General features: G+C 70.1%; 49 protein-coding genes and 1 pseudogene (2 of these 50 only partly in view). 20 read left to right on the forward strand and 30 right to left on the reverse strand.

Translation table 11 applies throughout. From position 1 onward, the window contains the following. Positions 1-633: the 3' portion of a LytR/AlgR family response regulator transcription factor gene (locus H9L41_RS20245; protein WP_028444879.1), read on the forward strand. It extends 141 nt beyond the left edge of the window; the window shows 633 of its 774 coding nt (coding positions 142-774); its start codon lies beyond the left edge, outside the window; the stop codon is at positions 631-633. Positions 634-796: 163 nt separating this feature from the next. Here H9L41_RS20245 and yihG read toward each other — a convergent pair whose 3' ends face one another. The 3 genes from yihG to H9L41_RS20260 all read right to left on the reverse strand — a co-directional run bounded on the left by yihG (position 797) and on the right by H9L41_RS20260 (position 5137). Then, complete coding sequence (yihG, locus tag H9L41_RS20250) at positions 797-1678, reverse strand: 1-acylglycerol-3-phosphate O-acyltransferase, YihG family (RefSeq protein WP_187523550.1); 882 nt, start codon at positions 1676-1678, stop codon at positions 797-799. Between the two features lie 151 nt (positions 1679-1829). After that, a complete protein-coding gene (locus H9L41_RS20255) occupies positions 1830-2360 on the reverse strand; it encodes a gamma carbonic anhydrase family protein (RefSeq protein WP_028444877.1) in 531 nt (176 codons plus the stop codon). Between the two features lie 155 nt (positions 2361-2515). Further along, complete coding sequence (locus tag H9L41_RS20260; RefSeq protein ID WP_169730140.1) at positions 2516-5137, reverse strand: TonB-dependent receptor; 2622 nt, start codon at positions 5135-5137, stop codon at positions 2516-2518. A gap of 438 nt (positions 5138-5575) precedes the next feature. Here H9L41_RS20260 and H9L41_RS20265 point away from each other — a divergent pair, with 438 nt between their 5' ends. After that, positions 5576-7507, forward strand: coding sequence for a M3 family metallopeptidase (locus H9L41_RS20265; RefSeq protein ID WP_308419542.1), 1932 nt, complete (start codon positions 5576-5578; stop codon positions 7505-7507). A 414-nt stretch (positions 7508-7921) separates the two neighbouring features. Here H9L41_RS20265 and H9L41_RS20270 read toward each other — a convergent pair whose 3' ends face one another. Continuing rightward, a complete protein-coding gene (locus tag H9L41_RS20270) occupies positions 7922-10690 on the reverse strand; it encodes an autotransporter domain-containing protein (RefSeq protein WP_028444874.1) in 2769 nt (922 codons plus the stop codon). Positions 10691-10876: 186 nt separating this feature from the next. On the opposite strand from H9L41_RS20270, the gene H9L41_RS20275 reads away from it, so the two are divergent. Next, entirely contained in the window at positions 10877-12058 is a 1182-nt protein-coding gene (locus H9L41_RS20275) for a BaiN/RdsA family NAD(P)/FAD-dependent oxidoreductase (RefSeq protein WP_028444873.1), read from the forward strand. A 332-nt stretch (positions 12059-12390) separates the two neighbouring features. Here the strand turns inward: H9L41_RS20275 and H9L41_RS20280 are convergent, their stop codons facing one another. Then, complete coding sequence (locus H9L41_RS20280; protein ID WP_028444872.1) at positions 12391-13455, reverse strand: WD40/YVTN/BNR-like repeat-containing protein; 1065 nt, start codon at positions 13453-13455, stop codon at positions 12391-12393. A 110-nt stretch (positions 13456-13565) separates the two neighbouring features. Between H9L41_RS20280 and H9L41_RS20285 the strand changes: the two genes are divergently transcribed. Further along, a complete protein-coding gene (locus H9L41_RS20285) occupies positions 13566-13988 on the forward strand; it encodes a hypothetical protein (RefSeq protein WP_034606073.1) in 423 nt (140 codons plus the stop codon). Beyond that, positions 13985-14947, forward strand: coding sequence for a CapA family protein (locus H9L41_RS20290; RefSeq protein WP_028444870.1), 963 nt, complete (start codon positions 13985-13987; stop codon positions 14945-14947). The genes H9L41_RS20285 and H9L41_RS20290 overlap by 4 nt, the downstream gene beginning before the upstream one ends. A gap of 206 nt (positions 14948-15153) precedes the next feature. Here H9L41_RS20290 and H9L41_RS20295 read toward each other — a convergent pair whose 3' ends face one another. After that, positions 15154-15417 carry a ubiquitin family protein gene (locus tag H9L41_RS20295; protein WP_028444869.1) on the reverse strand — a complete coding sequence of 88 codons (264 nt, stop codon included), beginning with the start codon at positions 15415-15417 and terminating at the stop codon, positions 15154-15156. A 141-nt stretch (positions 15418-15558) separates the two neighbouring features. Here H9L41_RS20295 and H9L41_RS20300 point away from each other — a divergent pair, with 141 nt between their 5' ends. The 5 genes from H9L41_RS20300 (at position 15559) to H9L41_RS20320 (ending at position 20155) form a co-directional block, all read left to right on the forward strand. Then, a complete protein-coding gene (locus H9L41_RS20300) occupies positions 15559-16278 on the forward strand; it encodes a hypothetical protein (RefSeq protein WP_157461865.1) in 720 nt (239 codons plus the stop codon). Positions 16279-16717: 439 nt separating this feature from the next. Then, positions 16718-17812 (forward strand): ferrochelatase, encoded by a 1095-nt coding sequence (hemH, locus tag H9L41_RS20305; RefSeq protein ID WP_028444867.1) that lies wholly within the window; start codon positions 16718-16720, stop codon positions 17810-17812. A 115-nt stretch (positions 17813-17927) separates the two neighbouring features. Continuing rightward, positions 17928-18977 (forward strand): DUF1513 domain-containing protein, encoded by a 1050-nt coding sequence (locus tag H9L41_RS20310; protein WP_051318724.1) that lies wholly within the window; start codon positions 17928-17930, stop codon positions 18975-18977. Between the two features lie 99 nt (positions 18978-19076). Further along, positions 19077-19430 carry a YnfA family protein gene (locus H9L41_RS20315; RefSeq protein ID WP_265583857.1) on the forward strand — a complete coding sequence of 118 codons (354 nt, stop codon included), beginning with the start codon at positions 19077-19079 and terminating at the stop codon, positions 19428-19430. Between the two features lie 2 nt (positions 19431-19432). Next, positions 19433-20155: a pseudouridine synthase gene (locus H9L41_RS20320; protein ID WP_028444865.1), complete on the forward strand. Its 723-nt coding sequence runs from the start codon at positions 19433-19435 to the stop codon at positions 20153-20155. A 502-nt stretch (positions 20156-20657) separates the two neighbouring features. On the opposite strand, the gene H9L41_RS20325 is transcribed toward H9L41_RS20320, so the two are convergent. From H9L41_RS20325 to H9L41_RS20345, 6 genes and pseudogenes are all read right to left on the reverse strand, one after another. Then, positions 20658-21071, reverse strand: coding sequence for a hypothetical protein (locus H9L41_RS20325; RefSeq protein WP_051318723.1), 414 nt, complete (start codon positions 21069-21071; stop codon positions 20658-20660). A gap of 249 nt (positions 21072-21320) precedes the next feature. Continuing rightward, positions 21321-21785, reverse strand: a complete 465-nt coding sequence (locus tag H9L41_RS20330; RefSeq protein WP_187523552.1) for a DUF4129 domain-containing protein — start codon at positions 21783-21785, stop codon at positions 21321-21323. After that, entirely contained in the window at positions 21785-22321 is a 537-nt protein-coding gene (locus H9L41_RS26305) for a transglutaminase-like domain-containing protein (RefSeq protein WP_373282126.1), read from the reverse strand. Before H9L41_RS26305 ends, H9L41_RS20330 begins: the two co-directional genes overlap by 1 nt. 12 nt (positions 22322-22333) lie before the next feature. After that, positions 22334-23352 (reverse strand): annotated as a pseudogene (locus H9L41_RS26310) (TgpA N-terminal domain-containing protein); the annotation flags it as partial. After that, the gene (locus H9L41_RS20340; protein ID WP_028444863.1) at positions 23345-24343 is read right to left on the reverse strand and encodes a DUF58 domain-containing protein; all 999 of its coding nucleotides are present in this window, start codon (positions 24341-24343) and stop codon (positions 23345-23347) included. The pseudogene H9L41_RS26310 and the gene H9L41_RS20340, both read right to left, overlap by 8 nt. Before the next feature lie 19 nt (positions 24344-24362). Then, positions 24363-25262 (reverse strand): AAA family ATPase, encoded by a 900-nt coding sequence (locus tag H9L41_RS20345; RefSeq protein WP_028444862.1) that lies wholly within the window; start codon positions 25260-25262, stop codon positions 24363-24365. Between the two features lie 293 nt (positions 25263-25555). Between H9L41_RS20345 and H9L41_RS20350 the strand changes: the two genes are divergently transcribed. The 3 genes from H9L41_RS20350 to H9L41_RS20360 all read left to right on the forward strand — a co-directional run bounded on the left by H9L41_RS20350 (position 25556) and on the right by H9L41_RS20360 (position 28519). Then, positions 25556-26512, forward strand: a complete 957-nt coding sequence (locus H9L41_RS20350; protein ID WP_051318721.1) for a histone deacetylase family protein — start codon at positions 25556-25558, stop codon at positions 26510-26512. Next, positions 26509-27429 carry a DMT family transporter gene (locus H9L41_RS20355; RefSeq protein WP_028444860.1) on the forward strand — a complete coding sequence of 307 codons (921 nt, stop codon included), beginning with the start codon at positions 26509-26511 and terminating at the stop codon, positions 27427-27429. The genes H9L41_RS20350 and H9L41_RS20355 overlap by 4 nt, the downstream gene beginning before the upstream one ends. 211 nt (positions 27430-27640) lie before the next feature. Beyond that, a complete protein-coding gene (locus tag H9L41_RS20360; protein WP_051318720.1) occupies positions 27641-28519 on the forward strand; it encodes a dienelactone hydrolase family protein in 879 nt (292 codons plus the stop codon). Between the two features lie 92 nt (positions 28520-28611). On the opposite strand, the gene H9L41_RS20365 is transcribed toward H9L41_RS20360, so the two are convergent. Further along, positions 28612-29718: a serine hydrolase domain-containing protein gene (locus H9L41_RS20365; protein WP_051318719.1), complete on the reverse strand. Its 1107-nt coding sequence runs from the start codon at positions 29716-29718 to the stop codon at positions 28612-28614. Positions 29719-29906: 188 nt separating this feature from the next. Continuing rightward, positions 29907-30374: a hypothetical protein gene (locus H9L41_RS20370; RefSeq protein ID WP_157461863.1), complete on the reverse strand. Its 468-nt coding sequence runs from the start codon at positions 30372-30374 to the stop codon at positions 29907-29909. A 208-nt stretch (positions 30375-30582) separates the two neighbouring features. Between H9L41_RS20370 and H9L41_RS20375 the strand changes: the two genes are divergently transcribed. The 5 genes from H9L41_RS20375 (at position 30583) to rfbD (ending at position 36029) form a co-directional block, all read left to right on the forward strand. Continuing rightward, the gene (locus H9L41_RS20375; protein ID WP_028444857.1) at positions 30583-31326 is read left to right on the forward strand and encodes an ABC transporter ATP-binding protein; all 744 of its coding nucleotides are present in this window, start codon (positions 30583-30585) and stop codon (positions 31324-31326) included. Next, complete coding sequence (locus H9L41_RS20380; protein ID WP_028444856.1) at positions 31323-32825, forward strand: hypothetical protein; 1503 nt, start codon at positions 31323-31325, stop codon at positions 32823-32825. Before H9L41_RS20375 ends, H9L41_RS20380 begins: the two co-directional genes overlap by 4 nt. After that, on the forward strand, positions 32818-34290 hold the full coding sequence (gene sbcB / locus H9L41_RS20385; protein WP_028444855.1) for an exodeoxyribonuclease I: 1473 nt from the start codon (positions 32818-32820) through the stop codon (positions 34288-34290). Before H9L41_RS20380 ends, sbcB begins: the two co-directional genes overlap by 8 nt. Before the next feature lie 246 nt (positions 34291-34536). After that, entirely contained in the window at positions 34537-34926 is a 390-nt protein-coding gene (locus H9L41_RS20390; RefSeq protein WP_028444854.1) for a DUF488 domain-containing protein, read from the forward strand. A 230-nt stretch (positions 34927-35156) separates the two neighbouring features. Continuing rightward, complete coding sequence (gene rfbD, locus H9L41_RS20395; protein WP_034606071.1) at positions 35157-36029, forward strand: dTDP-4-dehydrorhamnose reductase; 873 nt, start codon at positions 35157-35159, stop codon at positions 36027-36029. Between the two features lie 28 nt (positions 36030-36057). On the opposite strand, the gene H9L41_RS20400 is transcribed toward rfbD, so the two are convergent. The 7 genes from H9L41_RS20400 to hemF form a co-directional block, all read right to left on the reverse strand. After that, on the reverse strand, positions 36058-36348 hold the full coding sequence (locus H9L41_RS20400) for a type II toxin-antitoxin system RelE/ParE family toxin (protein ID WP_028444852.1): 291 nt from the start codon (positions 36346-36348) through the stop codon (positions 36058-36060). Beyond that, positions 36336-36602: a CopG family ribbon-helix-helix protein gene (locus H9L41_RS20405; protein WP_265583858.1), complete on the reverse strand. Its 267-nt coding sequence runs from the start codon at positions 36600-36602 to the stop codon at positions 36336-36338. Before H9L41_RS20405 ends, H9L41_RS20400 begins: the two co-directional genes overlap by 13 nt. Positions 36603-36758: 156 nt before the next feature. Next, entirely contained in the window at positions 36759-37322 is a 564-nt protein-coding gene (locus tag H9L41_RS20410) for a DUF5610 domain-containing protein (RefSeq protein ID WP_034606069.1), read from the reverse strand. Positions 37323-37519: 197 nt separating this feature from the next. Continuing rightward, positions 37520-38935 (reverse strand): glutamate synthase small subunit GltD family protein, encoded by a 1416-nt coding sequence (locus tag H9L41_RS20415; RefSeq protein WP_028444850.1) that lies wholly within the window; start codon positions 38933-38935, stop codon positions 37520-37522. Between the two features lie 136 nt (positions 38936-39071). Further along, positions 39072-43526 carry a glutamate synthase large subunit gene (gene gltB / locus H9L41_RS20420; protein ID WP_028444849.1) on the reverse strand — a complete coding sequence of 1485 codons (4455 nt, stop codon included), beginning with the start codon at positions 43524-43526 and terminating at the stop codon, positions 39072-39074. Positions 43527-44195: 669 nt separating this feature from the next. Next, positions 44196-45074 (reverse strand): AEC family transporter, encoded by an 879-nt coding sequence (locus H9L41_RS20425; RefSeq protein WP_028444848.1) that lies wholly within the window; start codon positions 45072-45074, stop codon positions 44196-44198. 13 nt (positions 45075-45087) lie between these two features. Then, the gene (gene hemF, locus H9L41_RS20430) at positions 45088-46125 is read right to left on the reverse strand and encodes an oxygen-dependent coproporphyrinogen-III oxidase (RefSeq protein ID WP_028444847.1); all 1038 of its coding nucleotides are present in this window, start codon (positions 46123-46125) and stop codon (positions 45088-45090) included. Between the two features lie 113 nt (positions 46126-46238). On the opposite strand from hemF, the gene H9L41_RS20435 reads away from it, so the two are divergent. Next, entirely contained in the window at positions 46239-46571 is a 333-nt protein-coding gene (locus H9L41_RS20435; protein ID WP_028444846.1) for a DUF5684 domain-containing protein, read from the forward strand. A 62-nt stretch (positions 46572-46633) separates the two neighbouring features. Here the strand turns inward: H9L41_RS20435 and H9L41_RS20440 are convergent, their stop codons facing one another. From H9L41_RS20440 to pcnB, 8 genes are all read right to left on the reverse strand, one after another. Next, on the reverse strand, positions 46634-47113 hold the full coding sequence (locus H9L41_RS20440; RefSeq protein ID WP_051318718.1) for a GNAT family N-acetyltransferase: 480 nt from the start codon (positions 47111-47113) through the stop codon (positions 46634-46636). Further along, the gene (gene panC, locus H9L41_RS20445) at positions 47106-47942 is read right to left on the reverse strand and encodes a pantoate--beta-alanine ligase (RefSeq protein ID WP_028444845.1); all 837 of its coding nucleotides are present in this window, start codon (positions 47940-47942) and stop codon (positions 47106-47108) included. Before panC ends, H9L41_RS20440 begins: the two co-directional genes overlap by 8 nt. Before the next feature lie 9 nt (positions 47943-47951). After that, positions 47952-48494, reverse strand: coding sequence for a GNAT family N-acetyltransferase (locus H9L41_RS20450; RefSeq protein ID WP_028444844.1), 543 nt, complete (start codon positions 48492-48494; stop codon positions 47952-47954). Positions 48495-48496: 2 nt separating this feature from the next. After that, entirely contained in the window at positions 48497-49288 is a 792-nt protein-coding gene (gene panB / locus H9L41_RS20455) for a 3-methyl-2-oxobutanoate hydroxymethyltransferase (protein WP_028444843.1), read from the reverse strand. Positions 49289-50028: 740 nt separating this feature from the next. Further along, complete coding sequence (locus tag H9L41_RS20460; protein WP_034606065.1) at positions 50029-51645, reverse strand: methyl-accepting chemotaxis protein; 1617 nt, start codon at positions 51643-51645, stop codon at positions 50029-50031. 607 nt (positions 51646-52252) lie between these two features. Beyond that, on the reverse strand, positions 52253-52891 hold the full coding sequence (locus tag H9L41_RS20465; RefSeq protein ID WP_028444841.1) for a deoxynucleoside kinase: 639 nt from the start codon (positions 52889-52891) through the stop codon (positions 52253-52255). Positions 52892-52964: 73 nt separating this feature from the next. After that, positions 52965-53444 carry a 2-amino-4-hydroxy-6-hydroxymethyldihydropteridine diphosphokinase gene (folK, locus tag H9L41_RS20470; RefSeq protein ID WP_051318785.1) on the reverse strand — a complete coding sequence of 160 codons (480 nt, stop codon included), beginning with the start codon at positions 53442-53444 and terminating at the stop codon, positions 52965-52967. A 2-nt stretch (positions 53445-53446) separates the two neighbouring features. After that, positions 53447-54787, reverse strand: a complete 1341-nt coding sequence (gene pcnB, locus H9L41_RS20475) for a polynucleotide adenylyltransferase PcnB (RefSeq protein ID WP_028444839.1) — start codon at positions 54785-54787, stop codon at positions 53447-53449. Between the two features lie 294 nt (positions 54788-55081). Here pcnB and H9L41_RS20480 point away from each other — a divergent pair, with 294 nt between their 5' ends. After that, the gene (locus tag H9L41_RS20480) at positions 55082-55918 is read left to right on the forward strand and encodes a PhzF family phenazine biosynthesis protein (protein ID WP_028444838.1); all 837 of its coding nucleotides are present in this window, start codon (positions 55082-55084) and stop codon (positions 55916-55918) included. A gap of 108 nt (positions 55919-56026) precedes the next feature. Here H9L41_RS20480 and yaaA read toward each other — a convergent pair whose 3' ends face one another. Further along, a protein-coding gene (gene yaaA / locus H9L41_RS20485) for a peroxide stress protein YaaA (RefSeq protein ID WP_187523554.1) crosses the window boundary here: on the reverse strand, positions 56027-56636 show its 3' portion. It continues 185 nt past the right edge of the window; 610 of the gene's 795 nt are visible here — the last part of the coding sequence; the start codon falls outside the window, past its right edge; its stop codon occupies positions 56027-56029.

A 56636-nucleotide genomic window follows, 5' to 3' on the forward strand; every position in this document is an offset into this window, starting at 1 on the left:
CTGAAGGAGCACGAGCCCGACGTGGCTTTCCTCGACATCAAGATGCCGGGACTGTCGGGCCTCGAGGTGGCGCGCCAGGCCGACGGCTGCCACTGCGTGTTCGTCACCGCCTACGACCAGTACGCGGTCGAGGCCTTCGAGCGCGACGCCATCGACTACCTGCTCAAGCCCTACAGCGACGAGCGGCTGGCGCGCGCGGTGGAGAAACTGCGCGACCGGCTGGCCAGCCAGCGGCCGGCCGACAACCGCAACCTGCTCGAAACGCTGCGCAGCGCGCTCGGCGGCCTGCCGATCGGCATGCTGCCGCAGCGGCTGAGCTGGATCCGCGCCGGCCAGGGCAACGACGTGAAGCTGATCGCGGTCGACGACGTCTGCTATTTCCATGCCGCCGACAAATACACCACGGTGGTCACGCGCGAAGGCGAATACCTGATCCGCACCTCGCTCAAAGAGCTGCTCGAGCAGCTCGATCCCGACCAGTTCTGGCAAGTGCACCGCGCCACGCTGGTCAACGTGCGCGACATCGCCGAGGCCAACCGCGACTTCGCCGGCCGGGTGACGCTGTGCCTGCGCTCGCGGCCGGAGAAGATCGCGGTCAGCCGCGCTTACGCGCATTTGTTCAAGCAGATGTAAGGACTAAGGACGGCAAATCTCACCGCGGAGGATGCGGAGGACGCGGAGGGCGCAGAGGAATGCACAGGGAGGAAGCGGACGCATGGATCGGACCTCTGCGTCCTCCGCGGTGAAGGCTTTTGGCCATGCATCCTAGGCCACGCACGGCCGCCGCCCGGCGCGCTCAGCCCGCTGCGTACTGCCGGCGCAGGTTCTCCAGCGTGCGGTCCTTCTCTTCCCACAGTCCGTGCACCCAGGCCTGCACGCGGGCGCGGAAGGCCGGGTCGCCGCCGTAGTCGCCCTGGATGAATTCGCGCGGGATCGGCAGCTCGTTCACCAGCACCACCACCTGGCGGATCTTGCCCGACATCAGGTCCCACAGCGTCGGCGTGCCCTGCGGATAGAAGATGGTGACGTCGAGCAGCGACTGGAATTTCTCGCCCATCGCGTTCAGCGCCAGCGCGATGCCGCCGGCCTTGGGCCGCAGCAGGTGCTGGAACGGCGAACCCTGCTGCTGGTGCTTGTGCGGCGTGAAGCGCGTGCCTTCGAGGAAATTCATCACCGAGGTCGGCACCAGGCTGAACTTCTCGCAGGCCCGGCGCGTGGTCTGCTGGTCCTCGCCGCGCTTTTCCGGATGCTTCTTCAGGTAGGCCTCGCTGTGCCGCTTCATGAACGGGAAGTCGAGCGCCCACCAGCAGATGCCGATCAGCGGCACGTAGATCAGCTCGCGCTTGAGGAAGAACTTGAGCATCGGGATGCGGCGGTTGAACACCTTCTGCAGCACGAAGATGTCGACCCAGCTGCGGTGGTTCGACTCGACCAGGTACCAGCCGCCGTAGCGCAGCGGGTCGAGTCCCTCCACCCGCCATTGCACCCGCTGCGCCAACGCGATCCAGACGCCGTTGTTGCCGATCCAGCGCTCGGCGATCGCGTTGAGCACGTGGTCGACCGGCCGGCGCACCGCGTGCAGCGGCAGCAGCAGCTTGATCACGGCGAAGGCCAGCAGGATCGTGCCGAGCACCACCGTGTTCAGCGCCAGCAGCAGCGTGGACAGGAGGCCGCGCAAGGGGCGGGCAGGAAACTCAGCATGGCGGTCGGACCTTCGGCAGCGGAAAGGCCGCCATTGTACCCAATCAACCGCTCGGTCCGTCGCCGGGCGGCGACGGGCGCAAGGCCGAATCCAAAGGGAATCCAATCGGGATCCGGCCGGGATCCGCTCAGGACTCGCGATGGGCGCGCATCAGCCGCACGTAGTGCTGGGCCGAGTAGGCGAAGTGGGCCAGCTCCTCGGGGCTCAGCGGCCGCACTTCCTTGACCGGCCGGCCGAGGTAGAGCCAACCCGACTTGAGCACCTTGCCCGGCGGCACCAAGGAACCGGCGCCGACCATCACCCGCGGCTCGAGCACCGCGCGGTCGAGCACGATGGTACCGATGCCGATCAGGCATTCGTCGCCGATGGTGCAGCCGTGCAGGGTGACCTGGTGGCCGATGGTCACGCGCTCGCCGATGATCAGCGGCGCGCCTTCGGGGTCGCTGTCGCGCTTGTGGGTGACGTGCAGGCAGGCCAGGTCCTGCACGTTGGAATCGTTGCCGATCCGCACGTGGTTGACGTCGCCGCGCACGATGGCGCCAGGCCAGATCGAGGCGTTCTCGCCGAGGACCACGTCGCCCACCACCACCGCGGCGGGATCGATCCAGGCGGATTCGGGAACGGTGGGATGGATGCCTTTGAACGGACGGGTGGCCATGGCGGAGCTTTCTGCGGTGGATGGGGTGGAGACGATGCCTGAGTGCAGGAGTCTTTTGGCGCCGCGGCACGCTGTCAACCACGGCCGGCGCGCACAAGAAAAAATCGGGTGCGGCAAGCCGCACCCGATCAATGGCGATCCGTGAACGGGATCGATCAGAACTTGTAGTTGGCCGTGGCGCGCACGTAGCGGCCGCGCAGGTCGTACAAGGTGAAGTTGGTGCCCAGGCCGTAGCGCGAGGCGTAGTAGGCGTCGAACGGTGGCGTGCGGTCGAACAGGTTCTGCACCGACAGCGAGGCGCCCAGCTGCTTGCTGAAGTTGTAGCTGGCGTACCAGTCGAGCGTGGTGAAGCTGTTCACGTGCTCCTGGCCGACCGCCTGTTCCTGCTTGTAGCCGGCGGTGTGGTTGGCCTTGAGCTTGGTGGTCCAGTCGCCCTTCTCCAGCGTCAGGCTCGCGCTGCCCTTGTAGCGCGGATAAGTACCGCCCGACACGCCGCGGCCGACGTAGTCCTCGACCTCGGCGCCGGCTGCCGGCGGCGTCTTGTACGACAGCAGGTAGTTGGCGTCGAAGTCGACGCTGAAGCGGCCGTAGGCGGTCGGCGCGAAGCGCAGGTTGGCGGTCAGGTCCAGACCCTTGGTCTCGACGAAGGACAGGTTGCGGTAGGAGGTCACCACGTACAGCAGGTTGCCGGTCGCCGCGTCGCGCACCACCGAGTTGCGGTACTGCGCTTCGTTCTCGTGGTCGGCGACGTACTGGGTGTCGTCCGAGGTCACCAGCTTGCGCTGGCGGATCTTGTAGAAGTCCAGCGAGGTATTGAAGCTGTTGCTGGGCTCGAACACCACGCCCAGGGTGTAGCTCTTGGAACGCTCGGCTTCCAGCGACGGGTTGCTGGCGATGATGCCGGCGACCGATACCGTCTGGCCGCGCAGCGCCGGGTTCGGGTGGTTGCGGTCGATCAGGTTGACGAAGAAGGTCGAGTTGGACTCGGCGTTCTCGGCCAGCGTCGGAGCGCGGAAGCCCTCGCTGTAGGAGCTGCGGAACATCACCTGCCGGGTCGGCGTCCACTTGGCGCCGATCTTGGGCGAGAAGGCCGAGCCGAAGTCGCTGTAGCGATCCTGGCGGCCGGCCAGGGTGAACTCGAGCGACTTGAGCACCGGCATGTTCAGCTCGACGAAGGCGGCGGTCACGTCGCGCGAACCCTGGGTGCGCGTCGCGCCCTGGCCCAGCACCAGACCCTTGGCCAACGCGTCGTCGGGACGGTCGTCCATCTCTTCGCGGCGCCAGTCGAGGCCGGTGGCGATGCCTACCTTGCCGCCGGGCAGGTCGAACAGCTCGCCGCTGAGCTCGAAGTCGGCGAAGTCGACGGTCGAGGTCGACTCGCGGTTCAGGTTCAGCCGCAGGCTGTCGGCCACGGCCTTGCTGTTCTGCGGGTTGAGGAAGCTGTAGGAGCCGTTCTTGATGACCTCGGCCAGCCGCACGCCGTTGATGCGGTTGAACTGGACGTTCTTGGCCTTGTTCTCGGAGCGGCCGCCGGCCACGTCCCATTCCCAGCCGCCGAACTCGCCCTTGAGGCCGCCCAGCACGCGGTAGCTGTCGCTGTCGATCTTGGCGCTGCGCGGGCCGACGTCGATGAAGGCGTAGGCGAAGCGCGACGGCGTGGCGAACGGGTTGGCCGCGTTGCCGACCGGCAGCTTGTTGTCGTCGAGCGACAGGCCGCCGGTGACCGGGTTGTAGCGGGTGCCGATGCCGGTGTTGGAGACGGCGGCCGGCGAGAAGGTCTGCTCGGTCTCGGTGTGCGACAGCAGCACTTCGCCGTAGGCCTGCAGGTTGCCGAAGTTGGCCGCGCCGCGGACGAAGCCGTTGACGCGCTCGGTGCCGGGCATCAGCTCGGTGTACGGCGCCAGGTTGAAGGCGCATACGTCACCGGTCAGGTTGGTGCCGGTGTACGGGTTGCTGAAGTTCGAGGCCGGCATCTTCACCGTGCCGTTCGGGCAGGTGGCGAAGGCCTGACGGCTGGTCGCGGCCACGCGGTAGGTGCCGCCCGAGGCCGACCAGCCGAACAGGCCGCCCGGATAGGCGCGGAAATCCTGGTCCTTGGTGAAGTCGCGCTCGGTGGCCTTGAGGCTGTCGCGCTTGAAATAGTCGAACGAAGCCAGCACGTTGAAGCGGTCTTCGTCGAGGTTGCCGATGCCGCCGGTGGCGGTCACGCGGTATTCGTTGAGGCCGCCCTCGGTCGAGGTGCCGGCGCTGGCCGAGGCTTCGAGGCCGGTGAAGTCCTTGCGCAGGATGATGTTGACCACGCCGGCGATGGCGTCGGAGCCGTACACCGCCGAGGCGCCGTCCTTGAGGATCTCGACGCGCTGGATGGCCGAGGCCGGGATGCTGTTCAGGTCGAAGAAGGCGTCGGACAGGTTCTGCGCGAAGCCGTAGTTGGCGACGCGGCGGCCGTTCAGCAACACCAGCGTCGACTTCTGGCCCAGGCCGCGCAGCGACAGGCCGGACGCGCCCGGCGCGAAGGAATTGGAGAAGGTTTCGTTGTAGCTGTTGGCATTGTTGGCGCTGACCGAGCGCAGCACTTCGGCCACCGTGGCCTTGCCGCTCTGTTCGATCTCCTTGCGCGTCACCACGGTGATCGGCGACGGCGTTTCGGACGAAATGCGCTTGATGCGGGAGCCGGTTACTTCAATTTTATCGACCTTGTCGCCCTCGGCGGCAAAGACGGAAGTGGCTGCACCCATGACACCCACGGTAGCGAGCGCCAGAGCGAGACGATTCATTTTCATCATGCTTTCAAACTCCTCGGAGGTTATCGCGCGTAGTCCGCCAAACCAGCCTGCATGCGCCACGTAGGCGAAGTTGCCGTTTCGGCGCAAAACCATACCGGTTAGTATGTGTTCTCTGTCTCGCGCGGACCGTAGTCTCTTCCAAGCGCCTGCGCTACTGCAACATATACCTACATTTATATTTCTGGATGTATCCTGAGCACGAAATATTCTATTTAGTCAACATGACTATCAAAAACATTGATTACGCGATCCGCCCCGCACGGAACCCGGCCGGGCGATCATCGACTCATCCCCATCCCCGCCTTCTGCAGGAGCCCAGAACATGACCAATCCGCTGCTCGATTTCTCCGCCCTGCCCCATTTCGACCAGGTCCGCCCGAGCACGTCGCGCCGGCGATCGACCGGCTGCTGGACGAGGCGCGTGCCGCCATGCGCGCGGCCGAGACCGTCGCGCCGGTCGACTGGGACCACTTCGTCACGCCGTTCGACGACGCCAGCGAACGCCTGTCGCGCGCCTGGAACCAGGTCGCCCACCTCAACGCGGTGGTCAACACGCCGGCGCTGCGCGAGGCCTACAACGCCGCGCTGCCCAAGCTCAGCCAGTTCGGCGCCGAGGTATCGCAGAACCTGGCGCTGTACCGGCAGTACAAGCGGCTCGCCGAACGGCTCGCCGAATCGGGCGACGACGCCGGCTATCCGCCGGCGCGGCGCAAGATCGTCGAGAACGCGCTGCGCGACTTCCGCCTCGGCGGCGCCGAACTGCCCGAGGCCGACAAGGCGCGCTTCGCCGCGATCAAGGAGGAGCTGGCGCAACTGGCCGCGCGCTTCGAGCAGAACCTGCTCGACGCCACCGACGCCTACGCCCACTACGTCGAGGACGAGGCCGAGCTGGCCGGCCTGCCCGACGACGTCAAGGCGCAGTGCCGCGCCGCGGCCGAGAAGGACGGCCGCGCCGGCTACAAGCTGACGCTGCACATGCCGGTCTACCTGCCGGTGCAGAACTACTGCGACAACCGCGCGCTGCGCGAGACGCTGTACCGCGCCTACGCTACCCGCGCCTCCGAGCTCGGCGTGGCCGAATTCGACAACAGCGAGGCGATCGGCCGCATCCTGGCGTTGCGCGCCGAGATGGCCGGTCTCTTGGGCTTCGCCAACTACGCCGAGTATTCGGTCGCCACCAAGATGGCCGACACGCCCGACGAGGTGCTCGGCTTCCTGCGCGACCTGGCGCGGCGCGCGCGCATCCATGCGCGGCAGGACCGCGACGAGCTCGAAGCGTTCGCCGCGCGCGAACTCGGCCTCGACACGCTCGAATCGTGGGACCTGGGCTACGTCAGCGAAAAGCTCAAGGAGGCGCGCTACAGCTTCTCCGAGCAGGAGGTGAAGCAGTACTTCACCGAGCCGCGCGTGCTGGCCGGCCTGTTCGATGTGATCCACGCGCTGTACGGCCTGCGCGCCGAGCCCGACCAGGCGCCGGTCTGGCACGAGGACGTGCGCTTCTACCGCCTGGTCGACGGCGAGGGCCGGCTGGTCGGCCAGTTCTACCTCGACCTGTATGCGCGCGAAGGCAAGCGCGGCGGCGCCTGGATGGACGACTGCCGCAACCGCCGCGAGCTGGCCGACGGCCGGGTGCAGACGCCGATCACCTACCTGACCTGCAACTTCGGCCGCGGCCACGGCGGCAAGCCGGCCACCTTCAGCCACGACGAGGTGATCACGCTGTTCCACGAGATGGGCCACGGCCTGCACCAGTTGCTGACCGAGGTCGGCGAACTCGGCGTGGCCGGCATCAACGGCGTGGAATGGGACGCGGTCGAGCTGCCGAGCCAGTTCATGGAGAACTTCTGCTGGGAATGGCCGCGGGTCGAGGCGATGACCGCCCACGTCGACAGCGGCGAGCCGCTGCCGCGCGCGCTGTTCGACAAGATGCTGGCGGCCAAGAACTACCAGGCCGGCATGATCACGGTGCGCCAGCTCGAATTCGGCCTGTTCGACATGGAGCTGCACAGCCGCTTCGACGCCGGCGGAGAGACGGTGCTGCAGCTGCTCGAACGCATCCGCGACGAGGTGGCGGTCAACCGGCCGCCGGCCTGGAACCGCTTCCCCAACGCCTTCTCGCACGTGTTCGCCGGCGGCTACGCGGCCGGCTACTACAGCTACAAGTGGGCCGAGGTGCTGAGCGCCGACGCCTACGCGGCGTTCGAGGAGGCGCCGGCCGATTTCGCCGAGACCGGCGCGCGCTTCCGCCGCGAGGTGCTGGCGGTCGGCGGCAGCCGGCCGGCGATGGACAGCTTCAAGGCCTTCCGCGGCCGCGCGCCGAGCATCGACGCGCTGCTGCGGCATAGCGGGATGGCGGGCTGAAGGTCTGGCCGGCGGAATGGCAAATTGAACGACTGACCGCTGAGGACGCCGAGGACGCGGAGGCAAGGCCACTGCGTTCCGGTGCCCACAGGCGGCTGGCCTGGCACCCTGTAGGAGCGGCTTCAGCCGCGAATCGGTGCGGTGCCACTGCCGCCATTCGCGGCTGAAGCCGCTCCTACCCAGTAGAAGGGCATGAAAAAACCCGGCCGAGGCCGGGTTTTTTCATGTGCTGCCGTGCTGGATACAACTGTCGCTTCCATGAAAAACGAACGAGCGGCGGCGAGGGCGGGGGGAGTCGGGTTGAATCAGGGAGCGCCGCTCCCCGAACCTGCTCCGCCCTCGAACGCCCGGCTTGGCCGGGCGCCGCTCTGAACATCCGCCATTCACCGACGCCGATCAGCCCATCAAGGCGCGTCAGAAGCCGGCCTGCAGGCCCAAGGCGATCGAACGGCGCTTCTCGTCCTTGATGCCGGCGGTGTGGCTGTAGCTCAGGTAGCCCGACACGCCCGGCGCGAACTCGGCGCGGGCGCCGACGTTGAGCACGGCGTAGCTCGGATCGGGCGTGAACACCGACGTCTCGAAGGTGGTCGGCTGGCCGACCAGGCCGGCCTCGACGGTGCGGTCCTTGTCCTTGCTGTCGCGATAGACCATCACCGAGCCGAACGGCGTGACCTTGCCCAGCTTGACCTCCGCGCGGGCGCCGGCGCCGGCCAGCAGCGAATCGACGCGCTGCGTGCCGTAGCGCATCGAGGTGCTGCAGAACGATGCGTTGGCGACGTCGCCGCACTTTTCCGAGTAGCCGCTGATCTTGTTCTCGCGGAAGGCCAGGCTGACGGTCGGGGTGACCGAGGCGCTGCCGAAGGACAGCGTGTAGCCGCCGACCACCCGCAGGCCGACCTGGTTGCCGCGCGCATCGGCGCGCTCGACGCGCTTGAGCGCGCCCAGCGTGATGTTGCGCTCGATGTCGGAGAAGCGGGTCGAGCCGAACACCAGGTCGCCGCCGATCGAGATCGGGCCGTTGTCGTAGCGGCCGTAGAAGGCCACCGCGCGGTTGGTGGCCGAGAACGAGCCGGCCTGGTTGGCGAAGTCGGTGTCGTTCTTCACCTGGGTGAAGTTCACGCCGACCACGCTGTGGGCGCCGAACTGGTTGTCGACGCCGACCGTCGCGGCGGTGTTCTTGGCATCGCTCTTGAGGCTGTCGACGCCGCCTTCGGTGTCGTGGTCGAGCCGGCTGACGCGGGTGTAGACCTCGACGTCGTTGACCGAACGGGCGCGCACGCCGCGCTCGTCGATGGCGGCCTGGGCCGCGGCCACCACGGCCGGCTGGTTGTTGACCAGCTGGGCGGCGTAGTAGGGCGCGTCGAGCACCGAGCCGATGTACTGGGCCAGCACGGCGTGGGTCTGCGGCGTCGGGTGGCGGTCGTCGGCGAACAGGTAGCCGGAGCCGGCCAGCTGGGCGCTGGTGCAGACCAGCGAGCTGGTGCCGACCGGGCAGGCCTGGCCCGCCACGTTGCTGAAGCCGAAGGCGGTCGGGTTGGCCAGCACTTCGTTGAGGAAGCGCTGCACGTCGATCACCACCACGTCCTGGCCGACCAGGCCGCCGGCCAGCGCGGTGTTGAACAGGCCGGACAGCTGGGTCGCGCCGCTGCGCACCGACAGGTAGGCGCCCGAGGCGTTGGTGGTCGACAGCTGGCTGGCCAGCGTGTCGTTCAGCGTCTGGGTCGAGCCGCTGACGGCCGCGAAGGCCGAGGCCAGCGTGGCGTTGAGCTGGGCGGCGACGGCCGGGGTGACCTGGCCCATGATGGTCGGCAGCGCGGCGCTGACGTTGGTCACCACCTGGCTCTGGGCAGCGGCCAGCTGGGCCTTCAGCGTCGGGCCGACCGCGGCCAGCGCCGGGTTGGCGGCCACCACCGCGTCGACCGCGGCGTTGACGGCGTTGACGTAGGTGGCGTTGATCGCGCCGATGGTGGCGGCGCCGGCGTTGGCGCTCAGGTTGCCGCCGATCTGGCTTTGCAGGGTGTTGCCGACGTTGGTCTGCAGCGTGGCCAGCTGGCCGGCCACGGCGTTGACGATGGCTTGGCGGGCGGCGTTGAGGCCGTTGGCGGTGGCGTTCTGGCCGCCGGCGTTGACCTGGGCGTTGGCGGCGACCACCGCCTGGCCGGTGACGCCGCCGATGGTGCCGGCCGAGTTCAGGTTGGTCACCGTGGTGTTCAGCACGCCGCCGACCGAGGCCGGCAGGTTCAGCGAGGCCATGCCGGTGTTCAGGTTGGCGGTCAGCTGGGTCGACAGCGAACCCGACCAGGCGGTGTTGAAGGCGGTCTGGAAGCCGGAGGCGACGGCGGCCGCAGTGGCCGCGCCGAGCGCCGGGGTCAGGCTGGCCTGCACGTTCTGCGCCAGCGTGGCGCTGGTCTGCGCGGCAACGCCGCTGCCGACCTGGGCGCCGACGCCGGTGGCGACCGTGCCCGGCACGCTGGCCAGGAGGCCCTGCACCTGGGCGCTCGAGCCGAAGGCGGTCAGGTTGCTGCCGACCTGCGGCAGCGCGCCCTGCACCACCAGGCCGATGGCGCTCTGCATCACGCTCGGCGTCGCGCCGAAGTCGGGCAGGTTGTTGACGATGATGCGCTTGGCGCCGGCGGCGCGCAGCTTCTGCACCTGGGCGACGGTGGAGGCGACGGCGGCGCCCACCACGGCCTGGCCGGCGGCCGAACCGCCGGTCTGGGCGGCGGCCAGCGCCACCGGGATGTCGTTGCCGCCGACCCACAGCGAGTAGATCGCGTTCGGATCGGCCTTGCCGCCCGAACGGGCCAGGAAGTCGGCCACCTGGGTCGGCAGGTCGCGGATCTCGAGGCCGCCGGGACCGGCGTTGGTCACTTCGGTGGCGCGCGCGCCGCCCTGGGCGAAGTCGCTGCCGCCGGCCGCCAGCGCGGCGTTGGCCGTATTGGCCGCCTTGATCTGGATGCCGTACTTCTTGGCCAGCAGGGTGGCGTAGATGTCGGCGTTGTCCACCGTCCAGCGCGCGCCCTGCGGCAGGCCGGCGACGCCGCCGAAGGCGCCGATGTCGGTCAGGCTGTCGCCGAAGAAGTAGGCGTTCGAATACTGGCCCGCGGCCGACGCGGCCCCGGACAAGGCGATCGCGACCGCGGCGGCGGCCAGGGTCGGACGTACAAGGCCAAATCGTTTCATCTTTTGTCTCTCTCCGGAGGAAGGGGGCTTATAGAATTCGGGAGCCGTCGGGGCCACGCCGGTCAAGCGCTTGGCCGACTCCTGGGGCGCAATCGGGCCATATCGCCGGAAGCCGCATGAAACCTGGCTTTGGCGGGTGGTCGGCGGTTCGCCGCAACTATAAACATTTCAGAGTTTTTACACTAGGTGACTAAACATTCCATCGACGTGGTGGTCATCGGCGCCGGCGCGGCCGGCATGATGGCGGCAGCCGGCGCAGGCCAGCGCGGACGCGGCGTGGCCTTGATCGACCACAGCGAGCGCTTGGCCGAGAAGATCCGCATTTCCGGCGGCGGACGTTGCAATTTCACCAACTTCCAGGCGGCGGCCGATCGCTACCTGTCGCGAAATCCCCACTACTGCAAATCGGCGCTGGCCCAGTACGGCGCCCGCGACTTCATCGGGCTGGTCGACCGCCACGGCGTGAAATGGCACGAGAAGAAGCTCGGCCAGCTGTTCTGCGACGACAGCGCGCAGGACATCATCGACCTGCTGCGCGCGGAGTGCGACGCCGGCGCCGTGCAATGGCGCATGGGCACCGCGGTGAAGTCGGTCGAGCCGGGGCCGGACGGCAGCGGCTTCGTGGTGCACACCACGCGCGAAAGCTGGCATTGCCAGAGCCTGGTGATCGCCAGCGGCGGCCTGTCGATCCCGCCGATCGGCGCCACCGGCTTCGGCTACGAGCTGGCCAGGCAGTTCGGCCTGCCGGTGACCGCGCTGGCGCCGGCGCTGGTGCCGCTGACCTTCGAGCCGCGCGACCTCTACGGCGAGCTGGCCGGCGTGTCGCTCGACTGCGAGGCGAATGGCGGCGACGGGCCGAGCTTCCGCGAGAACGTGCTGTTCACCCATCGCGGCGTGTCGGGCCCGGCCATCCTGCAGATCTCCTCGTTCTGGCAGCCGGGCCGCGAGATCAGCCTCGACCTCTTGCCGGGCCGCGACGCCGGCCAGTTGTTCGAGGAGGCCGCGCGCAGCGACGCGCTGCTGCCCAACGTGCTGGCGACCTGGCTGCCCAAGCGCTTCGCCCAGGCCTTCTGCGCCGCCCATCTCGACATCCGGCCGATGAAGCAATACCGCCCGGCCGAGCTGGCCCAGCTGGCGCAGCGGCTGCACGACTGGCGGGTGAAGCCGAGCGGCAGCGAGGGCTACAAGAAGGCCGAGGTGACGCGCGGCGGGGTCGACACCGACGCGCTGTCGAGCAAGACCATGATGGCGCGCAAGGTGCCGGGGCTGTTCTTCGTCGGCGAGGTGGTCGACGTGACCGGCTGGCTCGGCGGCTACAACTTCCAGTGGGCGTGGTCGTCCGGCTGGGTGGCAGGAGAGCATGCCTAGGGGGTTGCTCCGCCTGATGTGCTGACTCGGCAGGCAGTGCGGCGCCCGGCAAAGCCGGGCGTTGGGGGTCAGTGAGTACTCAACGCTCCGGCATGCCCTGATCCACCCCTGCTCCCCCGCCCTCGCCGCCGCAAGGGCGCCTCGCTTCGCTCGTTAGCGACTCGAATACAGGTCACCATCTACCCCACGGCCGCCACGCTCCACCGTAGGAGCGGCTTCAGCCGCGAATCGTCGGGATTCCACAGCACCGAGCTTCGAACACGATTCGCGGCTGAAGCCGCTCCTACAAACCCGGCGCTCCAGCGCCGGATTTCGCCATCGGCGTCGCCGCCTCAGGTCGAGAACGCCAGGCAGTAGACCGGCGGCAGCTCGGCCGACACGCGCTGCCAGTTGTCGCCGCCGTCGTCGCTGGTCCACAGCGAGCCGGTGGTCGAGGCCATCGCGAGGCCGTCGCCCGTGCCGTCCACCGCCAGTCCGTGGCGGTAGACCAGGTGGAAGGCCGGCGCCGGCGGCAGGCCGGCCTTGAGCTTGTCGAAACCCTGGCCGCCGTCGCGCGTGCGCAGCACGTAGAAATCGCCCTCGTGCGGGATGCGCCGCTCGTCGACTTCGGCCGGCACGAACCAGGCGGTGCCGGGATCGCGCGGATGGGCCGCCACCGCGAAACCGAAGTTGCTCAGCGGCGGTGCCGGCCAGATCTCGTTCCAGCGCTCCAGCCCGTCGCGGCTGACGAACTGGCCGTTGTGGTGCTGGCACCAGAAGATGTCGGGCGCCTCGCGGCACTGCACCAGCCGGTGCGGGTCCTGGATGTCCGGGTCTTCCTTGGCGTCGGGCGGCATATAGGCGGCCCACATGCCGCCGCAGCGCGTCTCCCAGTTTTTCCCACCGTCGTGGCTGCGCCAGACGCCGCCGCAGGAGATGCCGAGCACGATGCGGTCCGGATCGCGCGGATCGAGCAGGATCGAATGGATGCCGGCGTCGTCGAAGCCGCCACCGAACCACTTGGCGCGCTCCGGCCGGTTCCACAGCGATTCGACCAGGCTCCAGCTGCGGCCGCCGTCGGCCGAGCGGAACAGCCCGGCCGGGATGCAGCCGGCCCACAGCGTGCCGTCCGGCGCGGCGGCCAGGCTCCAGACCTGGTCGACCACCGGCTTGCCGTCGAGCTCGGCCGGGAAGGCCGGCGCGGCGCGCTCGCTCCAGCTGGCGCCGCCGTCCTCGCTGACGTGCAGCTTGGGGCCGAAGTGGCCGTTGCGCAGCGCCGCGTACCAGCGCGGCCCGTCGGCCAGCAGCATGCTGACCTGCACGCCGGCGAAGTGATGCCCGGCCAGCGACCAGCCGTCGGCCGCGCGGCGGTAGACCAGCAAACCCTTGCGGCTGCCGACCAGCAGCGTATCGCTCATGTCGTCCCCTCCGTTCCGATGGCGCCAAGCGCGCCGCATGCTGGTTTATAGGCGATCGCGCCGCCGCGCCGCGCGGCATAATGGGCGCCCGCCACTCCGCCGTCCGTCCGATGCCCCGCCTCTTCCGCCTGCTACCGGGCGCCGCCGCGCTGCCGCTGCTCGCCCTGCCCGTCCATGCCGCCCCGCGCGCCGCCGAGCAGGTCGCCTGCCGGGTCGACTACGGCGGCGAGACCCGGATCCTGCGCGCCGCGCCGGTGACCTCGCCCTACGGCGTCGCGCCGGTCGCGATCGGCTCCTACTTCCTGTTCCGCATCGTGTTCGAGGCCCAGCCGGCCGAGCACGCCGCGATCAAGCTCTACACCTACGCCGACCGCGACGAGGGCGCCGTGCCCATCCAGCAGGCGACCTACCCCTACCCGCCGCCGCGCGGCGGCCGCTACGGCTTCACCGGCCTGCAGACGGTGTACGAGCCGGTGCGCGACGGCGAACTGCAATACTGGTGCGCGCTCGAACGCGCCGGGAGCCGGCCATGAAGCGCGCCTTCGGACCGATCGCCGCCCTGCTGCTGAGCCTGACCGCCCAGGCCGGGCCGGTGCGGCTGGTGTTCGCCGGCGACCTGATGCTCGACGACGGGCCCGGCCGCACCATCGCGGCCGGCGGCGACCCGCTGGCGCCGTTCGACGCCTTCCTGCGCGATGCCGACTACACCATCGGCAACCTCGAATGCCCGGTCGCCACCACCGGCACGCCGCTGGCCAACAAGATCTACACCTTCCGCGCCCATCCGCGCGTGCTCGACAAGCTGCAAGGCCGCTTCGACGCGGTGGCGGTGGCCAACAACCACTCGGGCGACTACGGCCGCGAAGCCTTGCTGGAGACGCTGGGCCTGCTCGACCGCGCCGGCATCCGCCATTTCGGCGGCGGCCGCGACCTGGCCGAGGCGCATGCGCCGCTGTGGATCGAACAGAAGGGGCTGCGCATCGCGGTGCTCGGCTACGACGAGTTCAAGCCGCGCAGCTTCGAGGCCGGCGCCAGTTGGGCCGGCGTGGCCTGGAGCGAAGACAGCCACGTGGTGCGCGACATCCGCGCCGCCCGCGCGGCCGGCGCCGACCTGGTGATCCCCTTCATGCACTGGGGCTGGGAGCGCGAGCCGCAACCGAGCGAGCGCCAGCGCGCGCTGGCCCGGCTGATGATCGACGCCGGCGCCGACGCGGTGGTCGGCGGCCATCCGCACGTGACCCAGGGCGCCGACCTCTACCGCGGCAAGCCCATCGTCTGGAGCCTCGGCAATTTCGTGTTCGACGGCTTCGGCGAAGGGCCGGGCCGGGTCGGCTGGCTGCTGCGCCTGACGGTCGACCGCCAGGGCGTGCTGGCCTGGGACACGCTCGAGGCGCATATGGACGAGGACGGCACGCCGCACCCGGTACCGGGCGCGCGCACGCCGTGCGGCAAGCGCGGCGACCGCGCGGTCGGGCTGTGCGCCAATCCCTGAGCAGGCTCGCCGCCGCGGCCATCGACCGCACCGAACGCCCCTTGTAGGTCGGGCTTATGCCCGACAGCGCCGCCTATCAAGATCGCTGTCGGGCATAAAGCCCGACCTACGGGAAACCAGGCCATCCGGTTCGCCGACTGCGCGTCGTTCGGCCGAACGCCGTCGCGCAAGGCGACGGCCGATCCGTTCCGTGGGCATCCCCGCCCTCACCCGCCCGACAAAGCCTGCATCACATAGATCGACGCCCCCGCCGCCACCGGCGCATCGAGCGCGTCGCGCCTGAGCTCGCCGTCGACGAACAGCGCGACGTGGCGGCGCAGCCCGCCCTGCTCGTCGAGCACGTAGCCGCGCAGCGCCGGATGCAGCGCGAACACGGCCTCCAGCGCCGCCCGCGGCGTGTCCGCCGCGACCTCGAGCGGCTCGGCCGGCGCGTGGCGGCGCAGATGATGGGTAAAAGCGATGCGAGGCATAGGGAACTATTCCAGGACGTCGTCACGTCACACAGGAGGTTATGATGCAGTGCAAAATGTTAACGTCATAACAGCCGTGGCATTCGCCCGAGTGCCGCGGTCATAAACCTTGCTACCCAGCATGGCACTTAGGAGAACTCAATGAAACGTTTGACCCGATTGGCCATCGGCCTCGCCCTCGGCCTGTGCACCGTCGCCCATGCCCAGGACAGCCGGCTCTACTACGAGAACACCGGCGCGATGTGGGACACCTCGCAATTCCTGCTGTCGGCGGTCACCGGCGGCGCCAATCCGGCCGCGCCGCAGCTCAAGCTCGACTTCGAACAGTGGGGCGCCGGCACCGCCTGGCAGAACGACTGGATCCGGGTGCAGCAGCACTGGGTGCGGTTCAGCTTCACCGACAATCCGCGCCAGGCCTATCCGCGCAATACGCTGCCGGCCGCCGTGCCGTGGACGGCCGGCGGCCCGGCCGCGCGCGACGCGCTGTTCGGCCGCGGCGTGCTGGCCGAGGTGAACCCGCCCGGCGGCGCGCGCTACCTGGTGCTGCACAGCCTGTCGCCGCTGGTGGCGGCCGGCCTGACGATCTACAACCGCAAGAGCCCGAACTGCAACGACCTGCTGCCGGTGAAGCTCTACGCCGGCGACAACCTGCAGGTGGCCCGCGCGGTCGAGAACCGCCTGGTGCCGGCCACGCTGGGACCGGGTTGCGCCGACCAGCAGGGCCGGGTCGACCTGGCCGTCGCGCTGGCCAGGCAGGACGGCCGGGCGCTGACCAACAGCTTCCACTGGGCGGTGATCGACCTCGGCAGCAAGCAGCAGGACCTGGCGATCGACAATCTGGTGCTGCACTTCAAGCCTTGATGGGCGCTCTGCCCTCTGAGGCTGCTCGAACGTAGGATCGGCGCCCGGCAAAGCCGGGCGCTTGCGTTGGGTGAGTGCTCGACCCTCCGGCTTCCCTGTTCCACCTCGACTCCCCCGCCCTCGCCGCCGCGAGGGAGCCTCGCTGACGCTCGTCCGCTCTCCGTTGCACCTGCTGCTAGGCATATCGCTACGCTCATGCCACGACCGCCGCCTTTGTAGGAGCGGCTTCAGCCGCGAATCAGCGGCAGCATGCGATCAATTTATCTCGCCGCGCTTTTAGCCCCTCTCCCGCGCGCGGGAGAGGGGCCCGTTTCTGCCTTGCAGAAACGGGGAGGGTGAGGGCTGCCAATTCAGATCGCTGATCTGGATCGACCTGCCGCAAGCGCTCCGAACAGCGTCCGGCGCTATCATTCGGGCTTCCGCCTTTACCCCACCCGCCATGGCCTACCTGCCCGAACCCGCCTTCCGTCACGACCAGCCGCGCCGCGTCGGCATCCTGCTGATCAATCTCGGCACGCCGGAAGCGCCGACGGCGCAGGCGCTGCGGCCCTATCTCAAGCAGTTCCTGTCCGATCCGCGCGTGGTCGAGATCCCGCGGCTGGCCTGGTGGCCGATCCTCAACCTGATCATCCTCAACACCCGGCCGAAGAAATCCGCCGCCAAGTACGCCAGCATCTGGACCCGCGACGGTTCGCCGCTGGCCGTGCATACCCGCGCCCAGGCCAAGCTGCTGCAGGGCTACCTCGGCAACCAGGGCCAGCAGGTGGTGGTCGACTGGGCCATGCGCTACGGCCAGCCCTCGGTGGCCGACCGGCTCGCGGCGCTCAAGGCCGCCGGCTGCGACCGGGTGCTGGCGCTACCGCTCTACCCGCAGTACGCCGCCTCGAGCAGCGGCAGCGCGATCGACGCCGTCGCGGCCGCGCTGTCGGCCCAGCGCAATCCGCCCGAGCTGCGCATCGTCAAGCACTTCCACGATCACCCGGCCTATATCGAGACGCTGGCGCAGCGCGTGCGCGCCCACTGGCAGCGCAACGGTCGCGGCGACCACCTGCTGATGAGCTTCCACGGCGTGCCGCGCTACACGCTCGACCGCGGCGACCCCTACCACTGCGAATGCCAGAAGACCGGCCGGCTGCTGGCCGAGGCGCTCGAGCTGCCGGCCGACGGCTACACCGTCGCCTTCCAGTCGCGCTTCGGCAAGGCGGAATGGCTCAAGCCCTATACCGTCGACGTGCTGCACCAGCTCGGCAAGCGCAAGACCGGCAAGCTCGACGTGATCTGCCCCGGCTTCGTCGCCGACTGCCTGGAGACGCTCGAGGAGATCGCCATCGAGGGCAAGGCCGACTTCATGACCGCCGGCGGCGGCGAGTACCGCTACCTGCCGGCCCTCAACGCCGAGCCCGACTGGATCGCGGCACTGGCGCGCATCGCCCTGCCCCACCTGGGCGGCTGGCTCGAGGCCGCCGAGACGCCGGCCGACCGCACCCAGCGGCTGGCCCGCGCCGAGGCGCTGGGCTGCCCGCGCAAGAAATGAGACCCACCTCCACCGCGGAGGACGGCAGATACAGCTCGATCTCCCTTGCTTGTCCCTCGGTGTCCTCCGCGTCCTCTGCGGTAAAGCTTTCGACGATCCGACCACGCATCCCGCCATGCCCCTGACCCGCCGCCACCTGCTCGCCACCGGCCTCGCCCTCGCCGCCACCCCGCTGTTCGCCGGCGCCGCCAGGCGCGCGCCGGTGCTGCTGGCCGCCAGCTGGCGCGGTCCGGAGAACTGGCGCGCCGGCAGCCTCGAGCGCCAGGACGCCGCGCTGCCCGCGCGCGGCCACGTGCTGGTGCCCGATCCGCTGCGCTACGGCGAAGCCATCGTGGTGGCGCGCCGGCCCGGCTACTTCCTGGCCCGCATCGACTGGCGCCGCGGCAAGCTGCTCAAGACCTTCCGGCTCGAGGACGAACGCAACCTGGTCGGCCACGCGGTGTTCAGCCACGACGGCCGCCGGCTGATCACCGCCGAGACCGACGAGCGCAACGGCGCCGGCCGGCTGGCGATCCGCGACGCCAGGACCTTCAGGCGGCTCGAAGACCGGCCCAGCCACGGCGTCGGCCCGCACGAGCTGCTGTGGCTCGACCGCGATACGCTGGCGGTCGCCAACGGCGGCATCCTCACCCTGCCCGAGACCGGCCGCTACAAGCGCAACATCGACCGCATGGACCCGTCGCTGGTGCTGATCGACGGCCGCGATGGCGGCCTCCGGGCCGAGTACCGGCTCGACGACAGCCGGCAGTCGATCCGCCACCTGGCGGTGACGCGCGACGGCACGCTCGGCGCCGCGCTGCAGAACGAGGGCACGCGCACCTCGCCGATGTTGGCGATCCTGCGCGACGGCGAATTCCGCTATGCCGAGACGCCCGACGCGCTGCGCCAGGGCATGGCCGGCTACGCCGCCAGCCTGGCCGCGCTCGACGACCGCTTCCTGATGCCCTGCCCGACCGGCAACCTGCTGACCGAATGGGACAGCCAGGGCCGGCCGACCGCCCAGCAAGCGCTGCCGCGCGTGTTCGGCGCCGCGGCGGTGAACGGCGAATGGTGGGCCAGCGGCGAAGGCGGCGAGCTGTGGCGGCTGGCGCCGGGCACGCTCGACCTGCGCGAGACGCGCAAGGCCGACGGCATCGCCTGGGACAATCATCTGACGGTGGTTTGAGGCGACCATCCGTTCAGTTCACGGCGGCAGGTTTTACCGCTGAGGACGCTGAGGAAAGGCGGTGTAGGCCGATCTCCAATGTCCTCGGCGTCCTCGGCGGTGAAGCAATTCATTTGGAAACCCTATGCCCTCGCCCAGACCTTCGTCCTCTACCTGCTCACCGCCCTGGCCGAGCTGGTCGGCTGCTACCTGCCCATGCTGTGGCTGAGCAAGCGCGGCCCGGCCTGGCTGCTGCTGCCGGCCGCCGCCAGCCTCGCCGCCTTCGTCTGGCTGCTGAGCCTGCATCCGGCGGCCAGCGGCCGGGTCTACGCGGCCTATGGCGGCGTCTACGTGGCGGCGGCGCTCGGCTGGCTGTGGGCGGTCGACGGCATCCGCCCGGGCGGCTGGGATCTGGCCGGCGTCGCGCTGGTGCTGGCCGGCGCGGCCGTGATCGTGCTGGCGCCGAGGAGCTGAGCGTGCTGCCCGTCCTCCATCTCGACGACCACCTGGTCGCGCTGCACAAGCCCTCGGGCCTGCTGGTCCACCGCAGCATGCTCGACCGCCACGAGACCCGCTTCGCGCTGCAGGAAGCGCGCGACCAGCTGGGCCGCCATGTCCACGCGATCCACCGGCTCGACCGCGGCACCTCGGGCGTGCTGCTGTTCGGCCTCGATCCGGACAGCGCCCGCGCCGTGTCGCAGCAGTTCGAGGCCGGCACGGTCGGCAAGCGCTACCTGGCGGTGGTGCGCGGCTGGCCGCCGGCCGCCGGCGAGATCGACCACCCGCTGAGCCGCCAGTACGACGACTACGAGCGCGCGCCCGACGTCGCCGCCGAGCCGCAGGCGGCCCACACCCGCTACCGCACGCTGGCCACCGTCGAGCTGCCGCATGGCGTCGACCGCTACCCGACCAGCCGCTACGCGCTGGTCGAGCTCGAGCCGCTGACCGGCCGCCGCCACCAGCTGCGCCGCCACCTCAAGCACCTGTCGCACCCGATCATCGGCGATGCCACCCACGGCAAGGGCCGCCACAACCGGCTGTTCACCGAGCTGTTCGGCAGCCAGCGCATGCTGCTGGCCTGCACGCGGCTGGCCTTCGACCATCCGCACGGCGGCAGCCGCATCGTGGTGGACTGTCCGCCGAGCGAGGATTTCGCCGCGGTCTGCCGCGCGCTCGGCTGGGGCGCGCGGGCCGGCTGAAAACCGCCCTGCCCGATTTTTGGGCAGGCCGGATTTCGTGCGTCGCAGCAAGGGCTTGGCGCGCTTCTCCACAGCCTGCCCACATGCTTATGCCGGCCGGGCTGTGCATAGCCGTGATGCTGTGCACAAGGCCGCCGGCGGCATGCCGGACGCGGTCGCGGCGGACTTGGCCGCCTGTTTTTTAGGCAATGCGGATTGGCCGTCTCGGCTCAAGCACTTGCCGCAGTTGTCCACAGGCGGCCCACAGCCTTGTCCGGCCTCCGGTGTGGAAAGCCTGCGGGCGCTGCCCGATTTTTGAGCAGCGCGCGCATTCCCTTTCGGATCAAACGCCTGGACGACTTATCCACGGCGGGTGCACAGGCTTTCCCGGCGATTCGTGTGGATGAGCCCAGCGGCGCGTAGAACGGCCGCCCGTAGCTCGGGCTCTACGCCCGGCCACGCTCTCGGCCCGCAGCCATGTCGGGCGTAGAGCCCGGCCTACGCCAAGCGGCCGTCCGCCGCCTCATTCGACGGCGATGTCGGCGGCAGCGTCGGCGCGCGCCGTCGAATCGGGCCAGTTGAACACCGTGCGCTTGCCGCCGCCGGCGACGATGCGCTGGCTGCGCGTATTGCCGCCATGGTCGGCCGCCACGGTGTAGCGGCCGCCGGCCGGCAGTTGCAGCAGGCAGCTCGGGCCGCCGGCGACGAAGGTCAGCGGCTGGGCCAGGCCCGGGCCGTTCACCGTCACGTTGACGTCGGCCAGGTAGGCGCCGCGGCCGCCCTGGGTGAACAGCAGCTCGGCCTGGGCCTCGCCGCGATGCGCCTGCAGCGCGGCCATGCTCTCGTCGCCGACGCCGCCGCACAGGTAGCGCGCGCGGCCTTCGCCCTGCCAGTCGTAGCGCTGGGCCAGGGCGCCGGTCGAAATCAGGGCCAGCATGAGTAGAAACGGGCGTGTCGGCATGATCAGTCCTTTCCTGCAAGAGAGTGGAAGCGACCCCTCCAGGTCGGGGCGCGAACGGCGCCTCTCCATGCTTGACCCCGGTAGCGGCCATGCAGTTGCAGAAATATTGCCGATACGGATTCGCCATCCGCGGACGGCGCCGCAGGAGCGGCTTCAGCCGCGAATCGCCGAGGTCCGCCAATCGCGGCTGAAGCCGCTCCTGCAGGGAATCCGGGCAGCGCGGGTTCAAGGGCGGAACGCCGCCACCGTCCGTCGCAGCTCGGCCAGCGCGTCGACGCCGCCGTAGCGCGTGGCGAGGTAGGCGGCCAGCACCGCCTCGATCTGCGCCGCCCGGTGCGGCAGCGCCGCGGCCGCCCGCCGCGCCAGGTCGCTCGGCCCCTCGGCCGGCGCGGCCTCGACGCCGGCGCGCGCCAGCCGCGCGCAGAAACGGTCCCAGGCCTGCCGCGCCGGATCGCGCGCCGGCGGCCGCATGCGCCACAGCAGCCAGCCGGCCAGCGCCGCCACCAGGCCGGCCAGGCCGCCGAGGAACCAGGCAGCGAAGTTCAGCGAAGCCAGGTCGTCGATGCCGAGCCGCCTCAGCAGCGCGCGCTGGCGTTCCGGCGTATAGCCGATCACCCACTGGTTCCAGCCGTTCACCGCGCTGTCCAGCATCAGCCGCACCCGCTTGACCAGGTTGCCGTCCAGCCGCATCAGGTAGGGCAGCTCGCCGGCGTCGACCGCCGAGGCGAGGCCCTCGCGGATGCGGCCGGTGCCACCGCGAAGGTCGGGTCGACCCGGCGCCAGCCCTCGCCCTCGAGCCAGACCTCGGCCCAGGCGTGGGCATCGGCCTGGCGCACGATCAGGTAGCCGCCGTTGTCCTCGCCGCCCTGGTAGCCGCCGACCACCCGGGCCGGCAGGCCGGCCGCCCGCAGCATGAAGACGAAGGCGCCGGCGAAGTGCTCGCAGAAACCCTGGCGGCCGTCGAACACGAAATCGTCGACCGCGTCGCGGCCGTACAGCGGCGGCGCCAGCGTGTACTGCAGGCCCTGGCGGCCGAAGAAGCGCAGCGCCTCGTCGATGCGGGCGGCCGGCGCCAGCGTGCGCCAGCGCTCGGCGACGGCGCGGGCGCGCGGATTGAAACCGTCCGGCAGCGCCAGCGCGCGCTCGAGCCGCTCGGGCTCCTCCTGCCGTGCCGCGCGGTAGGCGGTGGTCGATTCGAGCTCGAGCCGCAGCCGCTTGTCGACCACCCGCCGGCCGATCAACTGCAGCCGCTCGGTCAGGCGGGTCTCGGGCGGCAGCGCCAGCGGCAGGTCGAGCGCCAGCAGCCAGGGCCGCTGGTGCGGCTCCAGCATGATCGAATAACGCACCGAGGCGCCGCCGCCGGCGCGCTCGACCCGCGGCGACGGCCCGCCGCCCGGCGGCGCCTGGGTCCAGCTCACGCCGTCGTAGTCGTCGAACACCGGGCCGCGCCAGTACAGCAGCGACTGCTCGGGCCGGTCGCCGTCGAACTCGACGCGGAAGGCCACCTCGTCGTTCTTCGACATATTGGAGAAGCTGCCCGGCGACATGCTGTCGGCCAGGCCCGAGCGCGCCGCGGCGCGATCCTGCGGCAGCCGCCACAGCGGCCCTCGATGCGCGGGAAGAACACGAACAGCAGCGCCATCAGCGGCAGCGCCTGCAGCATCAGCACGCCGGCGAAGCGCAGCTGGGCGAGCGCCGCGCGCCAGCGGCCGGTCCAGCCGCCCAGCGTGTTCCAGCCCACCAGCAGCGCGGTGACCAGCGCCACCATGGCGAACAGGTAGATCGCCAGCGCCACCGTCTGGTCGAACAGGAAGTTGGTGACCACCAGGAAGTAGCCGAGGTTGACCAGCATCAGCGCGTCGCGCCGGCTGCGCGTCTCCAGCAGCTTGGCGCCGACCAGCAGGGCCAGCAGCGCCACGCCGCCGCCGCGGCCCAGCAGCGTGCGGTATTCGAACAGCACGCCGGCCGCCAGCCCGAAGGTGATCGGCAGCAGCAGCCACTTGGGCGGCAGCCGGCGCTGGCCGCGCGCCAGCCACAGCCGCCAGCCGAACAGCAGCGCCAGCGCGCCGCCGAGCCACAGCGGCAGCCGCATCAGGTGCGGCGCCAGCAGGCCGGCCAGCACCGCCAGCAGGGCGAACAGCTGGTTGCGGTCGAGCTGCGGGGTTGTGGCCGGGACGCCGGACACCGCCGGCACGCCGGACACGGATGCAGCCGGGGCTTTGGCGGTGGCCGGGATACCGGACGCCATATCAGGCATCTCCTGCCGGGCGGCCGGCCAGGCCGTGCAGCGCCAGCGCCGCCAGGCAGGCGTCGCGGTGCGCTTCGCCGTGGGCCGGCGCCAGGCTGCGCTCGGGCAGCGCCAGCCCGTAGGCATGGCCGGCCGCGTGCGCCGCCAGTACCCAGGCCGCCAGCCGCGACAGCCGCGCCTCGACGTCCAGCCCCGGCGGCAGCGCCTCCCACTGCAGCCACAGCGCGCGCGCCGCCTGGCCATGGAATTCCTTGACCATCAGGCCGTCGTCGCGCGCGGCCGCCTTCCAGGCCACGTGGCGCGGCGAATCGCCGCGGTGGAACGGCCTGAGGCCGGCGAAATCGTCGAGCCCGCGCGGCGTGGCCACGCCCTCGCCGATGCCCTCGGCCGCCATGGGCAGCGGCGGCGGCAGCGCCTCGGGCCGCGGATAGACCAGCGCGCGCTGCTCGAAATAGGCATAGGACCAGCAGCGGAACACGCCGAGCGGCCAGTGCGTCTCGATGGTCAGCCGCGGCGCCACGCACCAGCCGCGGGTCGGCGCCGGCAGGCTGAGCCACAGCCGCACGCCGTCGCCGGCCGCCACGTCGGCGGCCACCGGCGGATCGTCGCCGTAGCGCAGCTCGACGTTGCGGCGCGGCAGCCGGCCCGGGTTGTCCAGGGCGATCTCGAAGCGCGCCGCCTCGCCGGCGAAGCAGGGCTCGGCGCGGCCCGGCGCCAGCTCCAGGCCGAGCAGGTTGCGGAAGGTGTGGAAGATCGAGGCCAGCGCCATGGCCGCCAGCAGGAACACCAGCAGGTAGGCCAGCGCCAGGTCGTAGTTGATCGCGCCGCCCAGCATCGCCAGCAGCGTGGCGACGAAGATCAGGCCGCTGCGGCTGAGGAAGATGTAGAGCCGCTGCTGCGCCAGCCGCAGCGTGCGCGGGCCGAGCGGATGGCGGCGGCGCAGCCAGCCCTGCCAGTAGTCGAGCAGCGGCGCGGCGAGCAGCGAGAAGAAGCGCTTCATGGAACGGGCGCCGCGGCGCTCAGGGAATCGCCACCTCGGCCAGCAGCCGCGCCACCAGCTCGGGCTGGGGCCGGTTGCTGGCGCGGGCCAGCAGGCGGTGGACCGCGACCGGCGCGAACACCGCCTGCACGTCCTCGGGGATCACCATGTCGCGGCCGGCCAGCAGCGCCCAGGCGCGCGCGGCGGCCAGGAGGCCGAGCGCGGCGCGCGGCGACAGGCCGTTGTGGAATTCGGTCGAGTCGCGGGTGGTACGCGCCAACGCCTGCACATAGTCGACCAGCGCCGGCGCCACGTGCACGCGCCGCACCGCGGCCTGGAAATCGGCCAGCTCGGCGGCGCCGATCACCGGCCGCGCGTCCTTGAGCATGTCGCGGCGGTCCTCGCCCAGCAGCATGGCGCGCTCGGCCGCGGCGTCGGGATAGCCGAGCGTGATGCGCATCAGGAAGCGGTCGAGCTGCGACTCGGGCAGCGGGAAGGTGCCGATCTGGCTGGCCGGGTTCTGGGTGGCGATGACGAAGAACGGGTCGGGCAGCGGCCGGGTGGCGCCGTCGAGCGTCACCTGGCGCTCCTCCATCGCCTCGAGCAGCGCCGACTGGGTCTTGGGCGTGGCGCGGTTGATCTCGTCGGCCAGCACCACCTGGCTGAAGATCGGCCCGGCATGGAAGCGGAAGGACTGGCTGTCGCGGTCGTAGATCGACACCCCGATCAGGTCGGCCGGCAGCATGTCGCTGGTGAACTGCACGCGCTGGAAGGCGAGCCCGAGCGTGGCGGCCAGCGCGTGCGCCAGCGTGGTCTTGCCGACGCCGGGCACGTCCTCGATCAGCAGGTGGCCGCGACCGAGCAGGCAGGCCAGCGCCAGCCGCGTCTCGCGCGGCTTGCCGAGGATGAAGGCGTCGAGCTGGGCCAGCACCGCGTGCAGCGGCTCGAGCGAAAGGCGGGCGGGGAGACGGCGTTCATGCGGGCGGGAAATCCGGCGGGTGTCGATGCATGGAGTGGGGCCGGGCACGGGCGGTTCCGGCCGCTGCGGGCCATTCGCGCATTCCAACGCGGCCTGCGCGGCGCGACCGGAACAAGCTCGGCCAGGATAGGCCCGGCTGGACAGGCCCGGCGTTTCCTATAGGTTTATACCACCGGGCCGCACCGGCCCAAATCGCATTAAACTGCCTGGCCGCCCCGCCCCACGCGCGGGACGCCGCCCACGGGAGACCCATCTTGCTCAACTGGCTGGCCCGCAAGTTCGCGGGCGACCTCCCCACCGCCTACCTGACCCATGCCGACTGCGCGCTGCACGACATGGGCGCCCATCATCCCGAATCGCCCGACCGGCTGGCGGCGATCCAGGACCGGCTGATCGCCGCCGGGCTGTGGGACCACCTCTTGCACGTCGAAGCGCCGCTGGTCACGCGCGAGCAGCTGGCGCTGGTGCACCCGCCGCGCTACGTCGAGGCGCTCGAGCAGGTCTCGCCGAGCCACGGCATCGTCCACGTCGACCCCGATACCGCGCTGTGCCCGCATACGCTGCGCGCCGCGCTGCGCGCCGCCGGCGCGGTGGTGCGGGCGGCCGACCTGGTGCTCGACGGCGAGGCAGCCAACGCCTTCTGCGCGGTGCGGCCGCCGGGCCACCATGCCGAATCGCGTCGCGCCATGGGCTTCTGCTTCTTCAACAACCTCGGCGTCGGCGTGGCGCATGCGCTGGCGCGCGGCGTGCAGCGGGTGGCGGTGGCCGATTTCGACGTGCACCACGGCAACGGCACCGAGGAGCTGTTCCACGACAACCCGCGCGTGCTGATGGTGTCGACCTTCCAGTCGCCGTTCTACCCCTATTCGGGCGAACGGGCGCTCGGGCCGAACATGCACAACGTGCCGCTCAAGGCCGGCAGCCGCGGCGACGCCTTCCGCGCCGCGGTCGAGCGCGACTGGCTGCCGGCGCTGGCGGCCTTCGCGCCCGAGATGATCTTCGTCTCGGCCGGCTTCGACGCCCACCGCGAGGACGAGATGGCCTCGCTGGCGCTGGTCGAGGACGACTACGCCTGGGTGACGCAGCAGCTGATGGACGTGGCGCAGACGCACGCCGGCGGGCGCATCGTGTCGGTGCTCGAGGGCGGCTACGACCTGTCGGCGCTCGGCCGCAGCGTGGCGGCCCACGTCCGCACGCTGGCCGGCCTATGAGCGCGCGGCGCGCCTCGCCCGCGCTGGCCTACCTGCTGCTCACGCTGACCAGCCTGTTCTGGTCGGGCAATTTCGTGATCGCACGCGCCACCCACGCCGCCATCCCGCCGCTGGCGCTGAGCTTCGGCCGCTGGCTGGTCGCGCTGGCGCTGCTGCTGCCGTTCGCGTTCAGGCCGGCCTGGCGCGACCGCGCGCTGCTGGCGGCGCAGTGGCGCCGCATCGCCCTGCTCGGCGCGATCGGCGTGGCCGGCTTCAATTCGCTGGCCTACGCCGGCCTGCACCTGACCAGCGCCACCAACGGCGTGCTGACCAACAGCTTCATCCCGATCCTGATCCTGCTGCTGGGCGCGATCTTCCTGCACGCGCCGCTGTCGCGCCGCCAGGTGGCCGGCGTGGCGCTGAGCTTCGCCGGCGTGGTCACGCTGTTCAGCCACGGCGAGCCGGCCCGGCTGGCGGCGCTGGATCTGAACCACGGTGACCTGCTGCTGCTCTTGGCCGCGCTCGACTGGGCGGTCTACACCCTGCTGCTGCGCGGCCTCGATCCGCGCATCGACCGGCTCGGCCTGCTGCTGGTGCAGGTGGTGGTCGGCCTGCTGTGCATCGCGCCGTTCTACCTGTGGGAAGCCAGCCGCGCGGCGGCGGTGGCGCCGACCTGGGGCAATGCCGCGACCTTCCTCTACGTCGGCATCTTCCCCTCGGTGCTGGCCTACCTGTTCTACAACTACGGCGTGCAGCAGGTCGGCCCGGCGCGCGCCGGCGGCTTCATCCACCTGATGCCGGTGTTCGGCACGCTGCTGGCGATCGCCTTCCTCGGCGAGCGTTTCGAGGGTTTCCACGCGATCGGCATGGCGGCGATCTTCGCCGGCCTGTGGCTGTCCGGGCGCGGCGCGCCGGCGCAGCGCGGCGCGAACCCGTAGGTCGGAATTCATTCCGGCAGCGATCTTGTCCGGCGTCGCCGTCGGAACGAATTCCGGCCTGCGGCCCCCATGACCGGCGCAAGCAGCCGGAACGGCATCGGGCGGAACCAAGCGCGCACGGCGCAATCAACCCGGCTCCACCCCAGGTCCAATCCGTGCCGGCCGGCAAGGCGGCGCGCTCCCGCAAACCGTCCACCGCGAGGCCAGAACCATGACCGAAGAAGAAGCGCTGCACCCCGACGCCATCCCCTTCACTCCGCGCACCGCCTTCAACCGGCGCGAATTCGTGGTCGGGTCGCTGGCCGCCGGCTTCGCGCTGGCGGTACTGCCCGATGCCTCGGCCGAACCGATCGTCACCGATGCCGACGGCCTGGTCGCCGGCGAGGTGCGCATCCCGGTCGAGGGCGGCGAGGTAGCGGCCTACCGCGCCATGCCGGCCGGCAAGGGCCCGTTCCCGATCGTGCTGGTGGTGCAGGAGATCTTCGGCGTGCACGAGCACATCCGCGACGTCTGCCGCCGGCTGGCCAAGCAGGGCTACCTGGCGGTGGCGACCGAGCTGTACGCGCGCCAGGGCGACGTGTCCAAGCTGGCCGAGATCAAGGACATCATGGAGAAGGTGGTCTCCAAGGTGCCCGACGCCCAGGTGCTCGACGACCTCGACCGCACCGCCGCCTGGGCCGGCGCCCACGGCGGCGACAGCGACCGGCTGGCGATCACCGGCTTCTGCTGGGGCGGCCGCATCACCTGGCTCTACAGCGCCCACAACCCGCGCGTGAAGGCCGGCGTGGCCTGGTACGGCCGGCTGGTCGGCCAGCCGAGCGCGACCACGCCGCGCCACCCGATCGACGTGGTCGACCAGTTGAAGGCGCCGGTGCTCGGCCTCTACGGCGACGCCGACAACGGCATCCCGAACGACACGGTGGAGAAGATGCGCAGCGCGCTGAAGGCGGCCGGGAAGCCGAGCGAGATCGTGCTGTTCCACGGCGTCGGCCACGCCTTCAACGCCGACTACCGGCCGAGCTACCGGCGCGACGCCGCGCTGGACGGCTGGCAGCGGATGCTGGCGTGGTTCCGCCGCAACGGGGTCTGACGCGCGCCCTCGCAAACGCGGCATCGAACGAAGAAGGCCCGGCATCCGCCGGGCCTTTTCTCATTGCATCGCAGCCATCGCACCGCGACCGTTCAGCCGCCGGCCCCCGGCTGCGCCGCCCCGCCCACGCCCTCGGCGGCCAGCAGGTCGAGCAGCCCTTCGGCGATATCGGCCACGCCGGCCTCGGCCAGGTTGACCAGCAGCACCACGCTGAGACTGCCGTCGCGGCGGCGCGAAAGATAGCTCTCGAAGCCCTGCCAGGCGCCGTCGTGCCACACGCGCGGATGGCCGCCGCGGCTGTCCAGCTCCCAGCCCAGGCCGTATTCGCTGAGACGGCCGTCGGCCAGCCGCATCGGCTGCCACAGCTGCGCCAGGCTGTCCGGCCGCAGCGGCCAGCCCTTGCCGAGCGCGGCATCCCAGGCGATCCAGTCGGCCAGGCCCAGGTAGAGCGAGCCGTCGGCGGTGCGGTTGAGGCTGGGCGACACCCATTCCTGGTTCTTCAGCCGGCCGCCGTCCAGGCGATAACCGGCCGCGCGGCCCGGCACGATGTCGGCTTCGTCGATCACCCGGGCGGTGGCCATGCCGAGCGGGCCGAACAGCCGCTCCTGCAGCAGGTCGCCGTAGAAGCGGCCGCTCGCCTTGCCGACCAGCATGCCCAGCAGCACGTAGCCGGGATTGCTGTAGCGGTAGCGCGCACCGGGCGCGGCGTCGAGCGGCATGGCCAGGATGCGGCGGGTCAGCTCGGCATCGGCGTAGTCGCGCCGCAGGTCGAAACCGGCCGGCCAATCGTCGGGCAGGCCGGCGGTATGGCTCAGCAGGTGGCGCACGGTCACGCGGCGCCAGGCCGGCGGCGCGGCCGGGAAGAAGCGCCGCACCGGGTCGTCCAGCCCGAGCTTGCCGTCCTGCACCAGCAGCATGACGGCGGCGGCGGTGAACTGCTTGCCGACCGAACCGGACTGGAACACGGTGTCGACGCCGACCGGCACCCGGTGCTCGACGTTTGCCAGGCCATAGCCCTTGACCAGCATCGGCCGGCCATGCGCGATCACGGCCAGCGCGGCACCGGGGATACGGCGCTGCTGCAGTTGCGCGTCCATGTAGGCATCGATGCGGGCGGCCGGCAGTTCGCCGGCCAGCGGGGAGAACGACAGGACCGCGCCGGCGAGCAGGGCCAGGCAACGGGACAGGAGGAGGCGCATGGAAGGAATCCGTGGAGGCATGCGCAGCCAGCCACCGGGCCGGCCGTCGCGGAGCGCGCACGGTACGCGCCGCCTCCCGCGCCGGCAAGCCCGGCCGGGCCGCCGGCGATGCGCCGGCCGAAGCATGTCCGGACCGGCCTTATCCAGCGACCATCGCGGCCGCCGGCAGGTTCATGGGCGTGCAGCGATCAGATGCGCGCAGCGCCGGCCATGCTGCGGCCACCGGCCAGCACGGCCCGTGCGGCCAGGCCGGCGACCATGCTGTCGGCGTTCACCGCGGTGCGCGCGTCGGCCAGCGCGCAATCGCCGACGCGGCGCAGCTGCTCGCCGCGGAAGCGGGCTGCCTGGGCGCGGAAAGCGGCGGCCTGGCGGCGATAGTGGGCCAGCATGTCGCGCGCTTCCTGCGGCAGCATCAGCCGGGCCGGCTGGTCGGCCAGCGCGGCGGCCAGCTTGTCGATCGCGGCGGCCTGCGCTTCGTAGCCGTCGGCGCGCATCTCCATCGTCTGGTTGTACCAGAGGTTGGGCACCAGCACGGTTTCCAGGGTATCGAGGTAACGGTATTTCAGCTGTCCGCAACGGGACGGATCGGCGCCTTCCGGCAGCAGCTCGTGTGGACGACTGCGATCCAGGGTGGGCCGAAATAACGGGGTGTCCATCTAATGCTCTCCATTGATTGAAACTCGCTCGGACGCGAGCGACATAGACGCAAAACGCGCGAGACGGGGCGTAGTTGACCGCGTGCTACATGAACGAATGCTGAAGCAGCTTGTCGGGAATCGGCGACAAGCGATTTGCGCTCGCCGGGCGCGGCTCTCAGAATGCCGCCAGAACCGCCTCGAACCGCCTTTCCAGGGAATCCCCGCCATGACCGAGCCCGCGCTGGCGCTGCTCAATCTCCGCAAGACCTTCGGCGACCGCGCCGCCGTCGACGACCTGTCGCTGACCATCGCCGCCGGCCGTTTCTACGCGCTGCTGGGCCACAACGGCGCCGGCAAGACCACCACCCTGCGCATGATCGCCGGCCTGACCCGGCCCGATTTCGGCAACGTGCGCATCTTCGGCCGCGACCTGGCCATCGAGCCCGAGGAGGCCAAGCGGCCGCTGGCCTACCTGCCCGACGAGCCGCTGCTGTACGGCAAGCTCCGGCCGCTCGAATACCTCGAATACGTGGCCGGCCTGTGGGGCATCGACGCGCGCACGGCCGAGACGCGCGCGCGTGAGCTGCTCGAATGGACCGGTCTGTGGAAGCATCGCGGCGAATACGCCGAGGGCTTCTCGCGCGGCATGCAGCAGAAGCTGTCGCTGTGCGGCGCGCTGATCCACGAGCCGCGCCTCCTGCTGCTCGACGAGCCGCTGACCGGCCTCGACGTGCAGGCCGCGCGCGAGGTGAAGGACCTGCTGCAGGCGCGCGTGCGCGCCGGCTGCACCGTGGTGCTGACCACCCACATCCTGGAGGTGGCCGAGAAGCTGGCCGAGGAGATCGGCGTGATCCGCGCCGGCCGGCTGGTGGCCGAAGGCACGCTCGAGCAACTGCGTGCCCGCGTCGGCCGCGGCGACGCCAGCCTCGAGGACGTGTTCCTGTCGCTGACCGCCGAGACCGCCGCATGAAGCCCGGCTCGCTGCCCTGGCTGCTGCGGTGGGAGCTGAAGCTCAACTGGCGCGAGCTGCGCGGCGGCCAGAACATCGCCATGCCGCGCTGGCTCGGCATCGGCCTGAGCGGGCTGATGCTGCTGTTGCTGCATGCGCTGCCGGCGCTGCTGTTCTGGCTCGATCGCGCCAAGCCGGCCAACCCGGCCAAGTTCGAGCAGGCGCTGCTGCCGCTGCTCGGCGGCCTCTTGCTGGTCATGCTGCTGGCCGCCGCCATCATGGCCATGCAGCGCGCGGTGTCGGTGCTGTACGAGCGGCACGACATCGACCTGCTGCTGTCGGCGCCGATCGATACCGCCTGGCTGCTGGCCAGCCGCGCGCTCGGGCTGGCGCTGTCGTCGGCCGCGCTGGTCGGCTTGATCGCACTGCCGTTCGCCCACGTCGGCTGGCTGTTCGGCCACTGGAACACGCTGCTGCTCTATCCGCTCACGCTGTCGGTCGGCCTCCTGGCCACCGCGCCGGCGCTGTGGCTGGTGTTCGTGCTGGTGCGCCTGCTCGGCCCGCGCCGCGCGCGCAGCGTGGGCCAGTGGCTGATGATGGGCATCGGCCTGACGGTGATGGTCGCCAGCCAGCTGCTGGGCCGGCTGGACTCGCATCTGCCGGCCGGCGCCAGCTTCATGGAACGCGCCGGCGGCGTGCTGCGCTGGCTCGGCCGCGCGGTGGCCGGCGAGCCGCTGCCGGTGCTGGCCATCTGCGCCGTCGCGCTGCTGCTGTTCGGCCTGACCGTGTGGGCCGGCCGCCGCCGCTTCGTCGAGATCAGCCAGGCCGACGCGACCCGCCAGGCGGCGCGCGGCCGCCCGGCCGGCGAGATCCGCTTCGGCCGCTCGCTCGGCTGGCTGATCGTGCGCAAGGAATGGCGGCTGATCCTGCGCCAGCCGAGCGTGGTCAGCATGCTGGCGATGCCGGCCATCCTGCTGGCCGCCATGGTGTTCGGCCAGGTCGGCGGCCGCGGCGGCGACGGCGTGCAATCGCTGCACCTGTTCATGCTCGGCATGCTGTACGCCAGCACCGCCTCCAATCTGTGCTGGCTGGCCATGTCGCTCGACGAGGCGGCGCCGCTGCTGTACGGCGCGCCGGTCGAGGTCGAGCGCATCCGCCGCTGGCAGGTGGCGGCGGTGCTGTTCCCGCTGCTGCTGACCCTGCCGCTGCCGCTCGGCGTGATCGCGGCGCATGCGCCGCTGCAGGCGGCGATCCTGGCGCCGCTGGTGGTCATGGCCACGCTGGCCGGCGCGCTGGTGGCGCGCTGGCGTTTCCGCCCGGTTGCGCGCAGCCTGATGAAAAAGGCCTTCGGCCGCACCACCCGCGAGACCGTGCTCGACGCCGTCCACACGGCGCTGTGGGGCGGCGCGGCGATGGCGGCCGGCGGCAGCGGCTTCGGCTACCTGTGCCTGCCGCTGGCCCTGCTCTTCCCTTTCCTGGTCTGGATGAAGACCGAAGAACGCGAGTACCTGTATGACTGAGCCGACCTTCTTCTGGCACGACTACGAGACCTTCGGCGCGGTGCCGCGGCGCGACCGGCCGGCCCAGTTCGCCGGCCTGCGCACCGACCTGGAGCTCAATCCGATCGGCGAGCCGGTGTCGTTCCACTGCAAGCCGAGCGACGACTTCCTGCCCGATCCGGTGTCGGTGCTGATCACCGGCATCACGCCGCAGCGCGCGGACGAGCTCGGCGTCGGCGAAGCCGAGTTCGTCGGCCGCATCCACGCCGAACTGGCCGCGCCGGGCACCTGCGGCGTCGGCTACAACACGCTGCGCTTCGACGACGAGCTGACCCGCCACCTGTTCTGGCGCAACCTGTACGACCCGTATGCGCGCGAATGGCAGCACGGCGGCTCGCGCTGGGACCTGCTCGACTGCGTGCGCGCCACCTACGCCTTCCGGCCCGACGGCATCGCCTGGCCGCGGCGCGCCGACAGCGAGCTGCCCTCGTTCAAGCTGGAGCACCTGACCGCCGCCAACGGCCTCGCCCACGCCGCCGCGCACGACGCGCTGAGCGACGTGCAGGCCACGGTCGAATTCGCCCGCCTGCTGCGCCGGCTGCAGCCGCGGCTGTTCGACTTCTGCTTCCGCCTGCGCAAGAAGGACGCGGTGGCGGCCGAGATCGGCGCGCTCGACGGCCATGCCTTCCTGCACGTGTCCGGCATGTACCCGGCCGCGCAAGGCTGCCTGGCGCCGGTCGCCGCGATCGGCTGGCACCCGGTCAACAAGAACGAGCTGGCGGTGTGGGACCTGCAATACGACCCGGCCGAGCTGTTCGAGCTCGACGCCGAGCGGATCCGCGCGCGGCTGTTCGTGCGCAGCGAAGCGCTGGCCGAGGGCGAGACACGGCTGCCGATCAAGACCATCCACCTGAACAAGTCGCCGGTGGTGGTCTCCAACCTGCGCACCTTGAGCGAGCCGCGCGCCGCCGAGCTGCAGCTCGACATGGCGCAGGCGCAGCGCCACTCGGCGCGGCTGGCCGAGCTGCTGGCGCGGCACGGCAAGACGCTGGCCGCCACGCTGCGCGAGGTCTACCGCCGCGACGAGGCGGCCGCCGTGCCGCGCGATGTCGACGAGGCGCTCTACGACGGCTTCGTCGGCGACGCCGACCGCCGCCGGCTCGACCGCCTGCGCGCCGCCACGCCGCTCGAGCTGGCCCGCAGCGCCTCCGCCTTCGACGATGGCCGGCTGGCCGAACTGCTGTTCCGCTACCGCGCCCGCAACTGGCCCGACAGCCTCGATGCGAACGAACGGGCGCGCTGGCAGGCCCACCGCGCCGAACGGCTGATCGACGGCGGCTACGGCGGCTACGGCGGCCTGTCGCTGGCCGCGCTGCGCGAGCAGCTGACGCTGCTGCGCGCCGAACGCGCCGACGACGCGGCCGCGCTGGCGCTGCTCGATGAGGTCGAGGCCTTCGCCGCGGCGCAGACGGCCGGGCTGGGTTAGGGTGGACACGTATTGGTGCCCATGCGGAAAGGTCGCCTGAATCAAGGGCGCGGGACTGGAAACGACCGCGTGGGCAGCGAGCTGCCCACCCTACGTGCCGCTTTTCACCTCATGGTGAAAGCAATCCGTCCGATCGCATGCAACACGCAGGAGCGGCTACAGCCGCGAATGGCCATAGTGGACACGGACACGATTCGCGGCTGAAGCCGCTCCTACCGCCCTCCAATTCGCAAGGAGAACGCGACCATGACCCTCCGCATCGTCCGCCTCGGCAGCCCGCGCGCCGCCGGCGAAGGCCTGCGCATCGGCACCGTGCGGCGGCCGCCGCGCGGCGTGCCCAAGGCCGAATTCGCCAGTCGCGACTACTACGACACCTGGCTGCCCAACCTGGCGCCGAGCCTCGAATTGATGAAGTTCGCCAAGGCCGCCGAGGACGAACGCGACTGGGCCGAATTCGTGCGCAAGTTCCAGGCCGAGATGAAGCAGCCCGAGGCCGCCCACCTGCTCGACCTGCTGGCGGCGCTGTCACACACGAGCGATTTCGCCATCGGCTGCTATTGCGAGGACGAGGCGCGCTGCCACCGCTCGGTGCTGCGGCAGTTGCTGGCCGAGCGCGACGCGAGGCTGGCCGACTGAACGCCGTGGAACCGACCCCGCACTGCAGGGTGGGCACGCCCTTGTGCCCACGCGGTGGCGATCGGATGAACGCAGAAAACGTGTCCGCGCCATATCCAACGCGTGGGCACGAAAGACGTGCCCACCCTACGTAACCGACCCGCCGCGCCTGCCAAGCCGCCGAGGCCGGGCCGCGCTTGCGATTACAATCGCGCCATTCCCATCCAAGCCGCGCCGCGGCCATCGTCCCCATGCACACCATCCTGCTCACCGGCGTGAACGGCCAGGTCGGCCACGAACTCAAGCGCAGCCTGCAAGGCCTCGGCACCATCCACGCGCCGGACCGCGCCGGCCTCGACCTCGCCGATCCCGATGCGTTGCGCGCCGCAGTACGCGCGCTCAAGCCCACCCTGATCGTCAACCCGGCCGCCTATACCGCGGTCGACAAGGCCGAGAGCGAAGCCGACGCCGCCCACGCGATCAACGCCTCCGCACCGGCCGTGCTGGCCGAGGAAGCGCGCCGGCTTGGCATCCCGCTGATCCACTACTCGACCGACTACGTCTATTCGGGCGAAGGCACGGCGGCCTGGCGCGAGGACGACCCGGTCGCGCCGCCCAACGTCTACGGCGCCAGCAAGCTGGCCGGCGAGGAGGCGATCCGCGCCAGCGGCTGCGACCACCTGATCCTGCGCACCAGCTGGGTCTACGGCGCACGCGGCAAGAACTTCCTCTTGACCATGCTCAAGCTCGGCCGCGAGCGCGAGGCGCTGAACGTGGTGGCCGACCAGGTCGGCGCGCCGACCTGGTGCCGCAGCATCGCCGATCTGACCGCTCACATCGTCGCCGGCCGGCCGGACTGGGCCGGCGTCAGCGGCGTCTATCACCTGGTGAACGGTGGCGAGACCAGCTGGCACGGCTTCGCCGCCGCGATCTTCGCACTGGCCGCGGCACGCGGCGACAAGGTGCCGGCCACGCTCGGCGCGATCGCCACCGAGGCCTACCCGACGCCGGCACGGCGGCCGAAGAACTCGCGGCTGCAATTGGACAAGCTGCGCGACACCTTCGGCCTGGTGCCGCCGAGCTGGCAGGATGCGTTGGGGATGTGTTTCGAGGACGTACGCTGAGACTGGATGCCGCAGCGGCAAGCCGGCGCTAGTAGCCGGCTTCGCGCTGATGGCGTACCGCCAGGATCAGCGCGGTTTTGCCGTCGTAGCGGTACAGCGCGATGTAGCCGCTGTCGCCGAAGTCGATCAGCCACTCGCGGTATTCGGGTTCCATCTCCTCGGCCGGGCGGCCGACGCCGGGCTGCGAGGCGAGCAGTTTGACGCCGTCGCGGATCGCCTTGACGGCGCGGCGGGCCGCATCGGCATTGTTCGCCGCCAGGAAACGATAAAGGCGCTGCACATCGTGCAGCGCCTGCGGCGACCAGATCAGCCGTGGCATTCAGGCGGCTCGACGTCGCGGCCGGCTTCCAGCTCGGCGAGCCAGGCATCGGCCTCGTCGGCGGTGGCATGCAGCCCGTTGGCGTGGTACGCGTTCCAGGCCATGATGCCGTCCTGCCGCAACGCTTCGCGCTTCTCCTCGCGCTCGACGTACTGGCTGATCGCCTCGCGCATGATCCAGTGCGGCGTGCGGTCGCGCGCAGCCGCCAGACGCTTGATGCGCTCCCGGGTCTCGGGATCGATCTTGATCGCCACCGGATGAGTCATCGCAATCTCCGACTGGGTATTAAAGAGTATTACCTGCAGGTAATACCTTGCCACGCCAGGCAGTGCGCAGCAAGTTGGACGACCCGCAGACTAGACAAACGAAGGGCCGCCCCACGGCGGCCCCTCGTTCCGGCCCTTCCGCGCTCAGGCGGTGGCCGCTCCCCCGTCGGCGGGTGCCGCAGGTGTGGTGAACTTGGCCAGGAAGGCGTCGATGCCCTGCTGGACCAGCTCGTAGGTCTTGTCGATATTGCCGGCGATGTCGCCTTCGAGCACCTTGAGGCCGCTGAGGATGTCGCGCGCCTCGCCGAAGCCCTTGTCGACGCCGCCGCGGATCAGCTCGGCGAAGCGCTTGGCCTGCTCGGCCGGCTCGAGATCGGGATGCTGGGCCGCGTAGGCGTCGAACATGCCGGTCGACAACGCGACGATGCGCCCGGCGGTGCCGGCCGGCGAGTTGTCCTGGCTCGCCGCGGCCTGGATCGCGTCGGGGCCGAACTCCGGCCCGAGCGCTTCGTTGAGCTTGTCGATCGCGTTGCGGAACAGCAGTTGCTGCGAATCGCTGCCGGCGCTGATCGAGACGTCCAGCGAGGCCTGCAGGATCTGCACGTTGAGCTGCTTGCGGCTCGACTCGACGCGCGAGCCGGATTCGGCGGCAGGACGAGTGGCGGCGGCGGCCTGGGCGGCGTTGCCGCCGGAGATCGGGGTGGTCATGGGCGTGCTCCCGGCAAGTGGGCGGCCTGGGACAGGCCGGCGGATAACCGTGTTATCGGCCCGGCGGCGGCGCGCTCCAGTTTTTCTCAGGGTCTTCCGATGTACGGCCGGTGCGGGCACGGTCGGTTCCCCCGGCGCGGGCAGGCGAAAAAAACGGCGCGATCGACGCGCCGTTTTCCTTTGCGCCGCGGCCGCGGCTACCAGACGCCCAGATAGGCCAGCATGCCCTCGGCCGCCTGGCGGCCTTCGAACACCGCGCGCACCACCAGGTCGGCGCCGCGCACCTGGTCGCCGCCGGCGAACACCTTGGGATTGCTGGTCTGGTGCTTGAAGTCCTGCCGCTCCGGCGCCAGCGTGCGGCCGCGCTCGTCGGTGCGGATCGCGTTGGCCTCGAACCACGCTTCGGGCCGGACCTGGAAGCCGAAGGCGACGATCACGTGATCGCACTCGATCGTCTCCTCCGAGCCCTCGACCACCACCGGCGCACGGCGGCCCTTGGCGTCGGGCTCGCCGAGCCGGGTGGTGACCAGCTTGACGCCGAGCTTGCCGCCGGCCAGCGACGCGATGCCGACCGGCTGGCGGTTCCACAGGAACTCGACGCCCTCCTCCTTGGCATTGGCCACCTCGCGCTTGGAGCCCGGCATATTGGCCTCGTCGCGGCGGTAGGCGCAGATCACCTTGTCGGCGCCCTGGCGGATGCTGGTGCGGTTGCAGTCCATCGCGGTATCGCCGCCGCCGAGCACCACCACCCGCTTGCCGGCCATGCTCTGGTGCGGCTCGCCCTCAGGCAGGGTTTCCATGCGGTGGCGGATGTTGTTGACCAGGAAGGGCAGCGCCTCGATCACGCCGGGCAGGTCCTCGCCGGGGAAGCCGCCCTTGAGGTACTGGTAGGCGCCCATGCCCATGAACACCGCGTCGTAGTCGGCCAGCAGCGACTCGAACTCGACGTCGCGGCCGATCTCGGTATTGAGGCGGAACTCGACGCCCATTTCCTCGAGGATGCTGCGGCGGCGCCGCACGATGTCCTTCTCGAGCTTGAACTCGGGGATGCCGAAGGTCAGCAGGCCGCCGATCTCCTCGTAGCGGTCGAACACCACCGGCTTGACGCCGTTACGCACCAGCACGTCGGCACAGGCGAGGCCGGCCGGGCCGGCGCCGATCACGGCGACCTTCTTGTCGGTCTTCACCACGTTCGACATATCGGGCCGCCAGCCCTGCTTGTAGGCCTCGTCGGTGATGTACTTCTCGACCGAGCCGATGGTGACCGCGCCGAAGCCGCCCTGGTTCAGCGTGCAGGCGCCTTCGCACAGCCGGTCCTGCGGGCAGACGCGGCCGCAGATCTCGGGCAGCGAGTTGGTCTTGTGGCTCAGCTCGGCCGCCTCGAACAACTTGCCTTCCTGCACCAGCTTGAGCCAGTTCGGGATGTAGTTGTGGACCGGGCATTCCCATTCGCAATAGGGATTGCCGCAACTGAGGCAGCGGCCGGCCTGGTCGGCCGCGTCGCTCTTGGCGAGCGGCGCGTAGATCTCGATGAAGCGGCTACGGCGGAACTCCGACTCGAACTTCTGGCCGGGATCGCGCGGCAGGTTCAGGAACTTGAATACGTCGCCCATGCTGGGCTCCTTGCGAGGTGTTAGGCGTGAGGGGTGAGGGGTAAAACCCCGCGCCGCTCACGCTTCAGCTTGATCTCTCATCGGCGTGGGATCGAAGAGCGGGTTTTCCACCTCACTCCTCACCCCTCACGCCTCACTAGTCCTTCAGCAGGCTATCGAGCTTCGCCGCCTTCGGCTTCACCAGCCAGAAGTAATCGACGTAGTCGTCGAAGTCTTCCAGGATCTGGCTGCCGATCACCGAGCCGGTGAGCGCCACGTGCTGCTCGATCTTGTCCTTCAGGAAGGCGCGGTACTGGCCCACGGCTTCGCTGTTGATCAGGTGGATGTCGATCAGCTCGTTGTTGTAGCGGTAGGCGAATTTCTCGTCGCGGTCGTAGACGAAGGCGAAGCCGCCGGTCATGCCGGCGCCGAAGTTGAGGCCGGTCTGGCCCAGCACGATCACGCAGCCGCCGGTCATGTACTCGCAGCCGTGGTCGCCCACCCCCTCGACCACCGCGGTGGCACCCGAATTGCGCACCGCGAAGCGCTCGCCGGCCAGGCCCGCGGCGAACAGCTCGCCGCCGGTGGCGCCGTAGAGGCAGGTGTTGCCGATGATGGTGCCCTCGTGCGGCTGGTACATCACGCCCTTGGGCGGATACACCACCAGGCGGCCGCCGTTCATGCCCTTGCCGACGTAGTCGTTGGCGTCGCCTTCGAGCGTCAGGTTCAGGCCCTTGGCGTTCCACACGCCGAAGCTCTGGCCGGCCGAACCCTTGAGGCGGACGTCCAGCGTGCCGGCCGGCAGGCCGTCGGCGCCGTGGGCGCGGGCGATCTCGCCCGACAGCCGCGCGCCGATCGAACGGTTGATGTTGCGCACCGCGTATTCGAGCGTGATCGGCGTGCGCGCGGCGATCGCCGCGGCGGCGTCCTTGACCATCTTCTCGGCCAGCTCGCCCTTGTCGAAGCTCGGGTTGCCCTCGCTCACGCAGAAGCGCGGCTCGTCCTCGGGGATGCCGCCCTGGCTCAGCAGCACGCCGAGGTCGAGCTGGCCCTGGCGGCCGGTCTCGCCCTGCAACAGTTCGAGCAGGTCGGTGCGGCCGATCAGCTCGGCCATCGAGCGCACGCCGAGCTTGGCCATCCACTCGCGCGTCTCGCGGGCGATGAAGGTGAAGTAGTTCACCACCATCTCGGGCAGGCCGGTGAAGTACTTCGAGCGCAGCTTGATCTCCTGCGTGGCCACGCCGGTCGCGCAGTTGTTCAGGTGGCAGATGCGCAGGAACTTGCAGCCCAGCGCCACCATCGGGCCGGTGCCGAAGCCGAAGCTCTCGGCGCCCATGATGGCGGCCTTGATCACATCCAGGCCGGTCTTGAGGCCGCCGTCGGTCTGCACCCGCACCCGGCCGCGCAGGCCGTTGGCGCGCAGCACCTGCTGCGCCTCGGTCAGGCCCAGCTCCCACGGCGAGCCGGCGTACTTCACGCTGGTCAGCGGCGAGGCGCCGGTGCCGCCGTCGTAGCCGGAGATGGTGATCAGGTCGGCATAGGCCTTGGCCACGCCAGCCGCCACCGTGCCCACGCCCGGCTCGGCCACCAGCTTGACCGACACCAGCGCCTGCGGGTTGACCTGCTTGAGGTCGAAGATCAGCTGGGCCAGATCCTCGATCGAGTAGATGTCGTGGTGCGGCGGCGGCGAGATCAGGCTGATGCCTTCCTTGGCATGGCGCAGCCGCGCGATCAGGCCGCTGACCTTGTCGCCGGGCAGCTGGCCGCCCTCGCCGGGCTTGGCGCCCTGCGCCACCTTGATCTGCAGCACCTCGGCGTTGACCAGGTAGTGCGGCGTCACGCCGAAGCGGCCGGAGGCGACCTGCTTGATCTTGGACATCCGCACCGTGCCGTAGCGCGCCGGGTCCTCGCCGCCTTCGCCCGAGTTGGAGCGGCCGCCCAGGCGGTTCATGCCCTCGGCCAGCGCCTCGTGCGCCTCGGGGCTCAACGCGCCGAGCGACATGCCGGCCGAGTCGAAGCGCTTGAGCACCGCGTCGAGCGGCTCGACCTCGTCGAGCGGAATGCCCTGGCCTTCGCCGATCTTCACCCGCATCAGGTCGCGCAGCATGGCCACCGGCCGGCTGTTCACCAGGTCGGCGTACTTGCAGTACTCGGCGTAATCGCCGTTCTGCACCGCCTTCTGCAGCTGCATCACCACGTCGGGGTTGTAGGCGTGGTACTCCTCGCCGAACACGTACTTGAGCAGGCCGCCCTGCGAGATCGGCCGCATCGGGTTGAAGGCGAACTTGGCCAGCGCCTTCATGTCGGCTTCGAAATCGGCGAAGTTGGCGCCGCCGATCCGGCTCACCGTGAACGGCATGCAGGTCTCGACCACCTCGTCAGCGATGCCGACCGCCTCGAACAACTGGGCGCCGCGGTAGGACGCCACGGTCGAGATGCCCATCTTCGACAGCACCTTGAGCAGGCCCTTGTTGATGCCCTTGCGGTACTTGCTCATCGCTTCCGACGGCTTCTCGTCGACCATGCCGGCCGCGATCAGGTCGGAGATCACCTCGTAGGCGAGGTAGGGATGCACGGCGGTGGCGCCGTAGCCGATCAGGCAGGCGAAGTGGTGCGGATCGCGCGCGGTGGCGGTGTCGACCAGCAGGTTGGTCTTGCAGCGCAGGCCGGCGTTGACCAGCGCGGTATGCACCGCGCCGGTGGCGAACAGCGCATGGATCGGCAGCCGGTCGCGCGCGATGTTGCGGTCGCTCAGCACGGCGATCGAGACGCCGGCCTTCGAGGCCTCGACCACCGCGGCGCACAGCGCGGCCAGCGCGGCCTTGAGGTCGGTCGCGGCCGGGTCGTAGCTGATGTCGAAAGTCTGCGACCTGAACTGCGCGTCTTCCTGGGTGGTCAGGATCTGGAACTTCGAATAGCTCAGCACCGGGCTGCGCACCTCGATGCGCTTGGCGTGGTCGGCGGTCTCTTCGAAGATGTTCTTCTCCGAGCCGAACACGGTGTTGAGCGACATCACCACCGCCTCGCGGATCGGATCGATCGGCGGGTTGGTCACCTGGGCGAACTGCTGGCGCAGGAAGTCGTAGGGCGAACGCACCTTGCGGCTGAGCACTGCCATCGGCGTGTCGTCGCCCATCGAGCCGACCGCTTCCTGGCCGTCCTCGGCCAGCACGCGGATCACCGCGTCGCGCTCTTCGAAGCTGACCTGGAAGTGCTTCTGGTAGATCGCCAGCTGTTCCTTGCTGAGCTCGGGCCGGCCGCTGTCCTCGTCCATCGACAGCTCGAGGTGGGTGGCGTACTGCTTGATCCAGCGCCGGTACGGGTGGGCCGACTTGAGCTTGATGTCGATCTCGTGCGGCAGCAGCAGCTGGCCCGACTGCAGGTCGACCGCCAGGATCTGGCCGGGCCGCACGCGGCCCTTCTTCACCACGTCCTCGGGCTTGTAGTTCCACACGCCGATCTCGGACGAGATGGTCAGGTGGCGGTCGCGCGTCAGCACGTAGCGGGCCGGGCGCAGGCCGTTGCGGTCGAGCATGCAGCCGGCGTAGCGGCCGTTGGTCAGCACGATGCCGGCCGGGCCGTCCCACGGCTCCATGTGCATCGAGTTGTATTCGTAGAAGGCGCGCAGCTCCTTGTCGGTGCTGTCGACGTTCTGCCAGGCCGGCGGCACCAGCAGGCGCAGCGCGCGGAAGAAGTCGATGCCGCCCATCAGGAGGCCTTCGAGCATGTTGTCGAGGCTCATCGAATCGGAGCCGTCGCACTGCACGATCGGGCGGATCGCGTCCATGTCGGGGATCAGCGGCGAGGCCATGATCGCCTCGCGCGCCCGCGCCCAGGAGCGGTTGCCCGAGATGGTGTTGATCTCGCCGTTGTGGGCGACGTAGCGGAACGGCTGCGCCAGCTTCCACTGCGGCCAGGTATTGGTGCTGAAGCGCTGGTGGAACACCGCCAGCGAGGCGGCGAAGCGCTCGTCCTGCAGGTCGGGGTAGAACACCGGCAGGTTTTCCGGCGTCACCAGGCCCTTGTAGGAGATCGTATGGGCCGACAGCGTCGGCAGGTAGAAGCTGGCGTCGCCGGCATTGGCCTTCTCGGCCAGCCGGCGGCCGATGTAGAGGCGGCGCTCGAAGCTGGCCGCGTCCATGTTCGGCGGGCAGTTGACGAAGACCTGCGCGATCGCCGGCAGCGTCTTCAGCGCGTATTCGCCGCAGGCGCGGGTATCGGTCGGCACGGTGCGGAAACCGGCGACTTCGAGGCCCTGCTCTTCCAGCTGGGCCTTCAGGACGGCCAGCGACTGCTTGCCCAGCTCGAGGTCGGCGCTGTGGAACACCAGGCCGGCGGCGTAGTGCTGGCGCAGCTCCAGGCCTTTTTCCTTGGCGACGGTGCGCAGGAAGCTGTCCGGCTTGCGGAACAGGAGGCCGCAGCCGTCGCCCGACTTGCCGTCGGCGGCGACCGCGCCGCGGTGGGTCAGGTTGGCCAGCGAGGAGATGGCGGTCGAGACGAGCCAGTGCGACGGCTTGTCGTCCATGTTCGCGATCAGCCCGAAGCCGCAGGAATCCTGCTCGAAGCTCGGGCGGTAGAGCGTGCCTTCGAGGCGGCGCTGTCTGTCATCCATTGCGATTACCCGTGTACGTGCGAGACGGCGTTCGGCGTGTAGGCCGCTTGTGGCGGCGGCATGTCGACGCGGCCCCTTTTTCTGGGGAGAGTGGCGCTCGGTTCCGGCCGGCGTGGGGACACGCGGGGCGTTGCAGCCGGCCTGGCGAGGGTCGCTCGTGCGGGGCGGCGTGTATCGCGCGGGTGTCGCGACACGGGAAGGCAACTGCGGGAGGGATGGCGGAAACAGCCGTCCAAGCGCTTCGAAAACAAAGCCTGCTGACCCTCAGGGGCGGTTTGCGCACACCCTCGGGTTTTCAGCAGGCTTGATCGATTCTAGCGGAGCGAAGCGTCGCGACGCAATCGTTTTGTGCGGCGCAAGAACCATTAAAAATCAATGACTTGATCACTTATGACTGTCAAAGATTTTCAACAGGGTGACAGATTATTACGGAATCGCGACGTGGCCGACTACATACGGCACAGCGGCCGGCCGGGCGACGGCAAGCGACGACGCGAACCATCGGGCATCCCAACCGGCCGCGGCTTTTGGCAGGAGCGGCTTCAGCCGCGATCGGCGGCGGCAGCGCCGGACCCATTCGCGGCTGAAGCCGCTCCTGCAAGGTGCATCACGCATCCACCGGCTGCGGACGAACATCGCCGGCCAGCACGTGCGACGAAGGCCCGTCTCCTAGGCGCCGAAGCTCAGCGCCAGCCCGATCGGCACGAAGACCAGGCTGGCGATATTGCCCAGCAGCACGATCGACGCCACCTTGTCGGGCTCCTGGCCGTGGCGCTCGGCGATCAGGAAGTTGAGCACCGCCGGCGGCAGGCTGGCGTAGACGAACAGCTGCGCCCGCTCGTTCGGCGCCAGCGGCAGCACCGCGACCGCGACGAAGGCCAGCGCGATGCCGGCCAACGGGCACAGCAGCGCGCCGGCCACGCCGATGCGCCAGCCGGCCAGGTTGACGTCGAGCATGCGCGCGCCGAGCGAGAACAGCATCAGCGGGATCGCCGCGTCGCCGAGCAGCTTGAGCGGCAGCGCCAGCCACTCGGGCAGCGCGACGCCGGCCAGGTTGCAGCCGATGCCGGCCAGCGAGGCGACGATCATCGGGCTCTTCAGCACGCCCAGCAGCGAGGCCGAGTGATTGACCAGCCGGGCACCGAGCGTGAAGTGCAGCAGGTTGGTCGCCACGAACAGCGCCACCGCCGGCGGCAGCGCGGCCGGGCCGAAGGCCAGCACCGCCAGCGGCAGGCCCATGTTGCCGGTATTGCCGAACATCACCGGCGGCACGAAGGTGCGCGTATCCCAGCCGCGCCAGCGCGCCACCGCCCAGCCGATCAGGCCCGAGCCGAGGATCACCGCCACGGCGCCGGCGATCAGCCAGCGGTTGGCCAGCAGGTCGAAGCCGCGCGCGGTCAGCGCCGAGAACACCAAGAGCGGCGACAGCAGGTCGACCGTCAGCGTGTTCATCGCGGCGAGGTCGGGCCGGTGGCGGCGCGCGTACAGGTAGCCGATCAGCACGATCAGCAGCACCGGCGTGACGATGGCGAGGATGCGCAGCAGCATGGGGCGGGTCCGGCTATCGGGCGGCCTGGCCGAGCCAGTCGCGGCCGACCAGGAAGTCGCTCAGCAGCGCGGCCTCGGCGCTGCCGGGCTCGGGCCGGTAGTCGTAGCGCCAGTTCACGATCGGCGGCAGCGACATCAGGATCGATTCGGTGCGGCCGCCCGACTGCAGGCCGAACAGCGTGCCGCGGTCCCACACCAGGTTGAATTCGACGTAGCGGCCGCGGCGGTAGGCCTGCCAGTCGCGCTGCGCCTCGCCGTAGGCCATGCCGCGGCGACGCTCGACGATGGGCAGGTAGGCCGGCAGGAAGGCGTCGCCGACCGCGCGGACCATGGCGAAGCTGTCCTCGGCGCCGAGCTCGCAGAAGTCGTCGAAGAAGATGCCGCCGACGCCGCGCGGCTCGTTGCGGTGCTTGAGGAAGAAATACTCGTCGCACCAGCGCTTGAAGCGCGGGTACTTGTCGGCGCCGGCCGGCGCCAGCGCGTCGCTGCAGGCGCGATGGAAATGCACCGCGTCGTCCTCGAAGCCGTAGTACGGCGTCAGGTCCATCCCGCCGCCGAACCACACCACGTCGTCACTGCCGCTTCGCGGCACCTCCCCTGCGGACTCACCCCTTCCCCGGCCCTCTTCCCCGGTTGGGGAAGAGGGGGCCTCCCCTGCAGGCAAGGGGCGCGTGCCGGCTTCGCCAATATTCGATGCTGCATCGGGCCGGACAAAGGCACGGAACATCCGCACGTTCATGTGCACCGTCGGCACGTAGGGATTGCGCGGGTGGAACACCAGCGACACGCCCATCGCCTCCCAGGCGCGGCCGGCCAGCTCGGGCCGGTGGGCGCTGGCCGAAGGCGGCAGCTGGTCGCCCATCACGTGGCTGAAGCCGACGCCGCCGCGCTCGAGCAGCTCGCCGCCTTCGATGATGCGGGTGATGCCGCCGCCGCCGGCCGGCCGCTGCCATTCGTCGCGGCGGAACCGGCCGCCGTCGGCGGCCTCGAGGGCGGCCACGATGCGGGCCTGCAGGTCGAGGAAATAGGCTTTGATCGGTTCGGTATGCATGGACTGGACGCAGGAAATGGACGGGCAGGTCGAGGCGGCGATTGAAAATGCCGGCGGCATCATGGATAAAGCATTACGCCATCCGACCGGGTGGTTCGACCAAGGGGAGTGTCATGTCGAATCTGATTCAACTGGCGATCATTGTCGCCGTCATCGCCGGCTTGTGGAAAGTGTTCGAGAAGGCCGGCAAGCCCGGCTGGGCGGCGCTGATCCCGATCTACAACCTGATCGTGCTGCTGCAGATCGCCGGCAAGCCGATCTGGTGGATCGTGCTGTGCCTGATCCCGCTGGTGAACATCGTGATCGCCTTCATCGTCGGCATCGAGATCGCCAAGCGCTTCGGCCAGAGTGCGCTGTTCGGCGTCGGCCTGACGCTGCTGGGCTTCATCTTCTACCCGATCCTGGGCTTCGGCGACGCGCGCTACCAGGGCACGGCCGGCGAATAAGCCGCAAAGCCCCGACGCGAACAGGCCCGGGCGACGCCGCCCGGGCCTTGTCGTATCGCGGGTCAGCCGGCCGGCAGGCGACGGCCCGGATGGCGGTAGCGCACGTCGGCGCAGCCTTCCTCGTTGCCGCGGCCATCGGTCCACTCGACCGCGGCGAAGCCCTGCCGTTCGTAGAAACGCCGCGCCGGCCCGTTACCGGCGAAGCACCACAGCTGGCGCGGCCGGCCGTCGGCCAGCGCGCAATCCAGCAGCGCAGCGCCGATGCCCTGGCCGCGCGCGGCGGGCGCGAGGTAGAGGTGGTCGATCCAGCCGGCGTCGAAGGCGACGAAGCCCAGCAGCACGCCGGCCGCGTCGCGCGCCAGCCGGAACTGGTGGCTGGCGGCCAGCCCGGCGAAGAAGGCCGCCGTGTCGTCGAGGCCGTGCAGCACCGGCAACCAGGGCATGGCCGCGCGGCGGCTGGCGTCGAACAGCGCGGCGATCTCGCCGAACGCCCATCCGTCGCCGGTCTCGAGCGGCCGCGGCGTGCAGCCGGCCTCAGCCAAGATCCACTTCGAGGTTGTCGATCAGCCGCGGCTTGCCCAGCCGCGCCGCGGCCAGCACCACCATGCGGCGATCGCCGGCGCGCGCATGCTCGAGCCGGTCCTGGTCGCGGATCTCGACGTAGTCGACGCGCCAGCCATGGTTCTCCAGGTCGGCCCGCGCGGTCTCGGTCAGCTTGACGAAATCGGTCTCGCCGCCTTCGAGCGCGGCCTTGATCGCGTTCAGGTTGCGGTACAGCCGCGGCGCCTCGGCGCGCTCCTCCGCCGTCAGGTAGCCGTTGCGCGAGGACAGCGCCAGGCCGTCGTCGGCACGGCCGGTGTCGACCGGCACGATCTCGATCGGCATGTCGAGGTCAGCCACCATGCCCTCGATCACCTTGAGCTGCTGGTAGTCCTTCTTGCCGAACATCGCCGCATCGGGCTGGACGATGTTGAACAGCTTGGTCACCACCGTGGCCACGCCGCGGAAGTGGCCGGGCCGGAACTGGCCGCACAGCTCGTTCTGGATCGCCGGCGGCTCGACCTTGTACTGCTGCTCGACGCGCGGGTAGAGCTGGTCGACGGTCGGGTGGAACAGCGCGTCGACGCCGGCGGCGACCAGCTTGTCGCAATCGGCCTCGAAGGTGCGCGGATAGGTATTGAAATCCTCGCCCTGGCCGAACTGCAGCGGGTTGACGAAGATCGACACCACCACCTTGCCGCCGCGCGCCTTGGCGGCGCGGCACAGCGAGATATGGCCCTCGTGCAGGTTGCCCATGGTCGGGACGAAGGCGACGAAGCCGGCCGTCTTGCGCCAGGCGCGCAGCTCGGCGACGGTATTGAAGATGTGCATGGCGGAATCCTATCGGGTCGGATGCGGGACGGGCGCGGGCAGCGGCATGCGCAACCTGAGCGCGGCGTGGCGCCGGCCGGCGAATTCGCGCGGCTCGCCGGCCTCGTCCGCAATGGTAAAGCCGAGCCGCTGCGCCAGGGCGATGGCGGCGCGGTTGGCGGCCAGGGTATCGGCCACCAGCTCGCGGCAGCCGAGACGGGCGGCAAAATCGAACAGCGCCTGCGCAGCTTCGGCGGCATAGCCGTGGCCCCACCAGGCCTCGCCCAGCTCGCAGCCGAACGACATGCGGCCCGGCTCGACCGTACGGATGCCGCAGGAGCCGAGCAGCGTGCCGTCGTCGCGCCGCGTGACGGCCAGTTGCCAGTGGCAGCGCGGCACGGCCGCCTGCTGCTCGACGAACAGCGCGAGCAGCCGGTGGCTGAACGCTTCGCGGGTCTCCTCGGCCGGGTAGAGCCGGCCGAACTCCGCGCCCTGGCGCAGCGCCGCGTAGGCTGCCGCGTCGGCGGCGACGAAGTCGCGCAGCGCCAGGCGTTCGGTGAACAGCGGCAGCATGCTCAGAAGCTGTGCTCGGGCGTCGGGAAGCTGCGCGCCTTGACCGCCTGCACATAGCTCTCGATCGCGCCCTGGATGCTGGCTGCGCCCTGCATGAAGTTCTTCACGAAGCGCGCCTTCTTGCCCGGGTAGACGCCGAGCATGTCGTACACCACCAGCACCTGGCCGTCGACGTCGAGGCCGGCGCCGATGCCGATGGTCGGCACCGTGAGACTCTCGGTGATGTCGCGCGCCAGCGTGGCCGGCACCATCTCCATCAGCACCAGCGCGGCGCCGGCGGCCTCGAGCGCGAGCGCGTCGCGACGCAGCTTGTCGGCGCCGTCCTCGCTCTTGCCCTGCACCTTGAAGCCGCCGAACACGTGCACCGACTGCGGCGTGAGGCCGATATGGGCGCACACCGGGATGCCGCGCTCGACCAGGAAGGACACCGTGTCGGCCATGAAGGCGCCGCCCTCGAGCTTGACCATCTCGGCGCCGGCCGCCATCAGCCGGGCCGAGGCCTCGAAGGCCTGCTGCGGGCTCTGCTGGTAGGCGCCGAACGGCAGGTCGGCCAGCACCATGGCCTGCTTGGCCTGCCGCGCCACGCAGCGGGTGTGGTAGACCATCTGGTCGAGCGTGACCGGCAGCGTCGAGCTCTCGCCCTGGATGACCATGCCGGCCGAATCGCCGACCAGCAGGACGTCCACGCCGGCATCGGCCATCAGGCTGGCGAAGCTCGCGTCGTAGCAGGTCAGCATGGCGATCTTCTGGCCGTCCTGCTTGAGCTTCTGGAGGGTGGAGACAGTGATTTTCATGGCGGGGGTCCGTTCTGCCTGCGCCTGCCGGCGGCCAGCGGCGGATCGCACCGGCACGGCCTCGGAAGGAACAAGTCGAGCGCTTGCTTTGTTGTGGGAAGTGGGCGAAGGATGCGCGCATCCGCGCACGGGATCAACCGTACCGGCAGCCGGCGGACCACTGCCGCTCCGACGCGGCGCAACGATAGCCCAAACCCGGCGCCGCGCTCAACCGGGGAGGCGCGTCCGTCGGGCTTCGCTGCGCTCGGGCCAAGCTACGGCGCATCACCACTCGGTAGATGGGTAGACCAATCGGCAGAAGCAGCTTCAGCCGCGAATCGTCGGCAGCGACAGCTCGGCCATTCGCGGCTGAAGCCGCTCCTACATGTGGTCGCACTCGCGACATAAGCGCAACGCCGCGCCTGGCTGCAGAGACCACGGAGAGCTGACGAGCGTCAGCGAGGCCCTCCTCGCCGCAGGCGAGGGGGAGGAAGAAATCAAGGGTCGCCGCTGTACGAGCCCCCTCGAGCCAGGAACGCCCGGCTCCGCCGGGCGCCGCACCACCGCCCATCCCATGTGTCGAAGGCCGGGACATCGTCAAAAGCGATCACGAGCGTCAGCGAGGCTCCCTCGCCTCAGGCGAGGGCGGGGGAGTGGGAAGAAATCAGGGATCGCCGTTGTACGAGCCCCACGGACGACAAACGCCCGGCTTTGCCGGGCGCCGCTCCGCACTCCGCCCCCACACCGAAGGCCGAGCTCTCTCAAAGGCGATACACAGCCACCACCTGCTGCATCGCACCGGCCAGCTTCTGCAGCTCGGCCGACAGCGCCGTGCCGCGTTCGGCGGCGCGGCTGTTCTCCTCGGCCATCTGCGCCACCCGCTCGACCTGGCCGGCGATGGCATTGCTGGCGGTGCTCTGCTCGCGCAGCGCGGCAGCGATCTCGCCGACCAGGGTGCTGCTCTGCTCGGCGCTGCCGGCGATGCGCTCGATCGCGTCGCGCGTGCCGACGCCCTCGCTCACGCCGCTGCGCACCGAATCGACCACCCGCGCCATGCGCGCCGACACCTGGGCCGAGCGCTGCTGGATCACCTCGACCATGCCGGCGATCTCGACCGTCGAGCCGGCGGTGCGCTCGGCCAGCTTGCGCACTTCATCGGCCACCACCGCAAAGCCGCGGCCCTGCTCGCCGGCCCGGGCCGCCTCGATGGCGGCATTGAGCGCCAGCAGGTTGGTCTGATCGGCCACCTCCTTGATCACGCCGACCACCGCGCCGATCTGGCGGCCGCTGGCCTCGAGCTGTTCGAGCTCGCCGGCGGCCTCGTCGACGATGGCGGCGATCGACTCGATGCGGCGTACCGTGCCGACCACCGAGTCGCGCCCGGCCAGCGCCAGCGAGCCGGCCTCGGAAGTGAGCTGCTTGGCCTCGCCGGTGCGATCCGACACGTGGTTGATGCTGACGGTGACCTGCTCGACGCTGGCCGCCATGGTCGAGGAGGCATCGCTCTGCGCCTGCGAGCCTTCCGACACCTGCTGCGACGAGCCGGCCAGCTCGACCGAGGCGTTGGCCAGCCGCTCGGCGTCGCCGCGGATGGTGCCGAGCCCTTCGCGCAGCCGCTCGATCAGGCCGTTGAAGGCGCGCAGCAGGTCGGACAATTCATCCTGGCCCTTGACCGCGATGGTGCGCGACAGGTCGAGCTCGCGCGCCACCCGGCTCACCTCGCGGCTGGCCAGGCGGGTGGTGCCGATCACCTTGGCGTAGGTGGTGAAGGCGACCCAGGCCAGCACCACGGTGGTCAGCACCACCAGCGAGACCGTCAGCGCCAGCGCCGAGCGGTAGTCGGCGGCGGCCTGCCGGGTGTACTGCTCGGTCCACTTGTGGTTGTACTCGGTGTGCGCGGCCAGCGTTCCGAGCGCCTTGGCGGCGATCGGCTTGAGCGTCTTGGCCGAGAATTCGAGCGCCTCGGCCTGGCCGCCGCGCGACAGCTCGAACATGCGCGGCAGCAGCGCGAAGTAGGCGCCCACCGCCTCGCGGTCGGCCGCCAGCAGGCGGCGATCCTCTTCTTCGTCGGCCCAGGCCTCGTAGTCCTTGAACGCCTGGTCGACCTGCGCCCGCTTGGCGGCGATGTCCTGCTCCATCTCGCCCTTGGCCGCCGCGTCGGTATTGAGGATGTGGTAGAGCACGTCGGTACGGATCAGCATGAACGACTGCTGGGCTCGCTCGAGCGCGAGCAGGCTGGGCACCACGTTGTCGCCCATGTCCTCGATCACCTCGCGCGACTTGAGCAGCTGCCACAGGCCGTTGGCGCTGGCCAGCCACATGCCGGCCAGGGCGACGACGATCAGCAGGACGAGTCGATGGGATATACGCTGCAGCATGATGAGGCTCCATCCGGTTCTGGTGCACAGCTGATTAGCTGAACGAAAATTCGAGAATATAAAGCTCAGCTTCCATGTGGAGGAGCGCGTCCACGGATACCGCGGGCCCTTCCCTTGCAGGTCGGCCGACCTTGCCTCCTATCCTCCTGCCCAATCCCGCTCGGAGCGTGACGCCAGGCGCCGGCGACGCCGCCGACGAATGGCCGCCCTGTTCTAATCCTTGCTGGGCGCTGGATCATTCTAGAAGAGCGCGTACCCAAGATGGGGAAAGCTATATTCCTACCGATGCTGCGTGGCAATACCCCCCTGGCGACCGAGGGCAGGCTCGGTAGGCCGCACGGTAAGCCCCATCCTCCTCCCAGCCTCCCCCTTGAAGGGGGAGGAGCCGATCCGCTGAGACTTGCGCGTAGAAAGTCCGGGATAAAACACGAATCGATTTAAAACCACGAGCGAGCGACAGCGAGGCTCCCTCGCCCCAGGCGAGGGCGGGGGAGTGGGGAGAAATCAGGGATGAAGCCGAGGTCGAGCACTCACGGAAAGCAAACGCCCGGCTTCGCCGGGCGCCGCACCACTGATTCAATCGAGCTCGGAGGGCCGAGCAAACCCCTCAGGCTTTATTAAAGTACTCGCGCGAACCCCGCATCCCCTCGATGCGGCGCAGCAGCAGCCGGAAATCGTCCTCGTTCTCCACCAGGTTCAGGTGCTCGGTGTTGACGATCAGCAGCGGCGCCTCGGTGTAGTCGTAGAAGAAGCGGCTGTAGCGGTCGGCCAGGCTGCGCAGGTAGGGCTCGCCGATGCGCGACTCGTAGTCGCGGCTGCGCTGGCGCACGCGGTCGATCAGGGTGTCGAGGTCGGCCTGCAGGTAGATCACCAGGTCCGGCGTCGGCGCGCGCACGCGCAGGTGGCGGTAGATGTCGGAATAGAGCCGGAATTCGTCGTCGCCGAGCGTCATCTCGGCGAACAGCGGATCCTTGTCGAACAGGAAGTCGGCCACCGTCTGGCCGCCGAACAGGTCGATCTGGGTCAGGCTCTCGACCTGCTCGACGCGCTGGAACAGGAAGGACAATTGAGTCGGCAGCGCGTAGCGCGACATGTCCTGGTAGAACTTGGGCAGGAAGGGGATCGCGTCAGGATTCTCGAGCAGCAGGTTGGCCGCCAGGTGTTCGCCGAGCTTCCTCGCCAGCGTGGTCTTGCCGACCCCGATCGGACCTTCGACGACGATATAACGGTAACGCTCCAAGCCCATCGAACCACTCCGTTTCAGCGCACGCGCGGCGGCGCAGGTGTCGATCGTACGGTCCGGGCAGGCCGGACCTCAGTCATTGCGGAAGCCGGGCCAGGTCGTCGGCCGCCAGCCGCGCCGCCAGCGCCGCGACCAGGCCACGGCCGGGCAGTGCCAGCCCGGGCGCGATCTCGGCCAGCGGCACCAGCACGAAGGCGCGTTCGTGCATGCGCGGATGCGGCACGGTCAGGCGGTCGTCATGAATCTCGACCTGGCCGTACAGCAGCAGGTCCAGGTCGAGCGTACGCGGCGCGTTGCGGAAGCTGCGCTGGCGGCCGAACTCGTGCTCGATCGCCAGCAGGCCGTCGAGCACTTCATGTGGCGCCAGCTCGGTATCGATGGCCGCCACCGCGTTGACGAAATCGGGCTGGTCGAGATAGCCGACCGGCGCGCTGCGGTACAGCGCCGAGCAGGCCGCCAGCGTGGTGCCGGGCAGGCCGGCCAGCGCCGCCATGGCGGCCGTCACGGTCGCGCCGGCGTCGCCGAGGTTGGCGCCGAGGCCGATATAGGCGCGCACGCTCACTGGCCGTCGTCCGCCGCGGACGCGTCGCCCTGCTTGGCGCCGCTGCGGCGACGGCGGCGCTTCTTGGTGGCGTCGCCGGCCTGCGGCCGCAGCAGCATCGCTTCGCGCGCCTGGCTGTCGGCATCCTGGAAGGCGGTCCACCAGTCGGCCAGCTCCTGCTCGCATTCGCCCACGCTGGCGCGCAGGCAGAGGAAGTCGTAGCCGGCGCGGAAGCGCGGATGCTCGAGCAGGCGGAACGGCTTGATCCCGCTGCGCTGCTCGAAGCGCGGCTGCAGGGTCCAGATTTCCTTCATCGCGGTGCCGTAGCGGCGCGGGATGGCGAGCTTCTCCTCCTGCACCGCCTCGACCTCGTCGATCGCCGAGAACAGCGCCAGCATCGGCTTCTCGCCGGCCGCCTTGCGCTTGTCCCAGTTGTCGAGCACCTCGAGCCACAGCAGCGCGGCGAACACGTAGCCGGCCGAGACCGGCTTGTCCTCGCGGATGCGGCGGTCGGTGTTCTCCAGCGCGGTACGCAGGAAGGCCTCGCCGTGCGGCGCCTTCATCATCTTGTCCAAGAGCGGGAAGAAGCCGTGGTGCAGGCCCTCGTCGCGCAGCTGCATCAGGCAGGCCCAGCTCTGGCCGCTGAACAGCAGCTTGAGCATCTCGTCGAACAGCCGCGCGGCCGGCACGTTCTCGAGCAGCTTGGCCAGCTCGCGGATCGGCTTGCGCGTCTCGCTCTCGATGGCGAGGCCGAGCTTGGCCGCCAGCCGCACCGCGCGCAGCATGCGCACCGGGTCTTCGCGGTAGCGGGTGATCGGCGCGCCGATCATCGCCAGGCGCTTCTTCTCGATGTCCTCGACGCCGCCGTGATAGTCGATGATCTCTTCGCGCGCCGGGTCGTAGAACAGCGCGTTGACGGTGAAGTCGCGCCGCTTGGCGTCGTCTTCCTGGCTGCCCCAGGTGTTGTCGCGGATGATGCGGCCCGACTCGTCGGTCAGCGCCTCGCCCGAGCCGCGGAAGGTCGACACCTCGACCACTTCCTCGCCGTACAGCACGTGGACCAGGCGGAAGCGCCGGCCGATGATGCGCGAGCGGCGGAACACCTTGTGCACGTCCTCGGGCGTGGCGTTGGTGGCCACGTCGAAGTCCTTGGGATGCTTGCCGAGCAAGAGGTCGCGCACCGCGCCGCCGACGATGAAGGCCTCGAAACCGGCCTCCTGCAGGCGGTCGGTGGTCTTGAGCGCGAAGGAAGGCAGTTGCGAGCGGCTGATGCCGTGACGCTTGGCCGGGATCACCACGCGGCCGCCGCCGTGGCGCTTCTTGAGCTTGAGCACGCGGCCGATCAGTTTGCGAATCATGTTCTTAGGCGGGAAGTTTGCTGCTGAGGAAGCGCCGATTATAGCCGCATGCGCCCGCCGATATCGCACCGGCGGTGGTCGGCAGGGGAACTTCCCGTCGCCGGCGCGCGTCACGCTGGTTCCGGCCGCATCGCCAGGGGCGGCGGCCGTCCCGTTAAAATGGTCCGGACAAGCCATCCGATCCATATCAAAATCCGGCCCGAGCCGGAACAACCGGCCGGACCCGGCCAGCCGCCGACAGCTGGACCGGGATCCAAGCCCGCATAAGTTCGATCCATTCCCGGAGGAATACCCATGCCCCTGATCCGCTATCGACTCTTGAACGTATTCGCCGAGGAAACCTTCGGCGGCAACCCGCTGGCCGTGATCGAGGACGGCTCGATGCTGTCCGACGCCGAGATGCAGCTGGTGGCGCGCCAGTTCAACCTGTCCGAGACCACCTTCCTGCTGCCCTCGGAGGAGGCCGCCGCACGCGTGCGCATCTTCACGCCGGGCTACGAGATGCCGTTCGCCGGCCATCCCACGCTGGGCAGCGCCCAGGTGGTGCGCGACCTGCTCGAGGCCGGCGACCGCTTCAAGCTCGAGATGCAGGCCGGCCTGATCCCGGTGGCCGCCGACGGCGACCGCTGGACGCTGGCCGCCAACCCGCCCGAGCACCGGCCGATGGAGGCCGCGCCGGCCGAGCTGGCCGCCATGCTGGGCCTGCCGGCCGAGGCGATCGCCGGCCAGCCGCTGTGGGTCAGCTGCGGCAACGAGCAGGCGATGATCCCGCTGGCCAGCGTCGAGCAGGTGCACGCCTGCCGGCCCGACCCGGCGCTGCTCAAGCGCTACGCGGTCAACCACACCGGCAAGCCCAAGGCCTATGTGTTCGCGCGGACCGACGAAGGCTTCGAGGCGCGCTTCTTCTGGACGCCCGACGCCGGCCTCGGCGAGGACCCGGGCACCGGTTCGGCCGCCGCCAACCTGGGCGGCTGGTGGCTGGCGACGCAGGCCGAGAAGCCGCTCGACGCGGTGATCCGCCAGGGCACGGCGATGGGCCGGCCCAATGTGCTGAGCCTGCGCGTGGACGGCAGCGGCATCCGCGTCGGCGGCCGGGTGGTCGAACTGGGCCGCGGCGTGCTGCGCTGGTAGGAAACGTTCGGCCGCCAATATGGCGGCCGAATCACACAGGCTTTGTAGGTCGGGCTTTATGCCCGACAGCGACCTCGATCAGCGGCGCTGTCGGGCATAAAGCCCGACCTACGATCGCTTCCGGATCTCAATCCGCCAGCCGGCGCCGGAACACCAGCCGGTTCTCGTCCCGGCCGACTCGTCGAGCCGATAGCCCTCCAGATCGAAGCCGCGCAGGCCGTCGACCGTGTCGATGCGCCGCGTCAGCGCGTAGCGCGCCATCAGGCCGCGGGCGCGCTTGGCGAAGAAGCTGATGATCTTGTAGCGGCCGCCCTTCCAGTCCTCGAACGCGCACTCCACCAGCCGGGCCTCGAGCTTCTTCGGCTTCACCGCCTTGAAGTATTCGTCGCTGGCCAGGTTGACCAGCACCGGCGGCCGCTTGCGCGCCAGCTCGGCGTTGAGCGCCGCGGTGATGCTGTCGCCCCAGAAAGCGTACAGGCTGGCGCCGGCCGGGTTCTCCAGTCGGGTGCCCATCTCGAGCCGGTAGGGCTGCATGCGGTCGAGCGGCCGCAGCACGCCGTAGAGGCCGGACAGGATGCGCAGGTGCTCCTGCGCGTAGTCGAGCGTGGCGGCATCGAGGCTGGCGGCGTCGAGCCCCTCGTAGACATCGCCCATGAAGGCCAGCACCGCCTGCTTGCTGTTGGCCGCGGTGAAGCGCGGCGACCAGTGCTGATAGCGC

The sequence above is a fragment of the Chitinimonas koreensis genome, from assembly GCF_014353015.1.
GTDB lineage: Bacteria > Pseudomonadota > Gammaproteobacteria > Burkholderiales > Chitinimonadaceae > Chitinimonas > Chitinimonas koreensis.

What these genes read in the sequence shown, in the direction of transcription:
- pcnB (WP_028444839.1), bottom strand. Translation starts at nt 54,787, where the DNA reads ATGATTCGCAAACTGATCGGCCGCGTGCTCAAGCTCAAGAAGCGCCAC.
- rfbD (WP_034606071.1), top strand. Translation starts at nt 35,157, where the DNA reads ATGCACACCATCCTGCTCACCGGCGTGAACGGCCAGGTCGGCCACGAA.
- panB (WP_028444843.1), bottom strand. Translation starts at nt 49,288, where the DNA reads ATGAAAATCACTGTCTCCACCCTCCAGAAGCTCAAGCAGGACGGCCAG.
- H9L41_RS20285 (WP_034606073.1), top strand. Translation starts at nt 13,566, where the DNA reads ATGCCCCGCCTCTTCCGCCTGCTACCGGGCGCCGCCGCGCTGCCGCTG.
- H9L41_RS20375 (WP_028444857.1), top strand. Translation starts at nt 30,583, where the DNA reads ATGACCGAGCCCGCGCTGGCGCTGCTCAATCTCCGCAAGACCTTCGGC.
- H9L41_RS20340 (WP_028444863.1), bottom strand. Translation starts at nt 24,343, where the DNA reads ATGAAGCGCTTCTTCTCGCTGCTCGCCGCGCCGCTGCTCGACTACTGG.
- H9L41_RS20480 (WP_028444838.1), top strand. Translation starts at nt 55,082, where the DNA reads ATGCCCCTGATCCGCTATCGACTCTTGAACGTATTCGCCGAGGAAACC.
- H9L41_RS20310 (WP_051318724.1), top strand. Translation starts at nt 17,928, where the DNA reads ATGCCCCTGACCCGCCGCCACCTGCTCGCCACCGGCCTCGCCCTCGCC.
- H9L41_RS20265 (WP_308419542.1), top strand. Translation starts at nt 5,576, where the DNA reads ATGCGCGCGGCCGAGACCGTCGCGCCGGTCGACTGGGACCACTTCGTC.
- H9L41_RS20465 (WP_028444841.1), bottom strand. Translation starts at nt 52,891, where the DNA reads ATGGGCTTGGAGCGTTACCGTTATATCGTCGTCGAAGGTCCGATCGGG.
- H9L41_RS20255 (WP_028444877.1), bottom strand. Translation starts at nt 2,360, where the DNA reads ATGGCCACCCGTCCGTTCAAAGGCATCCATCCCACCGTTCCCGAATCC.
- H9L41_RS20270 (WP_028444874.1), bottom strand. Translation starts at nt 10,690, where the DNA reads ATGAAACGATTTGGCCTTGTACGTCCGACCCTGGCCGCCGCCGCGGTC.
- hemH (WP_028444867.1), top strand. Translation starts at nt 16,718, where the DNA reads ATGGCCTACCTGCCCGAACCCGCCTTCCGTCACGACCAGCCGCGCCGC.
- hemF (WP_028444847.1), bottom strand. Translation starts at nt 46,125, where the DNA reads ATGCATACCGAACCGATCAAAGCCTATTTCCTCGACCTGCAGGCCCGC.
- H9L41_RS20425 (WP_028444848.1), bottom strand. Translation starts at nt 45,074, where the DNA reads ATGCTGCTGCGCATCCTCGCCATCGTCACGCCGGTGCTGCTGATCGTG.
- H9L41_RS20380 (WP_028444856.1), top strand. Translation starts at nt 31,323, where the DNA reads ATGAAGCCCGGCTCGCTGCCCTGGCTGCTGCGGTGGGAGCTGAAGCTC.
- H9L41_RS20330 (WP_187523552.1), bottom strand. Translation starts at nt 21,785, where the DNA reads ATGCGGCTGGACGGCAACCTGGTCAAGCGGGTGCGGCTGATGCTGGAC.
- H9L41_RS20390 (WP_028444854.1), top strand. Translation starts at nt 34,537, where the DNA reads ATGACCCTCCGCATCGTCCGCCTCGGCAGCCCGCGCGCCGCCGGCGAA.
- H9L41_RS20290 (WP_028444870.1), top strand. Translation starts at nt 13,985, where the DNA reads ATGAAGCGCGCCTTCGGACCGATCGCCGCCCTGCTGCTGAGCCTGACC.
- sbcB (WP_028444855.1), top strand. Translation starts at nt 32,818, where the DNA reads ATGACTGAGCCGACCTTCTTCTGGCACGACTACGAGACCTTCGGCGCG.
- H9L41_RS20370 (WP_157461863.1), bottom strand. Translation starts at nt 30,374, where the DNA reads ATGGACACCCCGTTATTTCGGCCCACCCTGGATCGCAGTCGTCCACAC.
- H9L41_RS20295 (WP_028444869.1), bottom strand. Translation starts at nt 15,417, where the DNA reads ATGCCTCGCATCGCTTTTACCCATCATCTGCGCCGCCACGCGCCGGCC.
- H9L41_RS20355 (WP_028444860.1), top strand. Translation starts at nt 26,509, where the DNA reads ATGAGCGCGCGGCGCGCCTCGCCCGCGCTGGCCTACCTGCTGCTCACG.
- H9L41_RS20460 (WP_034606065.1), bottom strand. Translation starts at nt 51,645, where the DNA reads ATGCTGCAGCGTATATCCCATCGACTCGTCCTGCTGATCGTCGTCGCC.
- H9L41_RS20260 (WP_169730140.1), bottom strand. Translation starts at nt 5,137, where the DNA reads ATGAATCGTCTCGCTCTGGCGCTCGCTACCGTGGGTGTCATGGGTGCA.
- H9L41_RS20280 (WP_028444872.1), bottom strand. Translation starts at nt 13,455, where the DNA reads ATGAGCGATACGCTGCTGGTCGGCAGCCGCAAGGGTTTGCTGGTCTAC.
- H9L41_RS20415 (WP_028444850.1), bottom strand. Translation starts at nt 38,935, where the DNA reads ATGGGCGACGTATTCAAGTTCCTGAACCTGCCGCGCGATCCCGGCCAG.
- H9L41_RS20325 (WP_051318723.1), bottom strand. Translation starts at nt 21,071, where the DNA reads ATGCTGGCCCTGATTTCGACCGGCGCCCTGGCCCAGCGCTACGACTGG.
- H9L41_RS20300 (WP_157461865.1), top strand. Translation starts at nt 15,559, where the DNA reads ATGAAACGTTTGACCCGATTGGCCATCGGCCTCGCCCTCGGCCTGTGC.
- H9L41_RS20360 (WP_051318720.1), top strand. Translation starts at nt 27,641, where the DNA reads ATGACCGAAGAAGAAGCGCTGCACCCCGACGCCATCCCCTTCACTCCG.
- H9L41_RS20435 (WP_028444846.1), top strand. Translation starts at nt 46,239, where the DNA reads ATGTCGAATCTGATTCAACTGGCGATCATTGTCGCCGTCATCGCCGGC.
- gltB (WP_028444849.1), bottom strand. Translation starts at nt 43,526, where the DNA reads ATGGATGACAGACAGCGCCGCCTCGAAGGCACGCTCTACCGCCCGAGC.
- H9L41_RS20450 (WP_028444844.1), bottom strand. Translation starts at nt 48,494, where the DNA reads ATGCTGCCGCTGTTCACCGAACGCCTGGCGCTGCGCGACTTCGTCGCC.
- panC (WP_028444845.1), bottom strand. Translation starts at nt 47,942, where the DNA reads ATGCACATCTTCAATACCGTCGCCGAGCTGCGCGCCTGGCGCAAGACG.
- H9L41_RS20400 (WP_028444852.1), bottom strand. Translation starts at nt 36,348, where the DNA reads ATGCCACGGCTGATCTGGTCGCCGCAGGCGCTGCACGATGTGCAGCGC.
- H9L41_RS20410 (WP_034606069.1), bottom strand. Translation starts at nt 37,322, where the DNA reads ATGACCACCCCGATCTCCGGCGGCAACGCCGCCCAGGCCGCCGCCGCC.
- H9L41_RS20365 (WP_051318719.1), bottom strand. Translation starts at nt 29,718, where the DNA reads ATGCGCCTCCTCCTGTCCCGTTGCCTGGCCCTGCTCGCCGGCGCGGTC.